The sequence below is a fragment of the Pseudomonas sp. DrBHI1 genome, assembly GCF_002205115.1.
In the GTDB taxonomy this organism is placed as follows: Bacteria; Pseudomonadota; Gammaproteobacteria; order Pseudomonadales; family Pseudomonadaceae; genus Aquipseudomonas; species Aquipseudomonas mosselii.
In genome coordinates this window covers 1-48,286 of the sequence record NZ_NIBE01000049.1, presented here as the reverse complement: position 1 = coordinate 48,286, position 48,286 = coordinate 1, and the positions used below count along the sequence as shown (strand labels likewise).

At 60.9% G+C, this 48,286-nt stretch carries 76 protein-coding genes and 1 tRNA gene; 44 read left to right on the top strand and 33 right to left on the bottom strand.

Annotation, left to right across the window (positions count from 1 at the left end; translation table 11 throughout):
* Both CC207_RS08565 and CC207_RS08560 read right to left on the bottom strand, forming a co-directional pair.
* Window positions 1-164: cold-shock protein (locus CC207_RS08565; RefSeq protein ID WP_050706417.1), on the bottom strand; the 164-nt coding region annotated here is incomplete at its 3' end.
* 162 nt (window positions 165-326) lie between these two features.
* Window positions 327-629, bottom strand: a complete 303-nt coding sequence (locus CC207_RS08560; RefSeq protein WP_028691464.1) for a hypothetical protein — start codon at window positions 627-629, stop codon at window positions 327-329.
* A 333-nt stretch (window positions 630-962) separates the two neighbouring features.
* On the opposite strand from CC207_RS08560, the gene thrS reads away from it, so the two are divergent.
* The 9 genes from thrS to CC207_RS08515 all read left to right on the top strand — a co-directional run bounded on the left by thrS (window position 963) and on the right by CC207_RS08515 (window position 8,438).
* Entirely contained in the window at window positions 963-2,885 is a 1,923-nt protein-coding gene (thrS, locus tag CC207_RS08555; protein ID WP_028691465.1) for a threonine--tRNA ligase, read from the top strand.
* Entirely contained in the window at window positions 2,885-3,436 is a 552-nt protein-coding gene (infC, locus tag CC207_RS08550) for a translation initiation factor IF-3 (protein WP_011533207.1), read from the top strand. The genes thrS and infC overlap by 1 nt, the downstream gene beginning before the upstream one ends.
* A 61-nt stretch (window positions 3,437-3,497) precedes the next feature.
* A complete protein-coding gene (gene rpmI / locus CC207_RS08545; RefSeq protein WP_003250667.1) occupies window positions 3,498-3,692 on the top strand; it encodes a 50S ribosomal protein L35 in 195 nt (64 codons plus the stop codon).
* Window positions 3,693-3,720: 28 nt separating this feature from the next.
* Window positions 3,721-4,077 (top strand): 50S ribosomal protein L20, encoded by a 357-nt coding sequence (gene rplT / locus CC207_RS08540; protein ID WP_003250671.1) that lies wholly within the window; start codon window positions 3,721-3,723, stop codon window positions 4,075-4,077.
* A gap of 111 nt (window positions 4,078-4,188) precedes the next feature.
* Window positions 4,189-5,205, top strand: a complete 1,017-nt coding sequence (pheS, locus tag CC207_RS08535) for a phenylalanine--tRNA ligase subunit alpha (protein WP_028691467.1) — start codon at window positions 4,189-4,191, stop codon at window positions 5,203-5,205.
* A 31-nt stretch (window positions 5,206-5,236) separates the two neighbouring features.
* On the top strand, window positions 5,237-7,618 hold the full coding sequence (gene pheT / locus CC207_RS08530; protein ID WP_028691468.1) for a phenylalanine--tRNA ligase subunit beta: 2,382 nt from the start codon (window positions 5,237-5,239) through the stop codon (window positions 7,616-7,618).
* Window positions 7,619-7,622: 4 nt separating this feature from the next.
* Window positions 7,623-7,925: an integration host factor subunit alpha gene (gene ihfA, locus CC207_RS08525; protein WP_009394049.1), complete on the top strand. Its 303-nt coding sequence runs from the start codon at window positions 7,623-7,625 to the stop codon at window positions 7,923-7,925.
* Entirely contained in the window at window positions 7,906-8,262 is a 357-nt protein-coding gene (locus CC207_RS08520; RefSeq protein ID WP_011533210.1) for a MerR family transcriptional regulator, read from the top strand. Before ihfA ends, CC207_RS08520 begins: the two co-directional genes overlap by 20 nt.
* 99 nt (window positions 8,263-8,361) lie before the next feature.
* A tRNA-Pro gene (locus CC207_RS08515) sits at window positions 8,362-8,438 on the top strand.
* A gap of 82 nt (window positions 8,439-8,520) precedes the next feature.
* On the opposite strand, the gene CC207_RS08510 is transcribed toward CC207_RS08515, so the two are convergent.
* From CC207_RS08510 to CC207_RS26695, 23 genes are all read right to left on the bottom strand, one after another.
* Complete coding sequence (locus tag CC207_RS08510; RefSeq protein ID WP_256582050.1) at window positions 8,521-9,669, bottom strand: tyrosine-type recombinase/integrase; 1,149 nt, start codon at window positions 9,667-9,669, stop codon at window positions 8,521-8,523.
* Window positions 9,570-9,986, bottom strand: coding sequence for a hypothetical protein (locus CC207_RS27455; RefSeq protein WP_256582047.1), 417 nt, complete (start codon window positions 9,984-9,986; stop codon window positions 9,570-9,572). The genes CC207_RS08510 and CC207_RS27455 overlap by 100 nt, the downstream gene beginning before the upstream one ends.
* 10 nt (window positions 9,987-9,996) lie before the next feature.
* Window positions 9,997-10,173, bottom strand: coding sequence for a hypothetical protein (locus CC207_RS27130; protein ID WP_169740505.1), 177 nt, complete (start codon window positions 10,171-10,173; stop codon window positions 9,997-9,999).
* A 15-nt stretch (window positions 10,174-10,188) separates the two neighbouring features.
* Window positions 10,189-10,926, bottom strand: coding sequence for a metallophosphoesterase (locus tag CC207_RS08505; RefSeq protein ID WP_088851928.1), 738 nt, complete (start codon window positions 10,924-10,926; stop codon window positions 10,189-10,191).
* A 24-nt stretch (window positions 10,927-10,950) separates the two neighbouring features.
* Entirely contained in the window at window positions 10,951-11,394 is a 444-nt protein-coding gene (locus CC207_RS26710; protein ID WP_143496102.1) for a hypothetical protein, read from the bottom strand.
* 56 nt (window positions 11,395-11,450) lie between these two features.
* Window positions 11,451-11,642 (bottom strand): hypothetical protein, encoded by a 192-nt coding sequence (locus CC207_RS08495; RefSeq protein ID WP_088851926.1) that lies wholly within the window; start codon window positions 11,640-11,642, stop codon window positions 11,451-11,453.
* A 43-nt stretch (window positions 11,643-11,685) separates the two neighbouring features.
* A complete protein-coding gene (locus CC207_RS08490) occupies window positions 11,686-12,138 on the bottom strand; it encodes an ASCH domain-containing protein (protein ID WP_256582045.1) in 453 nt (150 codons plus the stop codon).
* Entirely contained in the window at window positions 12,135-12,410 is a 276-nt protein-coding gene (locus CC207_RS08485) for a hypothetical protein (RefSeq protein WP_088851925.1), read from the bottom strand. The genes CC207_RS08490 and CC207_RS08485 overlap by 4 nt, the downstream gene beginning before the upstream one ends.
* Entirely contained in the window at window positions 12,407-13,114 is a 708-nt protein-coding gene (locus CC207_RS08480; protein WP_088851924.1) for a hypothetical protein, read from the bottom strand. The genes CC207_RS08485 and CC207_RS08480 overlap by 4 nt, the downstream gene beginning before the upstream one ends.
* Window positions 13,115-13,312: 198 nt before the next feature.
* A complete protein-coding gene (locus CC207_RS08475) occupies window positions 13,313-14,170 on the bottom strand; it encodes a Lar family restriction alleviation protein (RefSeq protein WP_158216138.1) in 858 nt (285 codons plus the stop codon).
* An 8-nt stretch (window positions 14,171-14,178) separates the two neighbouring features.
* Window positions 14,179-15,705: a DNA cytosine methyltransferase gene (locus tag CC207_RS08470; protein ID WP_088851922.1), complete on the bottom strand. Its 1,527-nt coding sequence runs from the start codon at window positions 15,703-15,705 to the stop codon at window positions 14,179-14,181.
* Window positions 15,706-15,772: 67 nt separating this feature from the next.
* Window positions 15,773-16,132, bottom strand: a complete 360-nt coding sequence (locus CC207_RS08465) for a hypothetical protein (protein ID WP_088851921.1) — start codon at window positions 16,130-16,132, stop codon at window positions 15,773-15,775.
* The gene (locus tag CC207_RS08460; protein WP_088851920.1) at window positions 16,107-16,454 is read right to left on the bottom strand and encodes a hypothetical protein; all 348 of its coding nucleotides are present in this window, start codon (window positions 16,452-16,454) and stop codon (window positions 16,107-16,109) included. Before CC207_RS08460 ends, CC207_RS08465 begins: the two co-directional genes overlap by 26 nt.
* 41 nt (window positions 16,455-16,495) lie before the next feature.
* Window positions 16,496-16,690, bottom strand: a complete 195-nt coding sequence (locus CC207_RS08455; protein ID WP_088851919.1) for a hypothetical protein — start codon at window positions 16,688-16,690, stop codon at window positions 16,496-16,498.
* Between the two features lie 2 nt (window positions 16,691-16,692).
* A complete protein-coding gene (locus CC207_RS27450) occupies window positions 16,693-17,382 on the bottom strand; it encodes a hypothetical protein (RefSeq protein ID WP_088851918.1) in 690 nt (229 codons plus the stop codon).
* 12 nt (window positions 17,383-17,394) lie between these two features.
* Complete coding sequence (locus CC207_RS08445; protein WP_088851917.1) at window positions 17,395-18,021, bottom strand: AAA family ATPase; 627 nt, start codon at window positions 18,019-18,021, stop codon at window positions 17,395-17,397.
* A gap of 13 nt (window positions 18,022-18,034) precedes the next feature.
* A complete protein-coding gene (locus CC207_RS26995; RefSeq protein WP_158216137.1) occupies window positions 18,035-18,178 on the bottom strand; it encodes a hypothetical protein in 144 nt (47 codons plus the stop codon).
* A 120-nt stretch (window positions 18,179-18,298) separates the two neighbouring features.
* Window positions 18,299-18,469, bottom strand: coding sequence for a hypothetical protein (locus CC207_RS27125; protein ID WP_178080956.1), 171 nt, complete (start codon window positions 18,467-18,469; stop codon window positions 18,299-18,301).
* Window positions 18,466-18,696: a hypothetical protein gene (locus tag CC207_RS08440; RefSeq protein ID WP_023628624.1), complete on the bottom strand. Its 231-nt coding sequence runs from the start codon at window positions 18,694-18,696 to the stop codon at window positions 18,466-18,468. Before CC207_RS08440 ends, CC207_RS27125 begins: the two co-directional genes overlap by 4 nt.
* On the bottom strand, window positions 18,693-18,938 hold the full coding sequence (locus CC207_RS08435; RefSeq protein WP_088851916.1) for a hypothetical protein: 246 nt from the start codon (window positions 18,936-18,938) through the stop codon (window positions 18,693-18,695). Before CC207_RS08435 ends, CC207_RS08440 begins: the two co-directional genes overlap by 4 nt.
* A gap of 20 nt (window positions 18,939-18,958) precedes the next feature.
* Window positions 18,959-19,369, bottom strand: a complete 411-nt coding sequence (locus CC207_RS08430) for a hypothetical protein (RefSeq protein ID WP_088851915.1) — start codon at window positions 19,367-19,369, stop codon at window positions 18,959-18,961.
* Window positions 19,366-19,644: a hypothetical protein gene (locus tag CC207_RS26700; protein ID WP_143496101.1), complete on the bottom strand. Its 279-nt coding sequence runs from the start codon at window positions 19,642-19,644 to the stop codon at window positions 19,366-19,368. Before CC207_RS26700 ends, CC207_RS08430 begins: the two co-directional genes overlap by 4 nt.
* Window positions 19,645-20,390: 746 nt before the next feature.
* A complete protein-coding gene (locus tag CC207_RS26695; RefSeq protein ID WP_143496099.1) occupies window positions 20,391-20,639 on the bottom strand; it encodes a hypothetical protein in 249 nt (82 codons plus the stop codon).
* A 544-nt stretch (window positions 20,640-21,183) separates the two neighbouring features.
* Between CC207_RS26695 and CC207_RS08425 the strand changes: the two genes are divergently transcribed.
* Window positions 21,184-21,513, top strand: a complete 330-nt coding sequence (locus CC207_RS08425) for a DUF1654 domain-containing protein (protein ID WP_088851914.1) — start codon at window positions 21,184-21,186, stop codon at window positions 21,511-21,513.
* 28 nt (window positions 21,514-21,541) lie between these two features.
* On the opposite strand, the gene CC207_RS08420 is transcribed toward CC207_RS08425, so the two are convergent.
* Entirely contained in the window at window positions 21,542-22,555 is a 1,014-nt protein-coding gene (locus CC207_RS08420) for a hypothetical protein (protein WP_088851913.1), read from the bottom strand.
* Between the two features lie 96 nt (window positions 22,556-22,651).
* Complete coding sequence (locus CC207_RS08415; protein WP_088851958.1) at window positions 22,652-23,473, bottom strand: S24 family peptidase; 822 nt, start codon at window positions 23,471-23,473, stop codon at window positions 22,652-22,654.
* Window positions 23,474-23,586: 113 nt separating this feature from the next.
* Here CC207_RS08415 and CC207_RS08410 point away from each other — a divergent pair, with 113 nt between their 5' ends.
* The 12 genes from CC207_RS08410 to CC207_RS26990 all read left to right on the top strand — a co-directional run bounded on the left by CC207_RS08410 (window position 23,587) and on the right by CC207_RS26990 (window position 29,596).
* Window positions 23,587-23,823 (top strand): hypothetical protein, encoded by a 237-nt coding sequence (locus tag CC207_RS08410; protein WP_088851912.1) that lies wholly within the window; start codon window positions 23,587-23,589, stop codon window positions 23,821-23,823.
* A gap of 30 nt (window positions 23,824-23,853) precedes the next feature.
* On the top strand, window positions 23,854-24,042 hold the full coding sequence (locus CC207_RS08405) for a hypothetical protein (protein ID WP_023628611.1): 189 nt from the start codon (window positions 23,854-23,856) through the stop codon (window positions 24,040-24,042).
* 365 nt (window positions 24,043-24,407) lie between these two features.
* Complete coding sequence (locus CC207_RS08395; RefSeq protein WP_088851957.1) at window positions 24,408-25,136, top strand: Rha family transcriptional regulator; 729 nt, start codon at window positions 24,408-24,410, stop codon at window positions 25,134-25,136.
* On the top strand, window positions 25,136-25,915 hold the full coding sequence (locus CC207_RS08390; RefSeq protein WP_088851910.1) for a Pyocin large subunit-like protein: 780 nt from the start codon (window positions 25,136-25,138) through the stop codon (window positions 25,913-25,915). Before CC207_RS08395 ends, CC207_RS08390 begins: the two co-directional genes overlap by 1 nt.
* A complete protein-coding gene (locus CC207_RS08385; protein WP_088851909.1) occupies window positions 25,912-26,673 on the top strand; it encodes a replication protein P in 762 nt (253 codons plus the stop codon). The genes CC207_RS08390 and CC207_RS08385 overlap by 4 nt, the downstream gene beginning before the upstream one ends.
* A 169-nt stretch (window positions 26,674-26,842) precedes the next feature.
* Window positions 26,843-27,061: a hypothetical protein gene (locus CC207_RS08380; protein ID WP_088851908.1), complete on the top strand. Its 219-nt coding sequence runs from the start codon at window positions 26,843-26,845 to the stop codon at window positions 27,059-27,061.
* Window positions 27,058-27,528, top strand: a complete 471-nt coding sequence (locus tag CC207_RS08375; RefSeq protein ID WP_088851907.1) for a hypothetical protein — start codon at window positions 27,058-27,060, stop codon at window positions 27,526-27,528. Before CC207_RS08380 ends, CC207_RS08375 begins: the two co-directional genes overlap by 4 nt.
* Entirely contained in the window at window positions 27,525-28,130 is a 606-nt protein-coding gene (locus CC207_RS08370; protein WP_088851906.1) for a recombination protein NinG, read from the top strand. Before CC207_RS08375 ends, CC207_RS08370 begins: the two co-directional genes overlap by 4 nt.
* Complete coding sequence (locus CC207_RS27445) at window positions 28,127-28,249, top strand: hypothetical protein (RefSeq protein ID WP_256582042.1); 123 nt, start codon at window positions 28,127-28,129, stop codon at window positions 28,247-28,249. Before CC207_RS08370 ends, CC207_RS27445 begins: the two co-directional genes overlap by 4 nt.
* The gene (locus CC207_RS08365) at window positions 28,246-28,935 is read left to right on the top strand and encodes a hypothetical protein (RefSeq protein ID WP_088851905.1); all 690 of its coding nucleotides are present in this window, start codon (window positions 28,246-28,248) and stop codon (window positions 28,933-28,935) included. Before CC207_RS27445 ends, CC207_RS08365 begins: the two co-directional genes overlap by 4 nt.
* On the top strand, window positions 28,925-29,359 hold the full coding sequence (locus CC207_RS08360; RefSeq protein ID WP_088851904.1) for a hypothetical protein: 435 nt from the start codon (window positions 28,925-28,927) through the stop codon (window positions 29,357-29,359). Before CC207_RS08365 ends, CC207_RS08360 begins: the two co-directional genes overlap by 11 nt.
* 60 nt (window positions 29,360-29,419) lie before the next feature.
* Window positions 29,420-29,596 carry a hypothetical protein gene (locus CC207_RS26990; protein WP_158216136.1) on the top strand — a complete coding sequence of 59 codons (177 nt, stop codon included), beginning with the start codon at window positions 29,420-29,422 and terminating at the stop codon, window positions 29,594-29,596.
* Here CC207_RS26990 and CC207_RS08355 read toward each other — a convergent pair.
* Complete coding sequence (locus CC207_RS08355) at window positions 29,569-29,958, bottom strand: hypothetical protein (protein WP_256582041.1); 390 nt, start codon at window positions 29,956-29,958, stop codon at window positions 29,569-29,571. The genes CC207_RS26990 and CC207_RS08355 overlap by 28 nt on opposite strands.
* 96 nt (window positions 29,959-30,054) lie before the next feature.
* Here CC207_RS08355 and CC207_RS08350 point away from each other — a divergent pair, with 96 nt between their 5' ends.
* Both CC207_RS08350 and CC207_RS08345 read left to right on the top strand, forming a co-directional pair.
* Entirely contained in the window at window positions 30,055-30,426 is a 372-nt protein-coding gene (locus CC207_RS08350) for a hypothetical protein (RefSeq protein ID WP_009397122.1), read from the top strand.
* Window positions 30,426-30,743, top strand: coding sequence for a hypothetical protein (locus CC207_RS08345; protein ID WP_088851903.1), 318 nt, complete (start codon window positions 30,426-30,428; stop codon window positions 30,741-30,743). Before CC207_RS08350 ends, CC207_RS08345 begins: the two co-directional genes overlap by 1 nt.
* Here the strand turns inward: CC207_RS08345 and CC207_RS08340 are convergent.
* Window positions 30,724-31,158 (bottom strand): hypothetical protein, encoded by a 435-nt coding sequence (locus CC207_RS08340; protein WP_088851902.1) that lies wholly within the window; start codon window positions 31,156-31,158, stop codon window positions 30,724-30,726. The two genes, CC207_RS08345 and CC207_RS08340, sit on opposite strands and share 20 nt — an antisense overlap.
* A gap of 30 nt (window positions 31,159-31,188) precedes the next feature.
* Here CC207_RS08340 and CC207_RS08335 point away from each other — a divergent pair, with 30 nt between their 5' ends.
* Window positions 31,189-31,617, top strand: a complete 429-nt coding sequence (locus CC207_RS08335; protein WP_088851901.1) for a proteasome subunit beta — start codon at window positions 31,189-31,191, stop codon at window positions 31,615-31,617.
* A 31-nt stretch (window positions 31,618-31,648) separates the two neighbouring features.
* On the opposite strand, the gene CC207_RS08330 is transcribed toward CC207_RS08335, so the two are convergent.
* Window positions 31,649-31,843, bottom strand: coding sequence for a hypothetical protein (locus CC207_RS08330; protein WP_088851900.1), 195 nt, complete (start codon window positions 31,841-31,843; stop codon window positions 31,649-31,651).
* A 75-nt stretch (window positions 31,844-31,918) separates the two neighbouring features.
* Between CC207_RS08330 and CC207_RS08325 the strand changes: the two genes are divergently transcribed.
* The 16 genes from CC207_RS08325 (at window position 31,919) to CC207_RS27120 (ending at window position 43,405) form a co-directional block, all read left to right on the top strand.
* On the top strand, window positions 31,919-32,518 hold the full coding sequence (locus CC207_RS08325) for a hypothetical protein (RefSeq protein ID WP_088851899.1): 600 nt from the start codon (window positions 31,919-31,921) through the stop codon (window positions 32,516-32,518).
* Window positions 32,519-32,520: 2 nt separating this feature from the next.
* On the top strand, window positions 32,521-34,008 hold the full coding sequence (locus CC207_RS08320; RefSeq protein WP_088851898.1) for a terminase: 1,488 nt from the start codon (window positions 32,521-32,523) through the stop codon (window positions 34,006-34,008).
* A gap of 8 nt (window positions 34,009-34,016) precedes the next feature.
* Window positions 34,017-35,441, top strand: a complete 1,425-nt coding sequence (locus CC207_RS08315) for a DUF4055 domain-containing protein (protein WP_088851897.1) — start codon at window positions 34,017-34,019, stop codon at window positions 35,439-35,441.
* A complete protein-coding gene (locus tag CC207_RS08310) occupies window positions 35,431-36,480 on the top strand; it encodes a minor capsid protein (protein WP_088851955.1) in 1,050 nt (349 codons plus the stop codon). The genes CC207_RS08315 and CC207_RS08310 overlap by 11 nt, the downstream gene beginning before the upstream one ends.
* A 33-nt stretch (window positions 36,481-36,513) precedes the next feature.
* Window positions 36,514-36,831 (top strand): hypothetical protein, encoded by a 318-nt coding sequence (locus tag CC207_RS08305; protein ID WP_088851896.1) that lies wholly within the window; start codon window positions 36,514-36,516, stop codon window positions 36,829-36,831.
* Window positions 36,832-36,913: 82 nt separating this feature from the next.
* Complete coding sequence (locus CC207_RS08300; protein WP_088851895.1) at window positions 36,914-37,624, top strand: hypothetical protein; 711 nt, start codon at window positions 36,914-36,916, stop codon at window positions 37,622-37,624.
* Between the two features lie 12 nt (window positions 37,625-37,636).
* The gene (locus CC207_RS08295; protein WP_088851894.1) at window positions 37,637-38,605 is read left to right on the top strand and encodes a major capsid protein; all 969 of its coding nucleotides are present in this window, start codon (window positions 37,637-37,639) and stop codon (window positions 38,603-38,605) included.
* A 48-nt stretch (window positions 38,606-38,653) separates the two neighbouring features.
* Window positions 38,654-39,235 carry a hypothetical protein gene (locus CC207_RS08290; RefSeq protein WP_088851954.1) on the top strand — a complete coding sequence of 194 codons (582 nt, stop codon included), beginning with the start codon at window positions 38,654-38,656 and terminating at the stop codon, window positions 39,233-39,235.
* A gap of 39 nt (window positions 39,236-39,274) precedes the next feature.
* Window positions 39,275-39,667 (top strand): protein singed, encoded by a 393-nt coding sequence (locus CC207_RS08285; RefSeq protein WP_088851893.1) that lies wholly within the window; start codon window positions 39,275-39,277, stop codon window positions 39,665-39,667.
* Window positions 39,668-39,669: 2 nt separating this feature from the next.
* Complete coding sequence (locus CC207_RS08280; protein WP_088851892.1) at window positions 39,670-40,050, top strand: glutamate 5-kinase; 381 nt, start codon at window positions 39,670-39,672, stop codon at window positions 40,048-40,050.
* Window positions 40,051-40,052: 2 nt separating this feature from the next.
* On the top strand, window positions 40,053-40,484 hold the full coding sequence (locus CC207_RS08275) for a hypothetical protein (RefSeq protein WP_088851891.1): 432 nt from the start codon (window positions 40,053-40,055) through the stop codon (window positions 40,482-40,484).
* Window positions 40,481-40,885 (top strand): phage tail terminator-like protein, encoded by a 405-nt coding sequence (locus CC207_RS08270; RefSeq protein ID WP_088851890.1) that lies wholly within the window; start codon window positions 40,481-40,483, stop codon window positions 40,883-40,885. The genes CC207_RS08275 and CC207_RS08270 overlap by 4 nt, the downstream gene beginning before the upstream one ends.
* A 58-nt stretch (window positions 40,886-40,943) precedes the next feature.
* Window positions 40,944-42,113, top strand: coding sequence for a phage tail tube protein (locus tag CC207_RS08265; RefSeq protein WP_088851889.1), 1,170 nt, complete (start codon window positions 40,944-40,946; stop codon window positions 42,111-42,113).
* A gap of 56 nt (window positions 42,114-42,169) precedes the next feature.
* The gene (locus tag CC207_RS08260; protein WP_256582040.1) at window positions 42,170-42,685 is read left to right on the top strand and encodes a hypothetical protein; all 516 of its coding nucleotides are present in this window, start codon (window positions 42,170-42,172) and stop codon (window positions 42,683-42,685) included.
* A 101-nt stretch (window positions 42,686-42,786) separates the two neighbouring features.
* Window positions 42,787-42,942: a hypothetical protein gene (locus CC207_RS27215; protein ID WP_218192827.1), complete on the top strand. Its 156-nt coding sequence runs from the start codon at window positions 42,787-42,789 to the stop codon at window positions 42,940-42,942.
* A gap of 25 nt (window positions 42,943-42,967) precedes the next feature.
* The gene (locus CC207_RS27120) at window positions 42,968-43,405 is read left to right on the top strand and encodes a hypothetical protein (protein ID WP_178080955.1); all 438 of its coding nucleotides are present in this window, start codon (window positions 42,968-42,970) and stop codon (window positions 43,403-43,405) included.
* Here CC207_RS27120 and CC207_RS08245 read toward each other — a convergent pair.
* Window positions 43,398-43,652: a hypothetical protein gene (locus tag CC207_RS08245; protein WP_088851887.1), complete on the bottom strand. Its 255-nt coding sequence runs from the start codon at window positions 43,650-43,652 to the stop codon at window positions 43,398-43,400. The genes CC207_RS27120 and CC207_RS08245 overlap by 8 nt on opposite strands.
* Before the next feature lie 311 nt (window positions 43,653-43,963).
* On the opposite strand from CC207_RS08245, the gene CC207_RS27440 reads away from it, so the two are divergent.
* Window positions 43,964-44,257, top strand: coding sequence for a hypothetical protein (locus CC207_RS27440; RefSeq protein WP_088851886.1), 294 nt, complete (start codon window positions 43,964-43,966; stop codon window positions 44,255-44,257).
* 52 nt (window positions 44,258-44,309) lie between these two features.
* Here the strand turns inward: CC207_RS27440 and CC207_RS08235 are convergent, their stop codons facing one another.
* Together CC207_RS08235 and CC207_RS08230 are read right to left on the bottom strand one after the other, a co-directional pair.
* Window positions 44,310-44,504 carry a hypothetical protein gene (locus CC207_RS08235; protein WP_088851885.1) on the bottom strand — a complete coding sequence of 65 codons (195 nt, stop codon included), beginning with the start codon at window positions 44,502-44,504 and terminating at the stop codon, window positions 44,310-44,312.
* A 91-nt stretch (window positions 44,505-44,595) separates the two neighbouring features.
* Window positions 44,596-45,315 (bottom strand): DNA translocase FtsK, encoded by a 720-nt coding sequence (locus CC207_RS08230; RefSeq protein ID WP_088851884.1) that lies wholly within the window; start codon window positions 45,313-45,315, stop codon window positions 44,596-44,598.
* A 91-nt stretch (window positions 45,316-45,406) separates the two neighbouring features.
* Between CC207_RS08230 and CC207_RS08225 the strand changes: the two genes are divergently transcribed.
* Both CC207_RS08225 and CC207_RS08220 read left to right on the top strand, forming a co-directional pair.
* A complete protein-coding gene (locus CC207_RS08225; RefSeq protein WP_088851883.1) occupies window positions 45,407-45,703 on the top strand; it encodes a hypothetical protein in 297 nt (98 codons plus the stop codon).
* Window positions 45,704-45,765: 62 nt separating this feature from the next.
* Window positions 45,766-48,237: a phage tail tape measure protein gene (locus CC207_RS08220; protein ID WP_088851882.1), complete on the top strand. Its 2,472-nt coding sequence runs from the start codon at window positions 45,766-45,768 to the stop codon at window positions 48,235-48,237.
* Window positions 48,238-48,286: the final 49 nt, after the last annotated feature.

The window sequence follows — 48,286 nt, the reverse complement described above, 5'->3', positions numbered from 1 at the left end:
GCGACGAAGGAAACAGTTTGGCCTTCTTTCAGGCTTTTGAAACCGTCGGTTTCGATAGCCTTGAAGTGTACGAACAGGTCGTCGCCGCCGCCTTGAGGAGTGATGAAGCCGAAGCCTTTCTCATCGTTGAACCACTTGACGGTGCCGGTTTGGCGATTGGACATGGGGTGAATCTCCAGAAACATGATTTTTTATCGGGGTGCAATGTCGCGAAGCTTCAGTGGCACCGACGACACTATAGTCCATTTCTACGCATCTAGCGCCTTTTACCTTCGCAGGATGTTGATCCAGCGCAAAAGATGCGTGAAATGGCCCGCTAACCCTGGTTATTTCGGCTTGCAGGAGGCCTGAACCACCTGCTGGGCCTTCTGCATCAGCTTGGCGTCAACGCCGTCCTGGCTGTCGAGGTCTTCGATCTCCTTATCGTTGAAATTCTTTTTGATGGCTTGGGCGCCACACTCGCAGTGCTTCTTCGCCATCGCCGCGTCCACGCCCTGGCCGCTCGCCACCTGTTGGCACTGGGTCATGTAGTGCGCTTCCTTACCGGCGGGGAAATTGCCTGCATTGGCAGCCAAAGGCAGTAGCAGGGCGCTTGCGGCGCAGGCAGCCAGAAGGGACTGAAGTCGCATAACCGGACACTCCTTGGGTAAAGGTCTCATCAAGAGTAGGTTGCTTCAGAAGGTCTGATAGGAAATTTTCCGTACAAGTTCACCCCGGCGGCGTAATTTCCAAATATTTCCGCGACCCGGTGCAACCCGCGTGCTAGCATGCTCGGCTTGCGGCTCGCCACCGGCAGCCTGCAACTTTTACCTTCCAGTCACTCTGGTTCGACCCTGGCAGGCCGAAAGGTCTCTGCCACTGTGAGGCAGGCTTTCCCGCGGGAAAGGCAGGGCGGATCTTGTACTGGCTCATCCCAACCCACGTGACCTTTGGTAGGGGTCACCACTAGGAGAGGAGGCGCCATGCCCGTTATTACTCTTCCCGATGGCAGTCAACGCACGTTCGACCAGCCGGTATCCGTAGCCGAAGTCGCCGCATCCATTGGTGCGGGCCTGGCCAAGGCCACCTTGGCCGGCAAGGTCGACGGCAAGCTCGTCGATGCCTGCGACAAGATCGACCACGACGCCACCCTGCAGATCATCACCCCTAAAGATGAAGAGGGACTGGAGATCATCCGTCACTCGTGCGCCCACCTGATCGGTCACGCGGTGAAGCAGCTGTACCCGACCGCCCGCATGGTGATCGGCCCGGTGATCGACGAGGGCTTCTATTACGACATCGCCTACGAGCGTCCCTTCACCCCGGACGACCTCGCCGCCATCGAAAAGCGCATGCAGCAGCTGATCGACACGGACTACGACGTCGTCAAGAAGATGACCCCGCGCGCCGAAGTCATCGACGTGTTCACCCAGCGTGGCGAAGACTACAAGCTGCGCCTGGTCGAGGACATGCCGGATGAACAGGCCATGGGCCTGTACTACCACGAAGAATACGTCGACATGTGCCGTGGCCCGCACGTGCCGAATACTCGTTTCCTCAAGGCATTCAAGCTGACCAAGCTGAGCGGCGCCTACTGGCGCGGCGATGCCAAGAACGAGCAGCTGCAACGCGTGTACGGCACCGCCTGGGCCGACAAGAAGCAGCTGGCCGCCTACATCCAGCGCATCGAAGAAGCCGAAAAACGCGACCACCGCAAGATCGGCAAGCAGCTCGACCTGTTCCACCTGCAGGAAGAAGCCCCGGGCATGGTGTTCTGGCACGCCAACGGCTGGACCGTGTACCAGGTGCTCGAGCAGTACATGCGCCAGGTTCAGCGTGAAAACGGCTACCAGGAGATCAAGACCCCGCAGGTCGTCGACCGCATCCTCTGGGAGCGTTCCGGCCACTGGTCCAACTACGCCGAGAACATGTTCACCACTTCGTCGGAAAACCGCGACTACGCGGTAAAACCGATGAACTGCCCGTGCCACGTGCAGGTGTTCAACCAGGGCCTCAAATCGTACCGCGACCTGCCGCTGCGCCTGGCCGAGTTCGGTGCCTGCCACCGTAACGAGCCGTCCGGCGCCCTGCACGGCATCATGCGCGTGCGTGGCTTTGTGCAAGACGACGCGCACATCTTCTGCACCGAAGACCAGGTGAAGAAAGAAGCCGCCGACTTCATCAAGCTGACCCTGGATGTGTACAAGGACTTCGGTTTCACCGACGTCGCCATGAAACTCTCGACCCGCCCCGCCAAGCGCGTGGGTTCCGAAGAGCTATGGGACCGCGCCGAAGGCGCGCTGGCCGACGCCCTGAACGAGTCGGGCCTGGAGTGGGAATACCAGCCGGGCGAGGGCGCGTTCTACGGTCCGAAGATCGAGTTCACCCTGCGCGACTGCCTCGGCCGTAACTGGCAGTGCGGCACCCTGCAGTACGACCCGAACCTGCCGGAGCGCCTGGACGCCAGCTACATCGCCGAAGACAACAGCCGTGTGCGTCCGGTGATGCTGCACCGCGCCATCCTCGGCTCGTTCGAACGCTTCATCGGCATGCTCATCGAGCACTACGCCGGCGTGTTCCCGGCCTGGCTCGCCCCGACCCAAGCCGTGATCATGAACATCACCGACAAGCAGGCCGATTTCGCCCTTGAGGTGGAAAAAGCCCTGAACGGTAGCGGATTCCGTGCCAAGTCGGACTTGAGAAATGAGAAGATCGGCTTTAAAATCCGCGAGCATACGTTGCTGCGTGTCCCTTACCTTTTGGTTATAGGGGATCGCGAAGTCGAAACGCAAACCGTCGCTGTGCGCACCCGCGAAGGCGCAGACCTGGGCTCGATGCCCGTCGCGCAGTTCGCTGAGCTGCTGTCGCAAGCGGTTTCCCGGCGTGGTCGCCAAGAATCGGAGTAATGACTATTAAGCGTGAAATGAGAAACGATAAACGAACTGCACCGAAAGCCCCGATCAACGAGAATATCTCGGCACGCGAGGTTCGGTTAATTGGTGCTGACGGCGAGCAGATTGGCATCGTCTCGATTGATGAAGCGCTGCGTATCGCTGATGAAGCGAAGCTGGATCTGGTGGAAATCTCTGCAGACGCGCAACCGCCCGTCTGCAAGGTGATGGACTACGGCAAGCACCTCTTCGAGAAGAAGAAGCAGGCCAACGAAGCCAAGAAGAACCAGAAGCAGATCCAGATCAAAGAAATCAAGTTTCGTCCAGGGACGGAAGAAGGGGATTACCAGGTAAAACTACGCAACCTGGTACGTTTCCTTAGCGATGGGGACAAGGCCAAGATCTCTCTGAGATTCCGCGGCCGTGAGATGGCCCACCAGGAGCTGGGCATGGAGCTGTTGAAGCGGGTCGAAACCGACCTCGCCGAATACGGCACCGTTGAGCAGCATCCGAAGATGGAAGGACGCCAGCTTATGATGGTCATCGCCCCCAAAAAGAAGAAGTAATCTCCCGGGCACGGCAGGCCTGATGATTATTGTGTAATTTTATCGAATGCGGAGTTCCAACATGCCAAAAATGAAAACCAAGAGCGGTGCTGCGAAGCGTTTCCTGAAAACCGCTTCCGGCTTCAAGCACAAGCACGCTTTCAAGAGCCACATCCTGACCAAAATGTCGACCAAGCGTAAGCGTCAACTGCGCGGTGCCAGCCTGCTGCACCCGTCTGACGTGGCAAAAGTCGAGCGCATGCTGCGCGTACGTTAATTTCGGTCAAAGATAGAGGAAGTTACTCATGGCTCGTGTAAAGCGTGGCGTCATCGCTCGTAAGCGTCACAAGAAAATTCTGAAACTGGCTAAAGGCTACTACGGTGCACGCTCGCGCGTATTCCGCGTTGCCAAGCAGGCGGTCATCAAGGCAGGCCAATACGCCTACCGCGACCGTCGTCAGAAGAAGCGTCAGTTCCGCGCACTGTGGATCGCTCGTATCAACGCCGGTGCCCGCACCAACGGTCTGTCGTACAGCCGTCTGATTGCTGGCCTGAAAAAGGCTTCGATCGAAATCGACCGTAAGGTTCTGGCCGATCTGGCAGTGAACGAAAAAGCGGCGTTTGCTGCGATTGTCGAGAAGGCTAAAGCCGTACTGGCTTAAGTACCCACGACAATCATCCGGCGGCGCCTGCGCCGTCGGGTGTAAAACGTCATCGGATAGGGGAAGAGCCTTCAAAAGCTCTTCCCCTATTTTCGTATCTGGAGTCTGTACATGGAAAACCTGGACGCGCTGGTCGCCCAAGCCCTCGAGGCCGTGGAACGCGCTGAAGACATCACTACCCTGGAACAGATCCGGGTTCAATTCCTCGGCAAGAAAGGCGAACTGACCCAGGTGATGAAGACCCTGGGCAACCTGCCAGCCGAAGAGCGCCCCAAGGTCGGCGCGCTGATCAACGACGCCAAGGAACGCGTCACCGACGTGCTCAACGCACGCAAGGCCGGCTTTGAAGAGGCTGAGCTCAACGCTCGCCTGGCCGCCGAATGCATCGACGTCACCCTGCCAGGCCGTGGCCAGACCACCGGCGGGCTGCACCCGATCACCCGTACTCTCGAGCGCATCGAGCAGTTCTTCACCCACATCGGCTACGGCATCGCCGAAGGCCCCGAGGTCGAAGACGACTACCACAACTTCGAAGCGCTCAACATCCCCGGCCACCACCCGGCCCGGGCGATGCACGACACCTTCTATTTCAACGCCAACATGCTGCTGCGCACCCACACCTCGCCGGTACAGGTGCGCACCATGGAAAGCACCCAGCCGCCGATCCGCATCGTCTGCCCAGGCCGTGTGTACCGTTGCGACTCCGATATCACCCACTCGCCGATGTTCCACCAGGTCGAAGGCCTGCTGATCGACCGTGGCATCAACTTCGCCGACCTCAAGGGCACCATCGAAGAGTTCCTGCGGGTGTTCTTCGAGAAAGAACTGGCCGTGCGCTTCCGCCCGTCGTTCTTCCCCTTCACCGAGCCTTCCGCCGAAGTCGACATCCAGTGCGTGATGTGTTCCGGCAAGGGCTGCCGCGTGTGCAAGCAGACCGGCTGGCTGGAAGTGATGGGCTGCGGCATGGTCCACCCGAACGTGCTGCGCATGTCCGGCATCGACCCGGAAGAGTTCCAGGGCTTCGCCTTCGGCATGGGCGCCGAGCGCCTGGCCATGCTGCGCTATGGCGTCAACGATTTGCGTCTGTTCTTCGACAACGACCTGCGGTTCTTGGCTCAATTCCGCTAGGCCCAATTGACGCAACCTTCAGGAGAACAGCATGAAATTCAGTGAACAGTGGCTGCGCGGTTGGGTAAACCCGCAAGTCTCCCGTGACGAACTGGTTGCCCGCCTGTCCATGGCCGGCCTCGAAGTCGACAGCGTGACCCCCGCTGCCGGCCAGTTCAGCGGCATCGTGGTGGGCGAGATCCTCACCACCGAACAACACCCGGACGCCGACAAGCTGCGCGTGTGCCAGGTGAGCAACGGCGCAGAGACCTTCCAGGTGGTCTGCGGCGCCCCGAATGCCCGCCCAGGCATCAAGATCCCGTTCGCCATGATCGGCGCCGAACTGCCGGGCGACTTCAAGATCAAGAAGGCCAAGCTGCGCGGCGTCGAGTCGTTCGGCATGCTCTGCTCGGCTTCCGAGCTGCAGATCAGCGAAGAGAACGACGGCCTGCTGGAACTGGCGGCTGACGCCCCGGTTGGCGAAGACATTCGCAAGTACCTGAACCTGGACGACGCCAGCATCGAGATCGGCCTGACCCCGAACCGCGGTGACTGCCTGTCCCTGGCCGGCCTTGCCCGTGACGTCAGCGCCCTGTACGACGTGCCGGTCACCCGCCCGGTGGTGCCAGCGGTACCGGCCGCCCACGACGAAGTGCGCCCGGTCGAAGTCAGCGCCCCGGCCGCTTGCCCGCGCTACCTGGGCCGCGTGATCCGCAACGTCGACCTGAGCAAGCCGACCCCGCTGTGGATGGTCGAGCGCCTGCGCCGCAGCGACGTGCGCAGCATCGACGCCGCCGTCGACATCACCAACTACGTGATGCTCGAGCTCGGCCAGCCGATGCACGCCTTCGACCTCGCCGAAATCAACGGCGGCATTCGCGTACGCATGGCCGAGGAGGGCGAGAAGCTCGTCCTGCTGGACGGCCAGGAAGTCGCCCTGCGCGCCGACACCCTGGTGATCGCCGACCACACCCGCGCCCTGGCCATTGCCGGCGTGATGGGTGGCGAGCACAGCGGCGTCAATACCGAGAAGACCCGCGATCTGTTCCTCGAGAGCGCCTTCTTCGAGCCGATTTCCGTTGCCGGCAAGGCCCGTTCCTACGGCCTGCACACCGACGCCTCGCACCGCTACGAGCGCGGCGTGGACTCGCAACTGGCCCGTGAAGCCATGGAGCGCGCCACCGCCCTGGTGCTGGAGATCGTCGGCGGCGAAGCCGGTCCGATCGTCGAGACCGTGAGCGAGCAGCACCTGCCGAATATCGCGCCGATCACCCTGCGCGCCGAACGCATCACCCAGATGCTCGGCATGGAGATGGACGCTGCCCAGGTCGAGCAGCTGCTCAACGCCCTGGAGCTGAAGACCAGCGCCAATGGGGCAGGGCAGTGGACGGTCACCGTCCCAAGCCACCGCTTCGACGTCAGCCTGGAAGTCGACCTGATCGAAGAGCTGGCCCGCCTGTACGGCTACAACAACCTGCCGGTGCGCTACCCGCAGGCCCGCCTGGCCCCGCAAGCCCGCCCGGAAACCCGCGGCGAGCTGCCGAACCTGCGCCGTCTGCTGGTCGCCCGCGGCTACCAGGAAGCCATCACCTACAGCTTCATCGACCCGAAACTGTTCGAGCTGTTCACCCCGGGCGTCGAGCCGCTGCTGCTGGCCAACCCCATCTCCAGCGACATGGCCGCCATGCGCGCCTCGCTGTGGCCGGGCCTGGTCAAGGCGATGCAGCACAACCTCAACCGCCAGCAAGACCGCGTGCGCCTGTTCGAAAGCGGCCTGCGCTTCGTCGGCCAGCTCGGTGACCTCAAGCAGCAGCCGATGATCGCCGGCGTCGTCACCGGCAGCCGCCTGCCAGAAGGCTGGGCGAACGGTCGCGACGGCATCGACTTCTTCGACGTCAAAGCCGACGTGGAAGCCCTGCTGGGCTACTCGGGCGCCCTGAGCGACTTCAGCTTTGTCGCCGGCAAGCACCCAGCCCTGCACCCAGGCCAAACCGCCCGCATCGAGCGCGACGGCAAGGAAGTCGGCCACCTCGGCGCCATCCACCCGGAGCTGGCCAAGACCCTCGGCCTCGACCGCCCGGTGTTCGTCTTCGAGCTGGTGCTCGGTGATGTAGTCGAAGGCCGCCTGCCGAAGTTCAGCGAGCTGTCCAAGTTCCCGGAAACCCGTCGTGACCTGGCCTTGATCGCAGGTCGTGATGTAGCTTCGAGCTCCGTGCTTGAAGTAATTCGTGACAATGCAGGCGAATGGCTCACAGACCTCAGGCTGTTTGACGTCTACCAGGGTAAAGGCATTGATCCTGATAGAAAAAGCCTGGCCGTCGGCTTGACCTGGCAACATCCATCGCGCACTCTTAACGACGATGAGGTGAATGAAACCCTGCAAACCATCCTCACCTCGCTTGAACAAAGGTTGAACACCACGTTAAGGAAATAACGGCATGGGTGCTCTGACGAAAGCTGAGATGGCCGAAAGGCTGTACGAGGAGCTGGGGCTTAACAAGCGTGAGGCCAAGGAGCTGGTCGAGCTGTTTTTCGAAGAAATTCGGCACGCGCTTGAAGACAACGAGCAGGTCAAGTTGTCCGGTTTCGGCAACTTCGACCTTCGCGACAAACGCCAGCGGCCGGGCCGCAACCCTAAAACAGGGGAAGAGATCCCGATCACCGCGCGCCGCGTCGTCACCTTTCGTCCAGGGCAGAAGCTGAAAGCCCGGGTAGAGGCCTATGCTGGAACCAAGCCATAACGACGAGCTGCCCCCCATCCCGGGCAAACGCTACTTCACCATTGGTGAAGTCAGCGAGCTCTGTGCGGTAAAACCGCACGTGCTGCGCTACTGGGAGCAGGAATTTCCGCAGCTCAACCCGGTGAAGCGCCGTGGCAACCGGCGGTATTATCAGCGCCAGGATGTGCTGATGATCCGCCAGATCCGCGCTTTGCTGTATGACCAGGGCTTTACCATTGGCGGGGCGCGGTTACGGCTTTCCAGTGATGAGGTCAAGGATGAGTCCAGCCAGTACAAGCAGCTGATTCGGCAGATGATTGCGGAGTTGGAGGATGTGTTGGTGGTGCTGAAGAAGTGACCTGGTTGGCGACGAGTGGATTTTTTTGAAAAAAAGCTTCCATTATTCAAAAGGTTAGGTTAAATTCTTCAACGTTCTCAGCGGTATCGAGAATGATGTCGGGGCGTAGCGCAGCCCGGTAGCGCACTTGCATGGGGTGCAAGGGGTCGAGTGTTCGAATCACTCCGTCCCGACCATATACCTCAATGACTTAGCCACCTTCGGGTGGCTTTGTTATTTCTGGGCCTAGTGACTTTTCGAGTGACTTCGCCCAATTTCTTAACCGATCCTCCTCTTCAAAATCGTCAGCACCGGACCGCGCGAGTCGGTGGCCGATACCTTGTTCGCCGCTTCGATCAACTGCCCGAGCTCGGCGCCCGAGTAGTGGCTGGTCACACTTCCGTTCTTGTGCCCCAGCAGCGCCTTCCGATCTTCCTCCGTTACACCTGCTGCTTTCAGGCGCCTGCCGAAGGTATGCTTCAGGTCGTGGATGCGTATCGAAGCGAACCCAGGATGCGCCGGCCTCAAATGCTGCTCCTGCCAGAGCTTGGCCGCGCGCACTCGCGCCTTCTTCCATGCCGAGTCGTTCATCCGATGCATCGCAGTGCCGTTGTAGGGGAACACCCATTCCCTGCTGATCCCGCGCTGCTTCTCGATGATTGACCGCGCCACGCTGTTCAGCACAACCAGGCGCTCGTCCCTGTTCTTCACCCCAGAGTTCTCATGCCGGCCGCCGAACTCGGCTGGGATCAGGAACACGCTGGTGTCGAGCTCGGGGACGAATATCTCCCAGTCCCACCTCAACTTGCAGACCTCTTGCTCGCGACAGCCGGTGTTCACCTTGAACAGGGCCATGCGCTGCAGGTGGTCGGGCAACTCCGCGAAGAGAACCGACTGCTCCTCCCATGACATGGGGTATGGCTTCCGGCTCGCCTTCTTCTCCTCGAGCTTGGTCAGCAGCGGAACGCTGTCAAGCCATGGTCGGCGCTCCTCATCCCGCCACTTCCTACACGCCAGCGACAGGACCCTGATCACGCGCTCGATCGCGATGTTGATGGTCCTGTTGCTGACGGCGTCCTTCACTTTCCCATCCGGCAACACAGCCCCGGCCTTGCGATCACGGATGTACGGCGCCAAAGCGGCATCGTCGATGTGCGTCAGTGGCAGGCTTCCCAGGTAGGGCATGACCTGGTCCAGGTACAGCGCAGTCAGCCTGATCGACGGCTGGTCCTTGTGCTCGATCAGGTACCGCGCCGCGGCCTGGTCGAAGGTCTTGATCTCGCGAACGCCGTACACCTTGCGCTGGCGCATTTTCTCCAGCAGGTGGATCAGGTACTGTTCCGCTTCTTCCCGGTCACAAGTGCCAGTGCTCTCTTGAATTCGCTCCCCTCTGTAGATTTTGTCGATTTTCCAGATGCCGCTTGGCATTTTCTGGAGGCCTGTGATTGCCTTTTTGGCCATGGGTTCTCCTTGTCGGTCTTCCCCTGGCGCTCGCTGCGGGGCCGATTGTTGTCCTGATTGCTCGCCTTTTCAACGGCCATGGCCTCGATGTAGGCGTCGACCCAAGCGTCCAGCTCGAGGCGGTCGAAGCCGATGCCCTGTTTCCCGATTGGGAACTCGCGGACGTATGGCCTCACGGTGTTCTTGAATTCGTCCTTGCACATGCCGAGATATCCGGGCGCTTCGCCGGCCCGGATGATTCTCGGCAGCAGGCCTGGCTGCACTGCAGCGGTGGCGTTTGGCATGTGGGCCTCCTCAGGCCAAGAAGTGGTGCCCTACCTGAAAGCGCCGGGCACCTTCTTCGGTCCTGGCCATCAGCTGGGTCTTGCTGGTTTTGCCGTAGGCGTTGTACTCGACATCGACCCACCAGGCGCCGAACTTGCGGTACGGCTCGCCGAGGATCTTCGTGACGTAGCAGTCGATCAGGTTCACGGATGGTCTCCTGGCTCAGTCCCAGCTGAGCTTCGAGGGTGTTGGCGGGATTGTTTCGAGGCTGGCCAGGTTGAGCAGGGTGAAGTACCCGCCGTCCTGCGGCCGCCAGCCCATGGTGTCGATGTGGATGACGTTGCCGAGCGCCGCCGGCTTGTGCAGCGGGGTGTGGCCGACCACCATCGCCCGCAGGCCGTGCACACCTTCGGTTTCGCCAAGCTCGATTCGGCTGCGCGACCACATACAGGTGTTCTGTGTCAGCCTCAGCTGCTTGGCTGTCTCGGGCGCTTCAAGCGCTGCCCGCAGCTGGTCCCAGGACGGGAAAGAGCAGTCGGCGTGAACAATGCCGACCAGACCACCGGGCGTCTCCACCTCGATGGCGATTGGCAAATCGCGGAACTGGGCGGCGAACTCGCGTTGCTCATCCCAGGCCAAGCCGGCGAACCATGCGCCGCCGTTGTACACCCAGTTGTCCACGTCGCAGGTATCGAACCGGCAGACGTAGTCGTCGTGGTTGCCGCGCACCGGGTGGAACCATGGCTTGGCCAGCCAGTTGAGCACGTCGCGGCACTCGGGCCCGCGGTCGACCAGGTCGCCAACGCTGAACAGGCGGTCAACCGCCGGATCGAAGCCGGCAGCGCCCAGGGCGGCCTGAAGCAGGGTGAAGTGCCCATGGATGTCGCCGACCGCGAAATCGCGGCCAGCCGTATTTGCGGCGAAGCGCTTGATGCGCACCACCTCGATGGTTTCGAGCATGTCAGCTCCTACTGGGGATTGGGGTCAGGCCGTAGCCTTGGCGATGGTCTGCTCGAAGCGCGCGGCCAGGTTTGCGTTCACCTCGGCCTTTGCCAAACTGTCGGCGGTGCCTTTGGCGCGGTGCAGGATTTCATAGGCTCGAAGCTGGGCGGCAGCGTCGATCAGGTCGGCCAGCAGCTCAGTGCGCTGCGCCATGAGGCCGCTGATCACTGGAAGTCGCTGAGCAAGCCCGCCCATCTGAGCTACGGCCCTCAGGGAAACCGTATCCAGGCCTGCGCACGCATTGACGCAAGCCACAATGCGCGCCGCATTACCCTGGGACTGCGTCCCGAATTCCCATTTTCCTGTCGTATCGCATGGATCAATGTTGGAGACAGAGGCAATACCGATCTGCATGTCGCCGGCCGGACTGATTTCGCGCTGGTCGTTCGGGTCAACGGCCCAAGGCTCAGGAGTGTGTTTCGTCATGGCAATAGCTCTCCATGCCCGCGCATGTCGGCGGGCTTGAGTAGTTTGGGGAGGGGTTACTCGCGGTACTGCTTGCGGATGCGGCGGGCGATGTCACGCAGTCGGTAGTCCAGCTCGAACATCTCGTTGTTGTCACGGCGCGAGACGACCCCGGACCTGGTGACGTTGCGGCCGCCCAGGATCCAGGCGGCCAGCAGGATCAGTGCCGACTCGAGCTGGCGCCGTAGCCAGCCTGTATGCGGGATCATCGCGGTGCCCGATAGATCAGGTAGGCCATGTAGGCGAGGGCGATCATTTGCGTTCCTCCTTCGGCGGATGAACCGGGCACGGCCAGCGCAGTGAGCCGTCGCCGGAGGGGCAGGTGCACACCGCACCCTCAGGCACGTCAAAGAACCCCAAGCGCCCCTTCATCGGTATGAACGGCAGCGGCCGCGGATCGCGCAGGACGAACCCTTTCTCTCCCATGTACCAGGGCGATTCGCTGTGATCGAGGCTATCGACAAGCTCTACTGAGCCGATGATCCCGCCTCGCAACAGGTTGTCAGGCGGCACCGGGAATGGCGGCTTGATCCCTCTTTGCGCCATGAAGTCAAACGCCGAGAGAAACTCACGCCGGGTCATGCCGGCGGCGGCGTGCACCAAGAAACGGCCTCGGAATTTCGTGTGCCAGGTTCGATTCTCAATGTCCTTACCACCGCTCATGATCAGCCAGGCCCATGGCTGGCGAATCGAAAGTGCCTTCACAGCGAGTACCTCTCGTCGATCCATTGCGCCTGGGCGCCGGCCGGTGTCGGCCCGTTGCCCTGCTGCTCGTGCGGGGAGAGCTGGCGCTCGTTTTCGGCCTGCAGCTGGCTGTCCGGGATGCAGAAGATCGCTTGCCGGCTGCCATAGCTGCCGTACAGCACCCAGCAGGTCGCGCCGCGCTTCTGGTCGTGCACGACCTTGATGTCATCGGTGAGTTGCTCTGCGCTGGCGCCGGTGGCCAGCAGCAGGAGGCAGAGGGCGAGGCGGGTCATGGCTGGATCCTCTTGAACTCGACGACCCAGACCCATGGATTGGCATCCCAGCTGTACTGGCCGTTGATCTTTTCCCAGAGGTTCGCGAACGCCCACCTGGCTCGATCAAGGCATTGATCCGGGTGCGTTGCGTCGCCAGCATGCCAGCCCGGCGCTTGCCGGGGTTTCATCGGGTGGAATGTCTTGCCGCCGTCCAGGCTGACCTTGCCGGGCCGCTCTTGCATCCCGAAGTCGGTGTACACCATACCTTCGGCTTTGGCCTGGTCATCGCTGAGGTCCTGCAGGCGCTCGACGCGCACGGCGGTGATCTCCAGCAGGATTCGGCTATCGATGCGCCTCATGTGCAGCGAAGGGGTCCAGCGCTTCACCGCACAGTGCGCGCCATCGTCCAGATCTGCGCGGTAGGTCAGCCGACAGCCGATGTCGGCGAACGTCTCGCGCACCCACAGGCGTTCGCCAGGCCGGCCGTATGGGCAGCACCCTGTATCCGAAAGCTCTTGCGCGCAAGTCGAGGCGTCGATCCCGCTGACGCCAAATCCCCAGCGAGGATGGCGCTGCGCGGTGGCAAACCAGCTGCCATCGTCTTGAAGTCTGGGCTGTTGCCATTCCTTCACTGCCCGTCGAGTGACCGTCTTTCGGCCCTCCAGAATGGCGCGGACCATAGGCCCGTTGAACAGGATCGGGCGTTCCTTTGCTTGAGACATAGCTTCGCCTTTGCCGCCATATCGCGGCAGTGAATAGAGGGGAGAGGGGTTACAGCTGGGTTGATGCGAGGAGTTCTTTCTGGCGCTGCTGGCTGCACTTGTCGTGCTTGCCCTTGTTCCGTGGCTTGCCGCAGATGTCGCAGCGGGATGCTAGGTGCAGCGGCCGGCCTTCGAGTCTGGCGCCTACGTGCGCCGGGATCACGGCTTGCGCTCCAGGGCGGCGCAGACCGTGCATGGCCCGAGACCGGTATCATCACAGTTCTCGCAATCCGCCCGCTCATCGCGCTCAGCCGGCGCGCTCGGCTCTGCGCTGGCGGATAGGGCGGCGTCAATTCGCTTCTCTAACGCCCGGTACGACCCGTTCCAGTCTCTAGCGTTCTTGATTTCGCGCAGCAGCTCATTCTGCTCGTCTATACGGGAGCGCAGGGCACGGTTTTCGATGCGCACAAAACCATCCTGTATTAGTGCGTCATCGTTCAGCGTCAAACTCAGCCGAAGTTTCTCGATCTCAAGCTGTAGCCGCTCAACCTCGCCAGGATCGGCGTGGGTGTAGACGTCGAGCTCGCGACCTGGCTTGAATGCTTGCTCCGTGAATTTTATGACCTCGACTTTCGGGCCGATCGCGGACTGATAGCAGCGCAGACGCGCCACCGGCTCTTGCTGATCTGCTGGCGCTGGGTGGGTGTAGAGCGGGCGAATAGGCCATGTTCCATCAGCAAGCGTGTTCTGGTAGTGCCGCTCATTCGTGAATCCGTACCACTTGCCATCGCGGCCCTGGAACTGATACGCCGCCGGCTCGCCTTGGTGCTGCTCGGCTCTCGCATTCCACAGCTCGACCGCCTTGTCGCGGCCTGGCTGCTCCTCACCTTCATCCTGCGCCACGCCCACCGGGCCACGGGCCAGACAGGCCTCATGCGGCCCGGTCAGGCCTTGGCAGATCACCACTGAAGCGTCGCTGTCTAGGCGCTCGATGAGGAAGTCCTGCTGACCGCAGAAGGGGCAGGGCAGCAGTTCGCTGACCATCTCTGTGTTGCTGGATCGGTTTTCTGTGGGCATGGGTAACCTCAAGCGATGCATTCAAGTTGTTGTTGGATGCGCCGGCCAATCCAGCGGACGACGAACACGGCCTTGCTGTTGCCGATCGCCTTGTAGCGCGGGCCGTCCGGGCATTCTTCGTCAGGCTTGCCGCGATAGGGGATGCGGGTATGGTCGCCGGGGAAGCCCTGGAGCCATTCGCACTCCCGTGGCGTCAGGCGCCGAACGGCCGATCCGTAGTTGACTGCTGGCACAGCGGTGCTTCCGTTGTTCTGTGCCTGAAGAGTTGGGGCAAACCCCTCTGTCGCGAAGAATCCGCCTGCGGCTTCAGACTGGCCTGGCTTGAAAGAAACTATCGGCTGGCCACGGCCTGAGCCGTCTTCGCTGCCGTCGAAGCCCTCGGCCTTCAGCGTGTGCGTGATCTTGCCAGTGATGCATACCGCGACCTGGTCGCCGGCGTTGGGGTGGCTGGCGCCGTGGCCCATTGCCCGTAGCGTCGGGGCTAGGTCGCCGGCATCGGCTCCGTGGTCCTTGCAACTGAAGGCGAGCAGGGCATTCTCCTGGCCGCTGTTTCGCCCCAGGGCGAATGCCTGATCATCAGCTACGCATGGGTCTTGCGTGCCGTGCACCACCAGCATCCCACTCTCGGCGTCCTGCTGTGTTGCGCTACCGGCAGCTTTGCCGTTCGCTTGGAGCGTGCCGGATACGACGAATGCCTCGGACTCAAAATCCATCCTTCCGCTGGCGCTGGCGCATGCGTTGCGAGCGGGTGCCACATCAATTGGCCCGGCGGTGTTGTTTCCACCGAAGACAGTTAGGCGGCCGTCGCGGGCATCGTTTTCGTCGACGCCTCCAGTGCTTGCTGTAATTGTTCCGGCAGGGCCTTGCCCCTCGCCTCGGCGCGGCGGAGTATCCCGGCGCACGCCTTCGCGCTCAAAAAGTACTTCGAGGGGATCGAACCCTGCTCGAGCACTTGCGACAACGAACACACGGCGGCGTCGTTGGGCCAGGCCGAAATATTGGGCATCCAGAACCCGCCATGCGACTGTTCGCGTGGGTCCATACACACAACCAGCGTCCTTCCATTTGCCCCCTGGCGGCTGGAGTTCTTCGGATTCGCCCACCAGGGCGCCGAGGAAGCAGCCAAACGCGTTGCCTTTGTCGGAGAGGACGCCGGGGACGTTTTCCCAGAGACAGACGGCCTCGGGCTCGCCGCGCATGGTTCGAACATGGTCAATTGCATCGAGCAGCTCCACGTATTTGATGGTGAGGGCGCCGCGGGGATCGGCCAGGCCTTCGCGCATGCCGGCTACGCTGAAGGCCTGGCAGGGTGTTCCGCCGACCAGCACCTCGGGTGCCGGGATCTTGCCGGACAGCACCATGGCTGCCAGGCGGGTCATGTCGCCGTGGTTCGGCGTGTCAGGGTAATGGTGAGTCAGTACCGCGCAGGGGAAAGGTTCGATCTCGGCGTACCACGCTGCCTTCCAGGCAAGAACGTGCCAAGCCACGGTCGCAGCTTCAATGCCGCTGCAGACGCTTCCGTAGGTGATGGGCATTGGTGATCTCCGCCGGGCCGGCGTTATCGTTGAATAGGGGAAGGCGCTGGCGGGCGGCGCCGGAGGGTCAGGCGTTGCCGAGCAGCAGCAGACCGGAGTCGTCTGGGTCGTCGCCCAGCAAAAGTTCAGGCGCGCGAAGCTCGCGGCCAATGCGGAACTGGTCGAGTCGCCGCGCCACAAAATCCGACACAACGATTTCGTGGCGCGGAGCACTGAGGAAGTGGCGGGCCGCTTCAGGCCCTAATTCATGGATGCGGTGGATCATCAGGGTCATGGCCTCGCCGTTTTCCTCGACCTCGGCCCATTGCATGATCTCGGCCAGGGCCTGGCGGGTTCCTTCTCCTGCCTTCATGCGCAGGTCTTCGAACTTGGCCTTGGCATCCTTGTCCCTGCGCTTCGCGTCACGCTGCTGCTGCGTCAGAGCCATCATCGCCTCCATTGCGCACAAATCGGGTACCCGGTCCGTACTCCAGCAGGTCGCACACCCGGTTGATGATCTTGAGCGCGGCGTCGAACACCTTGGCGTCGTCGGGCTCGCGGGCCAGGCGCTTCATGTTCGGCTGGTGTTCCAGGCAGACCTTGTCGACCAGGCGCCGGGCCAGCCTGCGCAGGTGATCGGCGCTGTCGTGCTCCCGAAGGCTCAGTGCAAAGGCCAGGGCCACCTCGTCAGGTCGGTACTGGCCGCCGCTGCGGGTGTTGTACAGCTTTCGCACCGGCTTTCGCATCGATGCGTCGAATGGGGTTGCCATGCTCGACCTCCTGCAGGCCGCTTGGTGGGATGTTGAACTGCTCACGCCGCCTTGTTCTTTGCAGCGCGCTTCGGATTTTTCTGCTCAATCTCAAGGTCCATGTCGTTCCAGCCGGCTAGGAACCAGGCGCCGTGGAACGTGTGAGATGCGAATGGATTGGCCAGCTTGCCGCCACCGTTGCGGCGACATTCCCGGCCAAGGTAGTAGACGCTGGGATGCTCGCCGCGATCGCTCATGGCTATGCACCCACGAGGTGGTGGAGCGGGGCGAACGGGATGTCGTCGTCGAAGTTGTCCGGGCCATGAGCGCCTTGCTGGCTCTGCGGCACCTGGTTGTATGACTGATTGGCAGGTTGCCCACCGTCGCGCAGCTTGCGAACTGGGTTCTTGGCGATGTATGCGATGTAGCTGCCCAGCGCCGCGGCCTGGTTTTGGCCACCAAGGATCTCGGCCGCCATACGTTCGGTTCCATGTTCAAACGGCGCTGCCAGCACCATGCGCTCGCCAATGTCACCATTGCCTTTGCGATATTCCTCCTGCTGCAGGACCAGGCCGATCTTCTTGCCGGCAAGTTCAACGCAGCACTCCTTCTGCTTGGATACGACCTTCTGCTCGTCGTAGTCGTACAGGTCGAGAGACTGGTTCTGCCAGGACAACTTCTTGACCTTTGCGCATGTCATCAGCGCATTCAGGGTCTTGTAGCCGGCGATTACCTCGCCCCGGCCATTGTGCGTGTACAGCGGCAGAGGCCCGCATTCTTGCCCACTGTCGGAGATGAACATGATATTCACGATCTCGGTGCCGTTCTGGTTCTGCTCGTAGAAGGCCGCTGCGATGGTGCCTAGGTATTTACCGGTTTCGGTAATGCGTTTGCCGCCAGTGTTCGCTTCTTTCGCTGCTTGGGTATCGAGTGCGTAGGAACGTGCCATGGTGCTGCCTCCTTAGGCTGCCTGCTGGGTGATTGCGTAGTAGTTGCAGATGGCCGCGTCGACGGCAGCCAGGTCGTTGTCGATCAGGTCGTCCTCGAACATGCCCATAGGGGCCTTCGTGGTGTCCGATCCGTTGTTGCGGGTGGAGAAGAAGTTTTGCCCGTCCTGCACGACCGAGCGGAGAACGATGGTCACCATGCCTTCCAGGGTGATCTTTTCGTCCAGCATCTTGCCGATGGTCTTCATCTTGATCTGGCCGATCTCCGTCTCTTCGGTGTGACTCAGGATGTAGACCCGAACATCATCTGGGAGCTTGAGCATTGCGTCGAAGACGTCCCAGGTATGCCGGCCGATTTCGGTGAACTTGTCGAATCCGCGCTCTCCACTGCGGCGCATGAATTCGTTGGCCAGCATGTACTGGAAGTCGTCAATCACGATCACTTTGCGCTGGGTTTTCTGGCAGGCCCGAATGATCAATCCGTGATCGTCAGTAACCAAAGCCTTCCATTTCGAAGCCCCTGGGAATGGAAGCGGCTTCTTGATGATTTGGATTAGAGCCACTTGTTCAGGATCAAGATTGCGAAGAGAGGTGCTTTTGCCGCTGCCTGACTTGCCTAGGATTATCGATACGGTTGCCATGTCTGCCTCGTAATTACGGGTGGTTGTCCCACTGCCGCTCAATGCGAGCGGCCTCTTCTTCGTACTCTTTGCGCTCTTCACCCTGGTACCGCTCAGGCGAGAACGATCCGGCCGTCATCCAGTCGAGCTGGGCGGCCAAGCGGGGTGTTGTGTTCATGGTTGCCTCAGGAGGTGATGCGGTCGGCGTAGGCGCTGGCAAGCATCCAGGCGGTGCAGAGCGAAAGGGTAATCAGGCCGCCGCGCCAGAAGGCGAATCGACGTGCGCGCTGGTAGGCGGTCATGGCTGCGGCCTCACTGCGATCTGTCCTGCCTTGAGAGCTGCGACTATCTCAGGGCGCAGCTTCTGCACTGGCCACTCGCGCGGCAGGCCCACACTGATAATCGCCAGGCTCCGCTCGATCTGTTCAAGCTGTTCGTCAATCAGGGACTTCACTGGTGCGGTGCTCATGCCACCCTCCCAAGAGCTTCCAGCAGCTGCTGACTGTTGCGCTCAATGATCCTGTTCAGGCGCTCCTTGTAGTTGCGCTGCTGATCCATGCCGATGGCGTCAGTGAGCCCGGCCAAGTCGATCGCCATTTCGAGCTCACCGCGCAGGGTGTCGCTGAACGACGCACAGATCGCGGTGAACCGCGACTCGATGATGTCGACAACGTCCTGCCTGGTCTTCTTGTTCACTGCGGCCTCCTGGGACCCATGTAGCCCCATCGATTTCCGATCTGATCCACCGCCGCGGCGATCTTGCTGCGCATCTGGTTGCGGTGGTGTTCCTCCTGCTCGCGGATCATCTGTAGCCAGACCTGGTTGTTGGCCTTGGCTTGCCTTGAGTCGATATCCACCCAGGAGGAGTCGCCTGTGAACCGGCGATCCATTTCGCGGGCCTGGGCGCTGTCCGCGTAAAGCTCATGCTCCCTGGCCATGGTCGCCTCCAGGTGGTGGGTTACTCGGTGGGATTGGCTGGCAGCGGGTGCCAGTGGGTGGTGATTGGCCGCTGAACTTCGCCAGGACCGTCTGCGCAGGTTTCGATGTGCTGGCAGGATTCCTCGGCCTCGTACCAGGCGCCGCCCTCGGTATCGCTCGAATCTGCCTGCCAGCTATCCAGCTCGGCAGCGAAGCAGTTCCAGTTCGGCCACTTGCGCCACACCACGACCACCTGGCCATCAGCTGGCTTGGCGTCTTCGCACTTGATCCAACCGTTGCCCCACGACAGGAGCGCCGTTATCGCAACGGCATGGCCGGACACAGCCTTGTGCTCGGTCAGGGCGGTAACGCTCACGATCGTGAGGGAAGAACCGCCTTTGGCAGTCCATGATCCGTCAGGGTTCTGCTTCACATCGATAGGGGCGCTCATGCTGCCTCCGGCCAATGGCGGTTGATACTCTCTTTGGCGTAGGGCGAAAGTCGCTCGAAGCTGTTCACGCCGCCACATCCGGGCATGGTTCCTTCCAGCTCGACGCAGGCCTTGATGTCACAACGCCGGGAGCACACCCAGCCGCCGTAGTGGCAGCGGTGAACTTCTCCTTTCGGGTCTGGGTGATAGGCAAGGCCTGCTTTCCACGACGGCGAGCCGCGCAGCTTGAGGCCGCACCCACGGCTTACAGCCTGGGTTTCGGTGCAGTGGTGCATTTGGTGATCCTCGGCAACCGCATTGGCCAGGAGCCAGGCGCGGGTGACCAAACCCACCGTGAAAGGTGGCCTGGCGCCTGCCAATGCGGTCGATGTGAAGGGAAGGGGATGCTGAACGTGAAAGCCCGAGGATTGCCCGGGCTTTCATCAAGGGTTTTGCTCTCTGAGGCAGTGCCGAGCTGGAAGGCCTCGGCGCGCTGTCCTGTTACATGGCGAAATCCTCCGGTGATCGCACGCTGGTATCGCAGCGGCACTCAAGAAGGGGATGCGGGGTGCATCGGTCAGAACCATCGGCAGTCCCGCCTGCTGCTCAGGCGGGAACAAACCCTAAGGCCGCTTGTTCAGGGCGGATTCGGGCACCGGCACGCTAGGCCGGGGCGCTACCAACAAGGCAGTTGCTGGGATGGTTCTGACCGATGCAGCCTGCGATGGGGAGCAGGGCATCGGGCCAGTCTTTCCTGGCAGTCAAGGGATAGGTGCAGCCCAGCCACTTGACCTACGATCAAGTCGCGTCGGGATTTCACCGCTCGGCGGCGAGGCTGCGGGTGGTGCTGATGGCCGGAGCCAATCCCGGCATCGATAGGTGTTCGTTCCTCCCTATCTCGCTGGATAGAAGCTGTGCTGCTTGGCGGCAGGATTCATCAACACCGCAGAGCGCCCTGTCTGTCTCCCCCTGAAGCTGATGGGGCAGGACGCTCTGCGCTGGTGATGAAGCCCCGCATGGGCGGGCACTTGGCGTTGGTTGATCAGTCTTCGACGCTTTCGATTTCTACCCACTCGCCATTGAATCGACGCAGTGGGTTGAACGGGTCCGTCGTTTCAACGATGTCCAGGAAACCTGCATCAGCGGCCTGTAGGCAGTCATCGTTCACGTTCTCGGCAGTCTTCATCTCGCCGTCTTCGAAAATCAGCAGGTACATCGTCTTGCCCTCCAGGGCGGTTGATTTCCCGTCTGGCCCTGTTTCCAAGGCCAGCCAGTGAAATCGGTGACGCATGCGGGGCTACGCCTTAACCCGCTTCCCGATATTGCCTACGGTTTTGGTGGGTAGCGCTCCTCGGAGGCCCACCGTTGCCCAGCTATCACCTCAAGCTGGCTTGGTACTGCGCTGCGACCCGCTACTGGCGTCGGTCGCTGGCTCAAATCTCGTTGTTCCTCCAGCCGCGGGCCTCTCGGCATTTCTTCCCGCTGGATAACTGGTCTCGGCGCTTTACGCTGCACGCCCGGGGCAGTTGCCACCCCTCTGGACCGTTGAGGCCTGTCCATCGCTGCCTTTGATCTGGGCCGGTGTCGATCCGGCAAGGTTTGTCGCTAAAGAGCGGCGGCCTGTGAGGGCCTGGGCAGTCCCTGGTTGGTGACTGCTTGAGGTGAAATTTAGCCTCAAGCTAAAATATCGTCAATAGCTCAAAGCTAAATTATTTTCGCCGGGCGACAAACAGCCGGCTGAACCGTTTTGCCATCGGCTGCGCCTTTACGCTTCGTTTAGCACTGAGCTATGATTCTGATGCACCTGTACGGATATACAGTAACGGAGGTAGGAAATGGCAGCAGTACTCGAAGACACCTCAATGGCCGCGCGCCCCGAACTGACCGGGATGGAGCGCCTGGGTTTGCGGGTATCGGCGATGATCAACTCGCCGCTGGCGCAGTTGGGGAGGAGGGTGCTGATCCACCGGCTGTACACGGACAGCGATCAGGATTGGGAGGCAATCATGGAGCTGCTGGCCGAGACCGACGGTTTGGATATGACCTTCTGTGATGACGGATCGGTGATCCTGCAATGGGACGCACCGACGAATGATGATCGGGTGATCGAGAGGGAAGTCGACCTAGATCTGGTGCGGCACGAAGAGGAAGAGGCGCCTTTCTGACGGTCATGAAAAAGCCCGCTGAGGCGGGCTATCCTTTGACCAATTCTGGCGGGTCTCTTCGCTCGACACCTAGAATTACAGCGCTCTTGATAACGTCATCTAAGATTTTTGCATTGATATTCAGGTAGACCGTAGTCCGCTCCCACTCGGCGTACTGAAGAACTTCCTTCTTCTCTGCGTCCAGGCTCTCGTCTTCTAGCACTGCCTCGAACTCAGTATTTGTCCGATTTCGGCGAATCTTGACCTTGAATTCGTCGGGATCAGATGAGTCAACTCGTACCACGCGATAGAACCCATCAAGTCTCTTTTCGGCAGCTTTGCGTCTGGCGTTTACGATCAGCTCGTTGGCTACCTCTCCGGTGGTTGTTACGCCGGAAACTGTAGCCTCGTCAGCCGTGGCGAAGCCTTTCAGCATTTCTGTTTTGGCATCGTAGGCCTGCCTAGAGACAGCCTCAAGGGATGGTTGCTTGACCACTAAGCGGGTCAGGAGCTCCGCGCGCTTCGTTTCCTCCTTTGAGTTCAGTTGCATTGTGTTCAGCATCTCTCGCTGCTCCTCGCTTTTCACCTCTGCAAGGCGGATTTCCTTGCGATTCTCAAGGTATGAGGCGTAGGAAGTTTTTCCTACCCAAAGGACTCCAAGTCCGATGATCGTAATGGCGAGGATTTCTGGTGGCATGGTCTCCACTGCCTTCTCTGCAAATTTTTCCAATACGCCCTGAAAATCCACCTCAAAGATGGAGGATCCTTCCTCTACCTTCACTTGAATTTCGAGCTCTTCGCGCTCTTCCTTGGAGAGCTTGCGCGTGTCATCTGTATCGTACTGCGCAATCGCATACGATTTATAGACGAGATTTTGGAGCTCAAGGAACGACTTCATGACCGGAGGCGTGATTGTGGCGTCGAACTTCTCGCCCACCAGTCGGATCGTTAATTTTGGCCACCCCGACAGCTTGATGTCACCCTTGAAACCTCCCCCGTCCAGGTACTGCTGAATTGCAGCGAAGGCGTCAGCCTCGTTTTTGATAGTTATGTCTTCAGCCACGGCACTTCCCTATGTGTTGAGCAGCAAAATGGCGGCTTGCGCCGCCATGAGTGCGCCGCGCCTCTGCGGGCCTTGGCGCCTAGATAGCTTGTAGAGTCAAACTTTACGGGCGTTCCATACCAGAAGGACTTTAGCGTGAATCGTAACGTCCTCGATCCGGGCGGACTGCTTATCGTAATTGCGGTTGTCCGAAATCAGCCAAACGTGGTCCTCGTCTTGACGCTGCAGGCGCTTGATCAGCAGGTCTCCATGCCAGGACAGCACATACACTCCTTCGCCCTGGTAGTCGTTCACGCCGCGATCCACGATCACAGGGTCCTTATCGTTGATCGTCCCCTCCATGCTCTGCCCCCATCCAGTGATCATCGACAGTGCCTGAGCTGAGGTGTAGGTCACACCTTTCTCGCGCAGCACCTCTTCCCGAATGACCACATTCCTAATGACTTCGCTGTACTCGGCCGGCACCTGGCCGTGGCCCATGGCTGCCCGGATGTCGTACTGGGGGATAGAAATATCGCCGTCAGCTGGGATGGTGATTTGGTTGGCGGGAGAGAGCGCAGGCTGACCTTCCTCGGCCGCTGCCAGCAATCGCTGTCGCGTCTCCTCTGGAATCCCCTTGCCGCTTTTCGCCAGCATCTGCTTGACCAGGTCTGCGGCCGATTTCCCGCCGGCATCTGAATCCGGGGCTGTCGCACGCGGCTCATCATCCGAAGGGATCGAGTCGAACCATCCGCGGGGCAGGCCTTCAATGCCCTCGATCCGCCGGGCCACATCGTCGCCCAGGTTCTTCGCGGTCTTGTCCGAAAGGATTTGGCTCAGGTGCGCAGGCGCCATCCCCCAGCGCTCGGCGCAGGCTCCCTTTCTTTGTCGGCCAATCAGCTTGACCAGGTTGTGCTTGCGAATCTCGTAGATATCCATGACGCGAAGAATGCCAGTGTTTAGCTGACTGCTAAATGTGCGCAAAGCTAAATTATCCTTGCCCTGAAATTAGCCATGAGCTAAATTTCGTTCTATGTGTAAGGAGAACCCTCATGAATGATCACCTCCGTGATTGGTTGGGCAGGGCCACGAATGAACGCCGGCAGCAGGTCGCAGCCGACGCGAAGACCACTGTTGGCCACCTGTGGCAGCTCGCAGGTGGTCACCGGAAGGCCTCTACCGAACTCGCCGAACGACTGCAGGACGCCTCGGACGGCGAGATCACGATCGCCGGTCTGCGCCCGGACCTCATCCCATTCGCCCGAAAAGCGCTGAAAGGCGCCGCGTAACCACCTTCAACAGCAAGGAGCAATCCCCGCATGTATGCCAACCCCAAGCACCTGCATGACCGCGAGATCAAGGTCCGGGTCGACGAGGACACCTTCAACCTGATCCAGGCGCTGGCGACTTTTCACCGCACGCAGCGCGCTGTGCTGTGCCGTGAGCTGCTGGAGGCGCAGCTGGCTGCCCTGTCTTCGGAGACTACCGCTGAACAAGAAGTGGCCTGAAGGCCCGGAGGAGGGCCCATGCCTACTGAACAGGTCGGCCTGGACCAGGGATTGATGGAGCAGCTCGAGCGAGAGGCGGAACGACGGGGTATGACCCCTGGTGCGCTGGCGGCCGAGCTGATCCGTCGAGAACTGGCCATCCGAACAAAACCCCGAAATCCACGGGGTTCAGTGACGCCGTTCCATCGACGGCCCTGACCAGGGCCTGATAAGCCCGAATTGCGGGCACAAAAAAGCCGGGATTGCGGCCCGGCTTCTTCAACTGCATATGACTGGAGTCGATTATGCACACCCACCAACACGATGTACAGGCCCTGCCCAGGCCCGCGCCACAAAATGCTAGCGGTGATTTCGTGGCGCGCACGATGTCTTCGAGAGAGCTTGCGAGTCTGACCGGCAAGAGGCACGACAACGTTAGGCGCGACATCCTCGCGATGCTCAGTGACCTTGGGGCTGATGTCCTCAAATTTGAGGACATTTACTTGGATGGTCGCAATCGCCGGCAAACCCAGTACCTCCTAGATCGCGAGCATACCGACTGTTTGCTCGCAGGCTACAGCGCACCGCTGCGCATGAAGGTGATCCGCCGCTGGCGCGAACTGGAAGAGCGTGATGTGTCTAGGGCTGCTGCGGGAGCCACCGGCACAAAAGTCATCGGCGAGATCGCCATCATGGAGTGCTTCACTCGGCTTCTGAAGCCAGCCCCATCCAGCCAGTTGGCGATGCTTACCAAGATCGCCGAGAACAACGGGCTCGACCCGCAGTTCCTGCCGAGCTACGCCATCGACTCACCACCGGATGCCACTGGTGGAAGCTCAATGCCAACCATGGCTGTGACAGCTCTGCTCAAGCGACACGGTGTGAACACGTCGGCCCCTGCTTTCAATCGTGCCCTGGCCGGGCTTGGCTTCCTCCAGGCTCGAACCCGGCAGAACAGCAAGCGCGAACCTGTGTGCTTCTGGTCCGTGACTGATAAGGGCCTGCGCTACGGCAAGAACATCACCAGCCCTCAGTGCCCGCGAGAAACGCAGCCGCACTGGTACATCGATCGTTTCGAAGAACTCGTCGACCTAGTCGGCGTGGGAGCCAAGTAATGGCCGGAGACTGGATCAAAATGCGCGTAGATCTTCAGACACATCCGAAAGTTTTCCGCATGGTGTCCGCATTGCGTGCGGACAGGTTGCGGGTTATCGGCGGACTGCATGTCGCCTGGAGCATCTTTGACACCCATTCTGCTGACGGTGTGCTTCATGGCTACACCACTGAGGCGATGGATGCGGTGATCGGCTGGCCGGGCTTCACCCAGGCCATGGTTGATGTCGAATGGGCAGATATTGATGAGGAGGGAAGCCTTGTCATGCCTCGCTTTGACGAGCACAACGGGGCCAGCGCGAAGCGTCGAGCAAACGATAGCGAGCGCAAGCGGGTTTCTCGAAAGGCTGATTCTGTCCGCAATTTGTCCGCAGACGATGCGGACAGAACGCGGACCAGAGAAGAGAAGAGAAGAGAAGATAAAGAACAAGATCAAAAGACTTCGTCATCGGGCGATGACGGCGACCTGTTTGTTCGGTTCTGGAAGCTCTATCCGCGGAAGGTGGGCAAGGCCAATGCCGAGAAGGCTTGGTCGAAGCTGAAAGTCGACGCCGACCTGTTTGAGCGTATGGCTAGCGCGCTGGCTGCCTGGGCGGCTTCGCCGGACTGGACCAAGGACGGCGGCCAGTTCATTCCGCACCCGGCCACTTGGCTGAACGGCAAGCGCTGGGATGACGAGCTGCCGGCGCCAGGAAATGTCCATCCGTTCCCACCCCGGCGACAGGCCAATGGTCCCAACTTCAACGACACCACATGGGCTGATGACCTGGGGGCGCTATGAGCACGCCGAGCGCTCCCAATAGCGTCACGCAGATCATGGCCACGGCTCGCAACCTGCCCGCCGAAGTGCAGGTCCCGGCCAAGCAGCTCGACCCAGGCACCACCGAAGTGGTCAACGCCCTGTTCAAGGAGCTGCAGGCCATCTTCCCGGCGTGGAAGCAGGCCTGGCCGGATGACGAGGCGCTGAAGGCTGCCAAGCGCAGCTGGATCAAGTCCTTCGTCGCCGCGGGCATCAACACGCTCGAGCAGATCCGCTTCGGCATCCAGAAGTGCCGGGTGCTGGGTACCGACTTCGCCCCGAGCAGCGGCAAGTTCATCAAGCTGTGCCAGCCGACGCCGGAAGAGATGGGTATTCCGCCGCTTGCACGAGCCCTGGCCGAGGCGCTGGAGAACTTCCACCCTAGCAGGGCAGGTTCCCGCACCTGGTCGCACGCAGCTGTGCGCCACGCGGCCCTGCAGTGCGAGGCGCAGAACCTGGGTTCGATGGAGGTCGAGCGGGCCGAGAAGGTCTTCGCCCGGGCCTACGACATCACCATCCGAATGCTGGTGTCTGGCGAGCCGCTGGGTGACATCGCCACCGGCATCGGCCACGACAGCCAGAAGAGCGCCGCCCAGCTGGCCGATGAGTACGCCGCCCAGAAGCAGGTCCGCCTGCTGGAGATCCAGCAGATCCCAACCAGCGCCGCTCAGTGTCGCGCCAGCCTGCTGGCCAAATTGAACATCAAGCGCGCCGGGCAGCCGGCCGGGGAGGGGATGTGAAGAGTGAAATCTTGAGCGGGAAAACTGATCGGCCTCTCACCCGCGATGACATTTTTCCGCAAGGTTTCCGCGGGCTTGAGGCCGTTGCGCGAGATTTTATAAATCCGAAAAGTGTTGATCAAGAGGGATGGATGACTGAGTTAACCATTCGCTTGCAAGGAGGCCGCGCATGACCATTGACAAGCAAAAGCTCCAGCCCCTGCTGTGGTCGGTAGTCGCCTCTTGGCGGGCCGGCAGTGACGCATTAGAGCGCCACACGGATGCCCTGGACGAGTTTCTCGGCGAGACGACGGTGGAGGAGGTGGCGCTAGGCCTGTTGGACGAGATCAGCCAATTGACCGCCCGCGTGCGCGCCGCGGAGAAGCAGCTGCAGGAGGCGGCCGCATGACGGAGAAGATCAGCGTCAACAGCCAGGCCAAGCTCTCCGAGGCCGTGACCATGCTCACCCGCATGTTCCGCGACAAGAAGTTCGTCGTAGTCACCATGCGCCCGGGCAAGGACCGCACCCTGGACCAGAACGCCCTGTGGTTCGCCATGTACGACCGCATCGCCAAGAGAACCGAGATGGGCGACATGGAGGATGTGCGCCGGTACTGCAAGCTGCACTTCGGGGTGCCGATCATGCGCGCCGGCTGCGATGAGTTCCGCACCGGCTGGGCGGAGTCGTTCATCCACCTGCCGTATGAGGTGAAGCTTCGCCTGATGGGGCCGTGTGCCATGTTCGGGCCAGATGGCTTCCCGGTCACCCGGCTGTTCGACCGAGCCCAGGGCTGCCAGTACACCGACCGCATAGTGGCCGAGTTCGCGCCGCAGGGCGTGGTGTTCAGCGATCTTCTAAGCGAGGAGGCGGCATGACGCTGGCCAAGGAGATCAAGCCGAAGAAGTGCAGGGCACCGGGCTGCGGCAAGCACTTCAAGCCGACCATGACCACGCAGAAGGTGTGCAGCATCGCCTGCGCCAAGGCCATGGCCAAGGACCCAAAACTTCAGAAAATCGCGGCCAAGGCCATCACCAAGCAGAAGCGCCAGGACCTGCAGGAGCGCCGGGAAAAGCTGAAGACCCGCCGCGAGCACATGGCCGAAGCGCAGACCGCGTTCAACGCCTACATCCGCGAGCGCGACGCCGGCCTGCCCTGCATCAGCTGCGACTCGCTGCCGAGCGATCACGACCTCATCACCGGCAGCCGCTGGGACGCCGGCCATTACCGGTCAGTAGGGGCCTGCCCAGAACTCCGGTTCGAGCCACTGAACGTCCACCGCCAGTGCGTGAAGTGCAACCGGAACCTGTCGGGTAACGCAGTCGAGTACCGCATCCGGTTGGTGAGGCGCATCGGCGCCGACCAGGTGAATTGGCTCGAAGGGCCTCATAAGCCCCAGCGCCTGACTATCGAAGACCTGCAGGCCATCAAGGCGCTGTACAGGCAAAAACTCAAAGACCTTAGGAGGGCAGCAGCATGACCTGGACCACCGAACAAATCGTCGGCCTGCTCCTGCTGGCCATGTTCATCAGTTCCACCTGGTGCATCACGCGCGGCCAGCTCATCGCAAATCGCCGGAAGAAGGAGAACGGCCAATGAAGTACCAAAGCGTTTTGGCAGCAGTGGTTCGCGCCCTGGCGGCGGATACCGTAAGCGGTGTAGGTGGTGGCGACTTCGAACCCAAGGTCCAGGCGTCCAAGCTCAAGGGCGAGATCACCGGGAAGGATGCGGCGATGCTGGTGGACTGCTGGGTGCACGCCCGCCTGCACAGCAAGCTGATCCCGCGGCACTGGAGCGCGCTGACGGCCAGGTTCTCTACCCATAAGGCCAAGAAGGTGGAGGCGATCGGCAAGCTGGTGCCGCTGATCGCCACCCAGGCGCCAAACTTGTTCCGGTACAAGGCGGTTACGGCCTGGGCCATTCCGCCCGTGAAGGGCGTGCAAGCGCAGTCGGGCCGAGAGGTGGCAAGCAGATCTGCCCGTGATCGCGCTGACTTTGATGCGCTTACCGATGCCGTGCGGAAGCAACTGGCCGGCGAGTCAGTGGCGGATGGCGAAGACCGGGCACGCCGCGAGCAGTACGTGAAGCGCTCCACCGACATGATCGTGCTGCCGGCCGAGTTCTACGACATCAACACCTGGGACGGCCAGGGCCTGAATCGGACCACCTACTGGCGCTGGAAGAAGGCTATCGAGAATGTGCTGGACGAGATGGTGGCCGAGGCTCTGGTGTCCGCCGGCAAGATTCTGGAAGACGAAGGCGTTTTGATGGCAGATGCCGCTTGACACCCGTGCAACGATGCAACATTATTTGCTCATCCTGTCATTCCTGCGTGTGTTGAGGATTGACGACCAAAGCCTGGCCATCGTGTCGGGCTTTTTGTTGCGCGCTGCACTCGTTATGGGCACATTGCCATCCTCACAACGGAGGTTGGCGATGGTAAGAAGCAAGCGCAAGGCGTTCTCTTTGCTGCAGATGGTAGAGCTGCACGGTGACTTAGGTGGGTTGTCGCTGCCAGACATTCGCTCAGAAGTTGAGCGGACTGATTTTGCCTGGGCTGGCACCGACGCTTACCACCTGCAACTGTTGGTTCAGGGCGGTTTTCTTGCCAAGTCAGAACCAACGGATCAGATGCCGGCAAAGGTTCAGCTAACGTGGTCAGGGCATGACCTCCTCGATTCACTTCGGGAAGAATTTGGCGAGACTTGATCCGCGCGCTCCCTTTATACCCCGCCTAGAGCGGGGTTTTTCTTGCCCGCAGGAAATCGCATGAAGCCATCAACCGCATGGAGCCTACTGGCATTCGCGCTGGTCCTGGCCAGCTACGCCCTGCACCGCGACATCAGCGCCAACGTCTTCCTTGGCTGCTTCTTCATCATTCAGGGCCTCAAAAGGCCCGACCACAAGGGGGCGTTAGGTCAGAAGTCTGCCTTTGTGAAGGTATGATCGCCTGACTGGTCGTTGCTGATTGTCAGTACGCCGTTTGAGACAGAGTAAGTAGTTGTAGCGTCGCCCTCCGAGTAACGGTTACGCCATCTACCCCATGTGTTGGTATCTTCCATGAAAGCAGACCAGACCACTCTGTTCTCGCTCACCTGGCATCGGTATCTGAACGAGTCGCCATCAGGGCGCTTGTAGGAGATCTCGGGGTCACCACCAGAGGACTTTGTCTTCATCGTTTTGGTTGGGCGCCCCATCTCGACGGAAATCGTCGCCTTGCAGATCTCGGCGCTGCTGAACTCGCCTGCTTGCGCCGTGCCTGCAAGCCCCATCGCCGCGAGCAGGCCGACCATTAATTGTTGTTTCATGCCCTTGTCCTTTGTTTGTTGGCGAGGGGATTGTAGTGGTGCGAACGAACCACTGACTATCGCCCACGTTTCTTTGGGCATTCACAGGTAGAACGAATGGACCCGACCGACCTCGGCCCAGGCACAGCCACCTGGCTGGGCGGAACGGGCACGGTATTGCTGGGCGGCTTCCTTTGGCTGCGCAAGTTCCTGTCGAAGGATGCCACCGACCGCGCCATGGACAACGCTGACATCGGCACTGTCCGCCGGCTGAATGAGCTGCTCGACTCCGAGCGCGAGGCCCGCAAGCTGGCCGAGGCTCGTGCCGACCAGTTCGCCAAGGAGCGCAACGAGCTCGCAGCAGCAGTAGGGCGGATGGAGGGGAAAATCGAAGCCCTCACCAGCCAGGTGGGCCAGCTCACCGAGAAGGTGACCACCCAGAGCGCCGAGATCTCCCGGCTTCGCTCCCAGCTTGGAGGTACAGCCTGATGGACAAATGCGCACTGGAATTCATAGCTCGCCGCTGGTGGCGCCGGGCTGAGATCTGGGTCATCGCCCTGGTGTTGATCGCCGGCGGCGCGGTGCTGGGCTGGCAGGCGGCCTATTGGGCCATGACGAGCACCCAGGCCAACCAGATGAAGCAGATCCGCGAAGCTTACGATGCCGCCATGGCTGAGCGTGACCAGCGCTTGGATGAGCTGACACGGAAGGCGGAGAACGCCGCGGCCAAAGCGTCAAAGGCCGCAACGACCGCCAACCAAGCAGCTGATAAGGCGGACGAGGCCCTCAATCGGGTTGCGCCGTAGTCGCGGTGTAAGTGCCTTTAATCACAGATAGATCAAGGTTCGTCACATCGTTGTCAGGTGTTACGCCAAACGAATGTTCGCCGAATTGGCCCAGTGATATGCGGGCGGTCACTTGCGGGGTGTTACCTGCGTCACGGACTTTGATCATCTCTCGAACCAATCCATCCATGACGGGGCCGTGCGCATCCATCTGAATGTGGGTGACCATGGATATACGTTCTGCCAGCTCGATCGCGTCGGTGTACTGATGAGACTGCTTGTTCCTGACCCTGAAGTTCCTACCGAGGTCGAGGTGCAAGGTTACTTCAGCGCCCTTGTTGCTGACCTCAGCATTGGTTGATTCCAGCCCATACCAAGTATCGCCTTCAATCTCGATGTGGATTGCAGTTGTCTTCTTCAACAGCGAACGCCGCATGAAACCACCTCCTGAAAAGGGCAAGCATACATGACCACCATCGCCTACAAGGACGGCGTGATCGCCTACGACTCCCGCCAGACCCGCGATGGCTGTATCGTTTCCGATGACTGCAAAAAACTCACCGTCGTGGATGGCGTCAGCTTCTTCCTGTCCGGCGCCGTGTGCGACGAGAAGGCCCTGATTGCGGCCTACTTCGGCACACCATCGCCGGTACCTGTCGAATGCTCCGGTTATGCGGTGGATGGCGGTCGGCTGCTCATGGTCGGTCACGACGACAAGACTGGCATCTGGCGGCAGGATCTCGACCCGGCCAATCCCGACGCCATCGGCAAGGGATCGGCGTATGCCCTGGCTGCAATGGACATGGGGGCGAGCGCAGAAGAGGCGGTGCGCGCCGCCATGAAGCGGGACATCTACACAGGCGGCAAGGTCGTTACGTTTCGCGTGGAAGGGTAGGTGTGCCGCAGGTGAGTGCGGCACTAGTCGATTACGTTGCTGCGCTCTGAATCTTGGTCGCCAGGCTGGAAAGCTCATCAAGTGCTTTCCCCAAATCATCAACCTTGCCTGCTTCAATTTGGAGTGCGATCAGTCCAATAGCCGCTGCAACTGCACTCGATCTGGACAAGCCGGGATTGCCTTTCACAGTCTGGACAGCGACTTTTGCATCTTCAGTTAAAGCCATGTTGCGTTCCTTGCTTGAGTTTGAATCTCTACCATTACCGGCAAACAGCCATCATTTCAAGGCGTATGAATTCCAATGACATCAAAGCAACCCGACTGGGAGGCGATCGAACGAGCCTTCCGGGCCGGGGCGCTTTCCATCCGTACCATCGCTGACCGCAACGGTGTAAGCGACACAGCGATCCGAAAGAAGGCCAAGGCCTTGGGCTGGGAGCGGGACCTTTCCGAGCAGGTCCGCAAAGAGGTTCGCAACAAGCTGGTTCGCGGCGAAGTTCGCGAAGACCAATACGCGAACCCCGAGCGGGACGCAGAGATCATCGAAGAGGCGGCAGAAGAGGGCGCCACGGTTGTTCGCAGCCACCGCCGCGACATTCGCAAGGCCACGAACCTTGCGAACCTGCTGATGGATGATCTGCTGACGACCATCCAGCGACGCGAAGAGATCGAGGAAGCTATCGAGGAGGAGACAGCTGAAGACAGCAACGGCATGCGCCGTGCTGCGATGCTGTCGGCTGTGGCTCTGCCCAGCAACGCCAAGACCCTTTTCCAGCTGTCCTCGGCCATGAAGAACCTGCAGGTGCTCGAGCGCACCGCATTCGGCCTGGACGACAAGGAGCAGTCGAAAGACGCCGACGAACTCTCGCAGCTGATGGATGAACTCTCGAAGGATGCCTGACCATGAAGCCCGAGCACATGAAACTGCTCCGGGATCGGTTTTGGCGGCTGAACAACCTGTATTTCATCACGGACAAGCAGGGCAAGAAGGTCCGCTTCCGCATGACGCAGGAGCAGGTCGATTACTTCCAGGGGATGCACACCCGCAACATCATCCTCAAGGCCAGGCAGCTGGGTTTCACCACGCTAGTGTGTATCGTTCAGCTGGATGCCGCGCTGTTCGAGGCCGCCAAGTGCGCCCTGATCGCCCACACCCTGAATGACGCCAAGCGGCTGTTCCGGGAGAAGGTGAAGTACGCCTACGATCATCTGCCCAGGGAGATCAAGGCGGCTAACCCGGCGCGCAACGACGCCGCGGGCGAGCTGGTGTTCAGCAAGGGCGGGTCGCTGTACGTGTCCACCTCCTTCCGGGGCGGCACGTTGCGCTACCTGCACGTTTCCGAGTTCGGGAAGATCTGCGCCAAGTTCCCTCACAAGGCGCGTGAGATCGTCACCGGTGCGTTCGAGGCCGTGGCCGCTGAATGCTTCGTCACTATCGAGTCGACGGCAGAAGGCCGGGCCGGGTACTTCTTCGACTACAGCCAGTCTGCCGAGAAGCAGCAGCTGGCCGGCGTGCCCTTGGGCCTGCTGGACTGGAAGTTCTTCTTCTTCAGCTGGTGGCGGAACCCGCTCTACTGGCTGGACCCGGCCGATGTGGTCATCCCGGACCGGCTGGCGAAGTACTTCGACGACCTGGCGGCAAAGCACGGGATCGTCACCAACCCAGGCCAGCGCGCCTGGTACGCCGCCAAGGAAAAGACCCTTGGCGACGACATGAAGCGGGAGTACCCGTCGATCCCTGCCGAGGCATTCCAGCAGACGATCGAGGGCGCCTACTACGCCAAGCAGTTCACCAAGCTTTATGCCGCCCAGCGCATCGGGAAGCTGCCCGACAACAGCCACCTGCCGGTGCACACGTTCTGGGACATTGGCGTGGGCGACTCCACGGCCATCTGGTTCGTCCGGATCGTCGGCGAGGAGTACCACGTTGTCGACTTCTACCAGAACAGCGGTGAAGGCCTGCGGCACTACATGAAGGTGCTCAAGGACCGCGGATATGCCTACGGCGAGCACTGGGGCCCTCACGACATCGACAACCGGGAATTTGGTAGCGACGGCAAGACCCGGCGAGAAATCGCTCGTGAGGGCTACGAGATCGACGGCCAGCGCTATTCGCTCACCTTCCAGGTGGTACCGAAGCTAAGCATCGACGAGGGCATCGAGCAAGCGCGGGAGATTCTGCCCCGATGCGCCTTCGATGAAGCCAAGTGCGAGGAAGGCATCACCGCCCTGGAGAGCTACCGCAAGGAATGGGACGACAAACGCGGCTGCTGGAAAGACAAGCCGCTCCATGACTGGTCATCCCACCCATCCGATGCCTTCCGCTACTTCGCTGTGGCCAAGACCAAGCGCTCCGTGGTCAAGCACGTACCCATCACGTTCACTTTCTGAGGCCACCCATGCCGAACTTCATTCCCCGGGCAGAGTACTCGGAGGCCATGCCCGGCTGGCAGCTGGTCAAGCGCTGCGTGGCCGGCGCTCGTGAGGTGCGCAAGCACGACGAATACCTGCCGATGCCGGATCCTGAGAACAAGTCCCCGGAGAACCAGGCGCGGTACAAGCAGTACAAGAAGCGGGCGATGTTCCTGAACGTCACCGGGCGCACGCGCACCGGCCTTCTTGGCGCGGTGTTCCGCAAGACCGCCGAGCTGAAACTACCCGCCGGCGTGGAGTACCTGAAGGAGAACGCCAGCGGCGACGGCACAAGCCTGGAGCAGCTTTCCAAGCGATCCGTGGGCGAGTGCTTGGACACGGGCCGTGGCGGCTTCCTGGTGGACTTCCCGGCGGTAGATGGCGTGTCCTCCATGGCCGACATGCAGGGCCGGCGTGCACTGATCCACCACTACGGCGCGACCTCGATCATCGACTGGGAGGAGCAGGTCATCGATGGCGTGCTGCGCCTGGTCTACGTCTGCCTGCTCGAGTGCGTGTCTCAGTTCAGCCCGGAAAATCTCGACCGCACCAAGGACACCCAGTACCGGGTTCTGCTGCTGATCGACGGCAAGTACGTCCAACGCCTCTACGGGAAGGACGGCAAGACCTATACCGAAACGCAGCCACTCGACAAGAACGGCCAGCCCTTCGACCACATCCTGTTCAGCTTCTACGGGGCCGAGGACAACGACGCCAGCATCGACAAGTCGCCGCTGGAAGACCTGGCTGACGTGAACATCCTGCACTATGGCAACAGCGCCACGGTGGAGGAGAGCGGGTTTATCAGCAGCCAGCCGACGCTGTTCATCACCACCGATATCAGCGCCGACGAGTTCGCCAAGGTGAACCCGAACGGCATGCACATCGGTTCGACCCGCGGATACAACCTCGGCAAGTCCGGCGATGCAAAGCTTGTCCAGGCAACCGAGAGCCAGTTGGCCCGAACGCTGCTCAAGGATAAGGAAGAGCAGATGCTGATGATCGGCGCTCGAATCGTGCAGAAGGCGGGCGGAGCCGAGACGGCCGAGGCCGTGCGCATCCGCTACAGCTCGGACAACAGTGTGTTGGGAACCATCGCCGGCAACGTGTCAGAGGCCCTGAGGCGGGCCATCCTCGATGCCGAGCGCTTCATGATGGGTGAGCCGGACGAGGACGGGACGGTCTTCTGGCTCAATCAGTCGTTCTTCGACGAGCCGATGACCGCCCAGGACATCCTGGCCCAGGTCCAGCTCTGGCAGCAGGGAATCATCGCGAAGTCCGACCTGCGCACCAACCTGCGCCAGGGCGGCGTGCTCGAGGCCGACCGCACCGACGAACTGATCGACGATGAGCTGGCCCAGCAGCCGCCGGTGACCGGCAACGATACCGGAGATGGCGGCGATGAGCAGTGACGGCTACCTGTCCGACGCAGCGACTCGCCACCAGGTGCACGTGCAGCGCTACGCCGGGGGCAGCCTCAAGCGCCTGGCCAAGTTCATCACCAAGGCCATCAGCACCGCCAAATCTCGCGTATCAGAAGGACTGAGCCGGTACGGTACCCAGCGGTACGAGAAGCAGATCCAAGAGCTGCAGGGTGAGCTGGCGGGCGTATACGGCGAGATGAAGCAACAGGCCGTGCTCGACCTGACCGAATTCGGCGGCTACGAGGCCGAGTTCAACATGACCCTGCTGGGCAAGGTCGTGAAGACGGTCGTCCAGCTGAACAGGCCGAGCATTGAGCAGGTGGCTGCTGCAGCGCTGGCCGATCCGCTTGACCTGGAGGTCGGGAAGGGCCGGCAGCGCATCAGCATCGCCGGCGCGTTCGACCAATACGGCACCAAGAAAAGCGCCGAGATCATCAGCGAGATTCGCGTGGGCTCGGCACTGGGTGAGACATCCGGGCAAATCAGTCGCCGGCTAACCTCGCTGGGCGTCCAGCAGCGCGACCAGGCCGGGGCGCTGGTGCGGACCATGACCAACCACATCGCCAGTTCGGCGAGGTCGAAGGTCATGGCCGATAACGACGACATCCTCAAGGGTAAGCGCCGGGTCGCCACCCTGGACGGCAGGACCACGCCGCTCTGCCGTGCTCTGGACGGCACTGTGGTGCCCATGACCGCCCCGTCGCCGCCATTCCACTGGAACTGCCGGACCACCGAGATACCGGTGCTGAAGGATGAGTTTGCCAGAGACATCCCCGGCTCGACTCGCCCGGCGGTAGGCCCGGACGGCGCCGAGCAGGTCAGCAGCAAGACCACTTATGGCGAATGGCTCGCCAGGCAGCCAGTTGCGTTTCAGAAGGATGTGCTCGGGCTGACGCGATATGAACTGTTCAGCAAGGGCAAGCTGCCCGTTGACAGGTTCGTCGATGATGACGGCAAGACCCTGACCCTTCAGCAATTGCGCGAACGTGAGCCGATGGCTTTCGAGAGGGCAGGGCTGGTAATGTAGCGGTGAGAGAAAAATTTCGGTAAGGATTACCAAATGCTGAGCAACCTTCAGGCGCAAGAGCTGGTAACTATTTTCAATAATTTTTGGTTGGCGATACTGAACCCTGGAGATAAGTACACGGTCGCAGTCGCTCGGCAAAATGTTGATACCGTAATGAAAAATGCGCGCTTAGCACAGCGCCTTACCAGCCCAGACCTTGTCCTTATCTTCGATCTGTTTGTAGCTCACGATTTTCTCAGAAAGTCTGCGCAAACCGGCCCAGGAATGCTTTCGACTACCATTAATACCACTTACGAACATAGGCCTTACACGCAGGCAGATCTAACGGTGCTGCATGCGCGGCTGATCTGAAGCACCCATTTTCTATAACCCGCCTCGGCGGGTTTTTTTATGCCCGCAGGCAGGGCCTGCTCAACGTCTCTGGGAGACAGCAATGACCTTGAAATTCCAACTGGACAGTCTCGAAGGTGTCGAAGAATCGGTAGCAGCCCTGTACGTCGAGAAGGACGGCAAGTTCGTCCTGGGCATCGAGGGCCTGCCGCAGCAGGAAGACGTATCCGGCCTGAAGTCGAAGGTGCAGGAACTGCTCGACGAGAAGAAGGCGGCCGATAAGGCGCGCAAGGACGCCGAAGAGCAGGCGCGCCTGGAGCGAGAAGAAGCCCTGCGCAAGTCGGGAAACGTAGAAGAGCTCGAAAAGTCCTGGTCCGAGAAATACAACCGCCGCGAAGCTGAGCTGACCGGCACCCTTGAAAGCGAACGCGCCACCCTGCTAGGGCAGATCCGGGATCTGACCGTGGGCCGCACCGCTACCGAGATCGCGACTGCTCTGGCCGTGCCAGGCAGCGCCAAGGCATTGCTTCCCCACATCGAACGCCGTCTGAGCGTCGAGCAGCGCGACGGTAAACCAACCGTTGTCGTGCTGGACGCAGCCGGCAAGCTCTCGGCGGCAACGCTGGACGAGCTGAAAGCAGAATTCACCAACGATCCGGCCTTTGGCCCGCTGATCGCTGGCAGCAAAGCATCTGGCGGCGGGGCCGGAGGTGCTGGAAAGGGCGGCGGGGCCGCAAAAGGCAATTTCGGCGGTACCAAAGCGGAACGCACGGCGGCAATCGCCAGCCGGTTCCCAGACCTCCCTCAATCGTAAGGAAAAACACCTATGTCCCTGTCGCAAATGCAGGTTTTCAACGAGTACATCATGCCGGCGACCATCGAGACGCTGGATCAGATGCTCGTTGCGTTCAACGCCGCCAGCCGCGGCGCCATCGTGCTGTCCCCGGACGGCTTCACCGGCGACTTCCTCCAAGAGTCGTTCTTCCAGACCTTGGCCGCCGCCCAGCGTCGCGTGGATCGTTACGCGGCCAACGGCGCCGCCCCGATCACCGACCTGACCGAGCTGAAAAACACCTCGGTGAAGGTGGCCGGCGGCTTCGGCCCAGTTCGCTACGAGCCGTCGCAGATGGCCTGGCTGGAGCGCCCGACCGCCCAGGGCGTCGAGGTGGCATCCCGAGCGTTCGCTGAGATCCTGCTGAAGGACCAGCTGAACACCGCAATCGCCGCGCTGGTTGCTGCGATCACTGCCCAGGCCGCAGCCGTCAACGATGTCTCGGCAACCGCAGGCATCACTCAGGTCGGTCTGAACAACGCCCACGCCAAGTTCGGTGACGCCAGCCAGAACCTGGTAACCCAGGTGATGCAGGGCACCACCTACCACAAGCTGATCGGCCAGGCCCTGACCAACTCCGAGCAGCTGTTCCAGGCCGGCAACGTCCGCGTTGTCGACATCCTCGGCAAGGTCTCGGTAGTTACCGATGCCCCGGCGCTGATGCAAACCGGCACCCCGAACAAGGAAATCATCCTGTCCCTGGTGCAGGGCGCCGCACTGGTGCACGACGGCCGCAACATGGTCAGCAACGTGTCGACCACCAACGGCAAGGAGCGCATCGAGACCACTCTGCAGGTGGACTACGACTTCGGCCTGGGCCTCAAGGGCTACACCTGGGATCAAACCAACGGCGGAAAATCCCCGACCGATGCCGAGATCGCCACCGGCACCAACTGGGACAAGACCGCCACCAGCATTAAGCACACCGCTGGTGTTGCTCTGATTGGTGATGCCTCCAAGTAACTCTGATGGTGGGCTGGGCCGATGGCCTGGCCTGCTGAGGACAAGCGCATGAGTAGAAACAACATCTGGTACCTGCCTGGGCCGTTCCACCAGTACCAGGAGAACGTCAAGGACCTCGCCCGGGAACATGGGCTGGTCATTGTCGACGCCAATGTGGCGGAGGGTCGCAAAGGTGCTGCCAAGGACGTTCCCGAGGTAACCATTCGCCCAGAGCTTCAGGCCCTGGCGGTAGTCGTCGAATCCGGAGGTTTGGGCCAGGACGTTGTCGATTGCTTGACTGATGAACTCGGCTCCATCGGGGGGATCATCGAATCGTTCGCCGTTCAGAGCCTGGAGCGCCCGGCGGGCGAACTGGGTGAAACCGCATCGCGCTTGTTCCAAGTGCTGGAAGCGGTGAATGCCGGCGTAGCCAGTCTGCAGCGTGAGCGCGACGGTGAAGCGCAGAAGGTCATCGCACTGGAGCAAGAGAAGGCCGAACTGCTCAAGCATGTCGAAGCCCTCAAGGCTGCAGCTGTCGATCCTGAGGTCGAGGCGCTGAAGGCTGCGCTGGACAAGGCCGGCGTAACCTACCGTTCCAACGCCTCGAAAGAGTCGCTGCAGAAGCAGGTCGCCGAGCTCAACCAGCAGTAACACCGGGGCTGCGGCCCCACTCATTCAAGCGGAGGCCTGATGGCTACCTACATCACCGTGTCCGAAGTGGATGCCACCCTCGGGCCTGACTGGGCAGCTCCAGAGCTGAAGGACGAGGCGGTCTTCGAAGCGAACGCCTACCTTACCTCGCTCAACCTGGTCGGCATCGACATGGACAGCATACCTGCCGACGTGAAGGAGGCCGGTGCCCGCCTGGCCAAGTGCGCATCGCAGGGCAAGCTGTACCAGCAGCAGACCGAGGGCTCGCTCGAGGCGAAGACCGTCAAGGCCGGATCGGTTTCGACCAGCAAGACCTTCGGCTCGATCGACAAGACCAGCACTGTCGCCCAGCCAGCCTGTGTGCAGCTGGCACTGGCCCTGCTGACGCGCTGGCGCAGTAATCCGTTCGCCTTTGCTGTGAAAAGGGGATAGCCATGGGGCTCCGCGATGAAATCCAGGCAGGCCTGGCCGAGGCCTTCGACGAAGACCTGGCAGACGCTGTATCGACGTTCACCGGTGCCTACATGGGCCCCGGCGCCTGGGACCCGGTAACCGAGACCACCACGGCCCAGCCTGTCACCTATGCCGGACGCGGAGTGTTCGACAGCTACGACAGCCGGCGTATCGACGGCCTGAACATCCTGGTGGGCGACGTGCTGCTGATCTGCCTGGCCAACGAAGTAACGGACAAGCCGGCGGTAGGCCACGAGATCACAGCCAACGACCTGGTCACGGGCGAGCCGGTTACCTATCGCATCGTCAGTCCTGGAGTCGACCCTGCTAAGGCGCACTATGAGATCCAGCTGAGGAAGTGACTATGGCCAAAGGAAGAGGGTGGAGCACGCCGCCGAGCGCATTCGCAGAAGTGGTAGAGGGCGCACTGACGCAGCGCGCCAGAGCAATAGCCATGGCCATGCTGGGAGAGATTGTCTCCAAGTCTCCGGTAGGCAACCCGAGCCTATGGAAGAGCCCGCCGCCACCGGGATACACCGGAGGTAGGTTCAGGGGAAGCCATATCGTCAGCATCGGGGCGCCGGTTTACACGCAGACCACCAAGATCGACAAGAACGGTACCGAGACTGTCGCCGAGGGCGATCGTCAGCTCTCTGGTCTTGAGCCGTTCACGGTCATCTACATCCAGACGAACCTTCCATACGCTGAAAGAATTGAAGACGGCCACTCGACCCAGGCGCCTGGTGGGGTCTATGCGGTGTCATTTCATGGCGTTTCCCAGGCCTACAGCTCATGACCTTCGAACAGATCCGCGCCATCGTGATTGGGCGCATGCAGCAGTGGGCCGGTATCCCGGCTGGCGCAGTGGACTACCCGAACAACAGCGCGCCATTCGACCCAGCCGGCAAACCGATCTGGGCCAGGCTGGCCGATGTGCCGGGTCTATCCAGTGCGCCGGAGATCGGCATCGGCCCCTGCGTGCGCCGCACCGGCATCATCATAGTCCAGCTGTTCGTGCCAAGCTACAAGGGCACCCTGGCCATCGCCAAGGCCGCCGACACGTTGGTCGAGCACTTCCAGTTCTACAGCGACCCGACCGGGCCATTCGAGTGCTACGCGGCCTCTGCCTGCACTATCGGCGACGATGGTCACGGCTGGTACCAGGTCAACCTGTCCATTCCATACCGGGCCTACTGAGGCCACCACCCACCGCCCATGGCGGTTTTTTTACGCCTGTTGATAGGAGAAACACGCCATGTCGAGTGGTGCCAAGGTTGCAACCGCCTGGATCCGTGAAGTCACGCCAGGCACCACCCCGCCGGGCCCCTGGAACGTGCTGACGCGTACCAGCTTCGGTGTCGGGCCCACCTACAATACCGCCGAGAACAACGAGATCGGCGAAGACCGTATGTCGCAGGGCACCGCCCAGACCACCGTGGACGTGGCCGGCGATGTCGGTACGAAGATGCGCTTCGGCGCGCTAGACGAGTTCATGGCTTCCTGCTTCGGCAAGGACTGGGACAACAACGTCCTGACCATGGGCAACGACCGAATCAGCTTCAGCCTGGGCTACTACGCCGCGGACGTCGGCATCGCCGGCAAGGCCACCGGCGCCCAGGTCGCCACCATGAACATCCAGGTGCCGAACGACGGCGAGATCGAGGTGACCACCACCTTCGCCGCGACCGGCTGGCAGGACAAGGACGACGACACCAACTTCATCCTGACACCGGTGGCCGAGGCCTTCCAGCGGCGCTACGGCTTCAAGGACGTCTCCGGCCTTAAGCTGAACGGGGTGCAGGTGGGCGACAACAACGTCTGCGTCGACACCTTCAACCTGCAGTTCGACAACTCCGTCCAGACCCAGCGCTGCATTGGCAACGGCAATCCATTCGCCGGCAACATCATCCCGACCACCTTCACGCCGTCGGGCAGCATCACCCTGAGCTGGGCCAAGGCGGCCTACGAGCTGTGGAAGAAGCAGCAGACCGGCGACGCGATCAGCTTCGAGTTCACCCTGGGCAATGCCGACGGCGCCTATGACTTCCTGATCCCGGAGATGGAGATCAGCGGGTCTTGGCCGGACGGCGGCGCCACCGACATCATCCAGGTGGAACTGACCTACACCGCCCGCCGCGTGTCGCCGACCATTACCCGACGCCCGGCACCGCCGGCGCCCACCGGCGTGACCGTGGCTCCATCGACCGCCAGCGTGGCAGTGGCAGCGACCACCAACCTGGCCGCCACCGTGGCGCCGGTCGGCGCGACCCAGGCCGTCACCTGGTCCAGCTCCGATGTGAGCAAGGCGACTGTCAGCGCCTCCGGTGTCGTGACTGGTGTGGCCGTCGGCAGCGCGACCATCACCGCCACCAGCGCCGTGGATGGCACCAAGAAAGGCACCGCGGCGATCACCGTCACGGCGTAACCATTTCCCGGCGCGCCCTGCGGTGCGTGTCGGGCCTTTTACCGCAGAGGAAGACCATGGGATTCACCATTGCTCGCAAGCCAGAGCTGGACCTCCACGGCCAGCGCTGGGTGGAGTTCGCCCCAGGCGCCAAGATCCTGGTCGGTTCAGCCGCCGACCCCGTGTACCGATCGCACCGCGCGCTGATCAACCGCCACCTGGCGGCAGTCGACTCCCAGGCCGGCGTCGGCACCAAGCAGTTCAGCGTTGCGCAGATCCCTCAGGCTGAGATCGAGGTCGACGACGAGCTCTACATGGACCTGGTGGCGCACCACCTGATCAAAGACTGGCAAGGTGTCGACGTGGCCGAGCGCCCGGGCGAGCCGGCGCAGTACACCCCGGAGCTCGGCAAGGCCCTGATCGAGCAGATGCCCAGCGTCTACTTCCTGGCCCTGCGCACCGGCGTCGACATCGCCAACCGCGTCGATGAGCGCATCAAGGAGTCGGTGGGAAAGCTCTCGCCGTCTACCGATGGGGCCGCGACTGGGCGGGCGAAGAGAACGAGAAAAAGCGCTGGAAACGTGAGCGCCTGAGCGGCGTAGGCGCGGTACCGCCGGCCCCGGAAATTGATCCGGTCACTGACCAACTGCTCGACGCCTACAACGCGATCAGCAGGTCACGGCAGTACGTCGGCATGATGGCCGCGCCGGCGCCGATCACCGCAGGAATGGTCAGCGAGTACTTGGCCCGGCACCCGAGCGCTATCGATCGCGACGAGCTCGAGGCCGTGGTGTTCGCCCTGGACGAAGAATTCCGCACCAACTGGGCGGAGAAGAACAGCAACGACTGACGCGGCCAGGCCGCAGGAGAGGGATATGCAGCAGCGCTACGTGCTGACGATCTGGGACCTGTACAAGATGAGCGGAAGTGATGTGTGCGGCGCCGAGGCGGTGATCGCCATCATGGATGGCGACCAGGAGATGGACCGCATCACGATCAACGGCAAATGCCAGGGCCAGAATGGTTACGGTCGAAACTACACCGGCAAGCCAGGTCTGACCGCTCGATTGATCTCAGGTCCTACGGCGCTCAGTTTTGCGTGGGATAAGTCCGACGCCGATCCCTATAAGTCAGTAATTGCTTGGCGTCGACGTCTGAGCAATCCGCCTGACCGCTCGCCCGTCGAGGTGGACGTGCAAGATGGGCGCGCTGAGTACCTGCTCAGCGGCCCGTATAGCCTGGGTGAGGGCGGCAAGATTGAGGTGATCAACGGCAAGCTGCTCTTCACTGGGGGTAGCTTCAAGGTTACCTGATGTTGCCGAACACTCGATCGAAGTTTCCATCTCCGAAATAGTTCAGGTTGTCGGCAAGAATCAGCGCGTACCCAGAACCAATGGCCTTGAGCTCATCGTAAATGGTCGAAAAGTCAGATTCGGAAAGGAAGGTAATAGCTCCGCACCCAACCGCTACTCCACGATAGGCATGCTTCTCGGCAACTGGGATGTATTCTTCCTTCGTGGTCACAATTACGTAAGGGAAGACCGTCTGTCCAGGGTTCACTTTGACCTCCTAAATCATCAATGCCCCAGTCCATGGGCTTTCCGGCAACGGCCTGGGGCGGTTCGTTGGGAGGCACAACGCTACTACGGCGCCGTACCTGGCTGGTACTGGCTTTCCGTCCAGGGTGGATGGGTGGACAGGAGCAGCTCCTAGCATTACCCAAACTCTATACAAGCATTAATCCTCGTACAGGTATCAGGCCCGGCGGTCAGTTTTACGACGTATTTTGACGTCAATTTCTTGTGCGATCAGCTGACGGCGCTATGGTGGGATGACATTCACCATTGAGACGAAAGTCGTAGGAGGCCGGCATGCGGATGCGAGGAGATGTGTTCTGGGATTGGGCCGATCCGAGCCTGCACCATCGTGACCATGACGAAACTCTGGATGACGGAACGTCGATCGACGTCCAGGTGAGGTTGTCGCGCACGGGCAGCACGCAGATGTTCATCGGCGTGTATGGGCCATCTGGCCGAACCTTGTATGAAGAGTCTTTCGATTCACGGCCAGGCGAAACCATGACTACTGCGCTGGCTTGGGGCGTGGACAAGGCCAGGCAGACTGCATTCACAACCGAAAGAAAGCGCAAGGTCGCACACTGCTAACCCCAAATTGCGATAAGAGCCCAGCCCCGCGCTGGGCTTTTTGCATCTGGGCTCACCCGTGGACCCGGCGCTTCCACGCGGCGTGCTCCCATAGCGCGCTGGTGTGGAAAGCCCGCATCAGGTGCATGCTCCGTAGTTCTTCGACCCGGGCAATGGCCTCGGCCCGATCCCGGGCGCGGATAGCATCCACAGCCTCCGCCCAGTGCTCCAGCGCCTCGGCAAATCTCCGCTTCTCATCATCGGGCATCTTCGCACCCTTCATGTGAGTGGTTGGGGAGGGTAATGGTAGACCAAATGGGCGTGGGGACGGGTGGCGCTTGTCGGTGAGCGCGCAGGCGTCAGCCGATCAGCTTTCCAATGAAATGACTGAGCCCTCCATGGGCGCGGACAAACTCAGAATAGCTATGTCCCTCGGCCCCCGTAAGCTCTGAGATAGCGCGGATCATTTCTATCTTGCTTTCGACTGGGATATCACTTTCAGCGACAGATCGGACTCGAATCAGGAAATTTATGTAATCGTTAATGGCCAAGTCGAGCTGACCAATGTCCGTGTGAGTGAATGCGTCGGAAATTTTCCCTTCCTTTGTGGAAGGAACCCATCTTCCGCGTCGAGCAAGAAGCTCCTCGTATGTCTTGTCGCCTAGATAACATTTTGTACCAACAAGGACGAGGTCTGAGTGCGGCGTGGTTATGAATGGAAAGGGCACAAAATAGTGCTCACGATCGAACGGGCTATCGGCATCCGGGCGCTTAACCGGCGTAGCGATAGGCTGTTGAGGCGTAACAGATGCTTGGCCAAGAGAAATGACATGTCGATGCCCGTCAGAGCCAATAGAACTGACGATCCTGTCGATTTCCATGGCTTCAATGAAGCGATTTGCACGCGCGAAGCCTATTTTCAGCTCCCTTTGGACAAGCGATACAGAGGCTGTTTTGTTTTTTAGTACAAGGTGGACCGCCTTGGGGTACAAGTCGTCATCAATGTCCGAAATTTCCACGGGCTGATCGGTGGCATTGCCCGCTCGCTTCGGTGAAAAAAAACACTTGATCCAATTCACGAAGGTAACCCACTAAGTCATTTCCGGGGTTCAAGGCTAACCCATGCGAACCGGGAAATGGTAGATTGCCCTCATCAAACAAGGAGGGTTCATGGAACTGTTCATCATCTGGCTGGCGTTGGCTGGCGTGACTGCCTATTTCGCAAAGCAGAAGGGCAGAAACCCTGTGGGCTGGTTCATCCTGGGGTTTGTCTTCCCTGCCGTCGGACTTATCGCTGTATGGCTGGCAAACCCGCTGGTGGTGGATGAGCAGAAGAGTATCGAGATCGCCAGGAAGTTTGGCGTCTCCTCCCTCTATCGAAAGTGCCCATTCTGCGCCGAGGTTGTCCAAAGGGAAGCAATCAAGTGCAAACACTGCCAGTCTGACCTAGAACCGGTCGAAGAATGACCTGAGCTAAAAACGAAGATAAACCCGCCATGCGCGGGTTTTTTTATGCCTGGAGATATTGCATGGCTCAAGAATCGCGCCTTGCCGTAACCATTGACTCACGCGGCGCGCAGCGTGACGCAGCGTCTATGAGAAAAGAGCTCGAATCTCTTGAGTCATCTGGTAATCGTGTAGCGCCGGCAATGGAAAAGGCCAGCGCATCTATCGAAGGGGCTGGGCGACGCTCTGATGCGAGCTCAAGAAAGGTCGGCGGACTGGCTGCCGAAACCGATAAGCTGCTCGGCGCCGTGGGAGGACTGGCCGCACCGTTTGCAGCGGCCTTCAGTGTTTCGAAGATCGCGCAATATTCGGAGCAGTACACCAACCTCACAAACCGTCTGAGGCTTGTTACCGAAGGAACTGAGCAATTAGCGTTTGCTCAGGATTCCGTTTACAGGGTTGCTCAGAACTCTAGGCAGTCTCTGCAAAGTACCGCCGAGGTCTATCAGCGTGTGGCCCAGAATGCTAGACAGCTTGGGCTGAGTTTTGCTGACGTGGAGAGCGTCACTGAGACGGTATCGAAGACCGTGGCACTGAGTGGCGCCAGCGCCCAGGCCGCTGAGGCCTCCATGGTCCAGTTTGGTCAGGCTCTCGCCTCTGGCACTCTTCGCGGCGATGAACTCAACAGCATAATGGAACAAACGCCGGCGCTCGCCCAGGCGATTGCGCGCGGGCTCGGCGTCTCTATTGGGCAACTGCGCACCATGGGGGCTGAGGGGAAACTGACGTCTGAGGCAGTCGTAAAGGCGTTGCAGAGCCAGAAAGACAAGGTGGACGAGCTCAGTGGCAGCCTTCAGGTCACGGTCAGCCAATCATTAACCGCGTTCAACAACTCGCTGGTGACGACAGTCGGGAAGCTTGATGAAGCTACCGGTGCCAGCGCCCGGCTGGCTCGTGGGATCGTATCCATGGCAGAGGCTATGGATAGGTTCAACTCAGGCGAGTTCCTGGATTTCTTCCGTGACGACAAGCAGACAGTGGCTGGGCTGAACAATGAGCTCAGTGTCACTCTCGCTGGAATTCGAGACCTGCAGAATGCGAGGTCAAAGCTTTCATCTACCGACTCGGGTGATACGGTTTTCTTCAAGTTCAAGTTCTACAGCCGCGAGGAACTGGACAAGGAAATTGCCGGGCTGGAGAGCCGAGCCGCCTCTGTCAGGGCAGTAGTAGCGCAGATGCAGAAGACTGCAGCGCAGCCATCTCTCCAGACACCGAAAGGGGATGATCCAGGTAAGAAGGTGAATGCTGAGTACGAGAAACTTCTCGCCAACCTGAAAAAACAGGCTGCGCTCGAGGGCGAAAACACTGAAGCCGCAAAGGTGCGGTATGCAATTGAGGTTGGCGAGCTTGGGAAGCTGCTTCCTGAGCAAGAAAAGCTACTTCTGAAGTACGCCCAAGAAAAGGATGCAAAGGCGGCAGCGGAGAAGGCGTCCAAGAAAGCAGCTGCGGAGGCAGCCAAGGCTCAAGCTGCGACCGGCAATGGGCTATCAGAATCGCTCAACACCTTCTCCCGCCTCTACGCTCAGTACGACCCTGCATCCCAGGCCGCCCGCGCCTTGACCAAGGAACAGCAGCAGCTGGATCTGGCCTTCAAGAAGGGCAAGATCAGCCAGGAGGAGTACGGCAAGGCGCTGGCGCAGGCGTCGACGAACTATGCCGCGGCGATCAAGGGCGCCCAGGGCCTGACCCAGGCCGAGCAGTACCGCGCCCAGATGGAGCGCAAGCTGGCCACCGAGCGGATGGAGTACGCCGCCCGGGCCGATGCAGTGGGCATGGGCCAGAAGGACGCGGCGCGGATGCAGGAACGCCTGCAGCTTGAGCAGGAGACCAACAACCGCATCCTGCAACTGCAGACCGAACTGGCCAACGCCCAGGGCGAGAAGCAGCGGCAGGACTTGCAGGCGCAGATCGACCTGGAGCGCGAGTATCTGGGCAAGCGCATCGCGGCTCAGCAAGAAGGCTGGGCCCAGCTGGACCAGGCCCAATCCAGCTGGAGCGCCGGTGCGCGCGGTGCGTTCCAGGACTACGTGGACAGCGCCAGGGACGTTGCCGGCCAGTCGCGTTCGTTCTTCACCAGCGCCTTCAGCTCCATGGAGGACGCGGTGGCGAACTTCGCCATCTCGAGCAAGCTCTCGTTCTCGGACTTCACCAAGTCGATCCTGGCTGATATGGCGCGCATCGCCACTCGCCAGGCCGCCACTGGCATTTTCGCCAGCATTGCGGGCAGCGCGATCGGCAGCTGGTTCGGCGGTGGCGCGAACGGGCTGGCCTCTGGCAGTGCGGGTGAAGTCTCGTCCAGGCTTGGCGCGTCCGCTGCGGGATATTCGCCCAAGTTCGGTTTCGCGACTGGCGGCTACACCGGCGACGGCGGCAAGTTCGAGCCGAAGGGCGTTGTCCATGGCGGCGAGTATGTCGTTCGCAAGGAGGTGGTGAGCCAGCCCGGCATGCGCGACCTGAATCGCCCCTGGTTTCGTAGACACCTCCAAGCCTCATAATGAGGCCCAAATAGGAGGTGCCATGAGTCGTCAGCGTTACCCCGAAGAA

What these genes read in the sequence shown, in the direction of transcription:
- CC207_RS08560 (WP_028691464.1), bottom strand. Translation starts at nt 629, where the DNA reads ATGCGACTTCAGTCCCTTCTGGCTGCCTGCGCCGCAAGCGCCCTGCTA.
- thrS (WP_028691465.1), top strand. Translation starts at nt 963, where the DNA reads ATGCCCGTTATTACTCTTCCCGATGGCAGTCAACGCACGTTCGACCAG.
- infC (WP_011533207.1), top strand. Translation starts at nt 2,885, where the DNA reads ATGACTATTAAGCGTGAAATGAGAAACGATAAACGAACTGCACCGAAA.
- rpmI (WP_003250667.1), top strand. Translation starts at nt 3,498, where the DNA reads ATGCCAAAAATGAAAACCAAGAGCGGTGCTGCGAAGCGTTTCCTGAAA.
- rplT (WP_003250671.1), top strand. Translation starts at nt 3,721, where the DNA reads ATGGCTCGTGTAAAGCGTGGCGTCATCGCTCGTAAGCGTCACAAGAAA.
- pheS (WP_028691467.1), top strand. Translation starts at nt 4,189, where the DNA reads ATGGAAAACCTGGACGCGCTGGTCGCCCAAGCCCTCGAGGCCGTGGAA.
- pheT (WP_028691468.1), top strand. Translation starts at nt 5,237, where the DNA reads ATGAAATTCAGTGAACAGTGGCTGCGCGGTTGGGTAAACCCGCAAGTC.
- ihfA (WP_009394049.1), top strand. Translation starts at nt 7,623, where the DNA reads ATGGGTGCTCTGACGAAAGCTGAGATGGCCGAAAGGCTGTACGAGGAG.
- CC207_RS08520 (WP_011533210.1), top strand. Translation starts at nt 7,906, where the DNA reads ATGCTGGAACCAAGCCATAACGACGAGCTGCCCCCCATCCCGGGCAAA.
- CC207_RS08510 (WP_256582050.1), bottom strand. Translation starts at nt 9,669, where the DNA reads ATGCCAAGCGGCATCTGGAAAATCGACAAAATCTACAGAGGGGAGCGA.
- CC207_RS27455 (WP_256582047.1), bottom strand. Translation starts at nt 9,986, where the DNA reads ATGCCAAACGCCACCGCTGCAGTGCAGCCAGGCCTGCTGCCGAGAATC.
- CC207_RS08505 (WP_088851928.1), bottom strand. Translation starts at nt 10,926, where the DNA reads ATGCTCGAAACCATCGAGGTGGTGCGCATCAAGCGCTTCGCCGCAAAT.
- CC207_RS26710 (WP_143496102.1), bottom strand. Translation starts at nt 11,394, where the DNA reads ATGACGAAACACACTCCTGAGCCTTGGGCCGTTGACCCGAACGACCAG.
- CC207_RS08495 (WP_088851926.1), bottom strand. Translation starts at nt 11,642, where the DNA reads ATGATCCCGCATACAGGCTGGCTACGGCGCCAGCTCGAGTCGGCACTG.
- CC207_RS08485 (WP_088851925.1), bottom strand. Translation starts at nt 12,410, where the DNA reads ATGACCCGCCTCGCCCTCTGCCTCCTGCTGCTGGCCACCGGCGCCAGC.
- CC207_RS08480 (WP_088851924.1), bottom strand. Translation starts at nt 13,114, where the DNA reads ATGTCTCAAGCAAAGGAACGCCCGATCCTGTTCAACGGGCCTATGGTC.
- CC207_RS08475 (WP_158216138.1), bottom strand. Translation starts at nt 14,170, where the DNA reads ATGCCCACAGAAAACCGATCCAGCAACACAGAGATGGTCAGCGAACTG.
- CC207_RS08470 (WP_088851922.1), bottom strand. Translation starts at nt 15,705, where the DNA reads ATGCCCATCACCTACGGAAGCGTCTGCAGCGGCATTGAAGCTGCGACC.
- CC207_RS08465 (WP_088851921.1), bottom strand. Translation starts at nt 16,132, where the DNA reads ATGGCTCTGACGCAGCAGCAGCGTGACGCGAAGCGCAGGGACAAGGAT.
- CC207_RS08460 (WP_088851920.1), bottom strand. Translation starts at nt 16,454, where the DNA reads ATGGCAACCCCATTCGACGCATCGATGCGAAAGCCGGTGCGAAAGCTG.
- CC207_RS08455 (WP_088851919.1), bottom strand. Translation starts at nt 16,690, where the DNA reads ATGAGCGATCGCGGCGAGCATCCCAGCGTCTACTACCTTGGCCGGGAA.
- CC207_RS27450 (WP_088851918.1), bottom strand. Translation starts at nt 17,382, where the DNA reads ATGGCACGTTCCTACGCACTCGATACCCAAGCAGCGAAAGAAGCGAAC.
- CC207_RS08445 (WP_088851917.1), bottom strand. Translation starts at nt 18,021, where the DNA reads ATGGCAACCGTATCGATAATCCTAGGCAAGTCAGGCAGCGGCAAAAGC.
- CC207_RS26995 (WP_158216137.1), bottom strand. Translation starts at nt 18,178, where the DNA reads ATGAACACAACACCCCGCTTGGCCGCCCAGCTCGACTGGATGACGGCC.
- CC207_RS27125 (WP_178080956.1), bottom strand. Translation starts at nt 18,469, where the DNA reads ATGAGCACCGCACCAGTGAAGTCCCTGATTGACGAACAGCTTGAACAG.
- CC207_RS08435 (WP_088851916.1), bottom strand. Translation starts at nt 18,938, where the DNA reads ATGGCCAGGGAGCATGAGCTTTACGCGGACAGCGCCCAGGCCCGCGAA.
- CC207_RS08430 (WP_088851915.1), bottom strand. Translation starts at nt 19,369, where the DNA reads ATGAGCGCCCCTATCGATGTGAAGCAGAACCCTGACGGATCATGGACT.
- CC207_RS26700 (WP_143496101.1), bottom strand. Translation starts at nt 19,644, where the DNA reads ATGCACCACTGCACCGAAACCCAGGCTGTAAGCCGTGGGTGCGGCCTC.
- CC207_RS26695 (WP_143496099.1), bottom strand. Translation starts at nt 20,639, where the DNA reads ATGCGTCACCGATTTCACTGGCTGGCCTTGGAAACAGGGCCAGACGGG.
- CC207_RS08425 (WP_088851914.1), top strand. Translation starts at nt 21,184, where the DNA reads ATGGCAGCAGTACTCGAAGACACCTCAATGGCCGCGCGCCCCGAACTG.
- CC207_RS08415 (WP_088851958.1), bottom strand. Translation starts at nt 23,473, where the DNA reads ATGGATATCTACGAGATTCGCAAGCACAACCTGGTCAAGCTGATTGGC.
- CC207_RS08410 (WP_088851912.1), top strand. Translation starts at nt 23,587, where the DNA reads ATGAATGATCACCTCCGTGATTGGTTGGGCAGGGCCACGAATGAACGC.
- CC207_RS08405 (WP_023628611.1), top strand. Translation starts at nt 23,854, where the DNA reads ATGTATGCCAACCCCAAGCACCTGCATGACCGCGAGATCAAGGTCCGG.
- CC207_RS08395 (WP_088851957.1), top strand. Translation starts at nt 24,408, where the DNA reads ATGTCTTCGAGAGAGCTTGCGAGTCTGACCGGCAAGAGGCACGACAAC.
- CC207_RS08390 (WP_088851910.1), top strand. Translation starts at nt 25,136, where the DNA reads ATGGCCGGAGACTGGATCAAAATGCGCGTAGATCTTCAGACACATCCG.
- CC207_RS08385 (WP_088851909.1), top strand. Translation starts at nt 25,912, where the DNA reads ATGAGCACGCCGAGCGCTCCCAATAGCGTCACGCAGATCATGGCCACG.
- CC207_RS08380 (WP_088851908.1), top strand. Translation starts at nt 26,843, where the DNA reads ATGACCATTGACAAGCAAAAGCTCCAGCCCCTGCTGTGGTCGGTAGTC.
- CC207_RS08375 (WP_088851907.1), top strand. Translation starts at nt 27,058, where the DNA reads ATGACGGAGAAGATCAGCGTCAACAGCCAGGCCAAGCTCTCCGAGGCC.
- CC207_RS08370 (WP_088851906.1), top strand. Translation starts at nt 27,525, where the DNA reads ATGACGCTGGCCAAGGAGATCAAGCCGAAGAAGTGCAGGGCACCGGGC.
- CC207_RS27445 (WP_256582042.1), top strand. Translation starts at nt 28,127, where the DNA reads ATGACCTGGACCACCGAACAAATCGTCGGCCTGCTCCTGCTGGCCATG.
- CC207_RS08365 (WP_088851905.1), top strand. Translation starts at nt 28,246, where the DNA reads ATGAAGTACCAAAGCGTTTTGGCAGCAGTGGTTCGCGCCCTGGCGGCG.
- CC207_RS08360 (WP_088851904.1), top strand. Translation starts at nt 28,925, where the DNA reads ATGCCGCTTGACACCCGTGCAACGATGCAACATTATTTGCTCATCCTG.
- CC207_RS26990 (WP_158216136.1), top strand. Translation starts at nt 29,420, where the DNA reads ATGAAGCCATCAACCGCATGGAGCCTACTGGCATTCGCGCTGGTCCTG.
- CC207_RS08355 (WP_256582041.1), bottom strand. Translation starts at nt 29,958, where the DNA reads ATGAAACAACAATTAATGGTCGGCCTGCTCGCGGCGATGGGGCTTGCA.
- CC207_RS08350 (WP_009397122.1), top strand. Translation starts at nt 30,055, where the DNA reads ATGGACCCGACCGACCTCGGCCCAGGCACAGCCACCTGGCTGGGCGGA.
- CC207_RS08345 (WP_088851903.1), top strand. Translation starts at nt 30,426, where the DNA reads ATGGACAAATGCGCACTGGAATTCATAGCTCGCCGCTGGTGGCGCCGG.
- CC207_RS08340 (WP_088851902.1), bottom strand. Translation starts at nt 31,158, where the DNA reads ATGCGGCGTTCGCTGTTGAAGAAGACAACTGCAATCCACATCGAGATT.
- CC207_RS08335 (WP_088851901.1), top strand. Translation starts at nt 31,189, where the DNA reads ATGACCACCATCGCCTACAAGGACGGCGTGATCGCCTACGACTCCCGC.
- CC207_RS08330 (WP_088851900.1), bottom strand. Translation starts at nt 31,843, where the DNA reads ATGGCTTTAACTGAAGATGCAAAAGTCGCTGTCCAGACTGTGAAAGGC.
- CC207_RS08325 (WP_088851899.1), top strand. Translation starts at nt 31,919, where the DNA reads ATGACATCAAAGCAACCCGACTGGGAGGCGATCGAACGAGCCTTCCGG.
- CC207_RS08320 (WP_088851898.1), top strand. Translation starts at nt 32,521, where the DNA reads ATGAAGCCCGAGCACATGAAACTGCTCCGGGATCGGTTTTGGCGGCTG.
- CC207_RS08315 (WP_088851897.1), top strand. Translation starts at nt 34,017, where the DNA reads ATGCCGAACTTCATTCCCCGGGCAGAGTACTCGGAGGCCATGCCCGGC.
- CC207_RS08310 (WP_088851955.1), top strand. Translation starts at nt 35,431, where the DNA reads ATGAGCAGTGACGGCTACCTGTCCGACGCAGCGACTCGCCACCAGGTG.
- CC207_RS08305 (WP_088851896.1), top strand. Translation starts at nt 36,514, where the DNA reads ATGCTGAGCAACCTTCAGGCGCAAGAGCTGGTAACTATTTTCAATAAT.
- CC207_RS08300 (WP_088851895.1), top strand. Translation starts at nt 36,914, where the DNA reads ATGACCTTGAAATTCCAACTGGACAGTCTCGAAGGTGTCGAAGAATCG.
- CC207_RS08295 (WP_088851894.1), top strand. Translation starts at nt 37,637, where the DNA reads ATGTCCCTGTCGCAAATGCAGGTTTTCAACGAGTACATCATGCCGGCG.
- CC207_RS08290 (WP_088851954.1), top strand. Translation starts at nt 38,654, where the DNA reads ATGAGTAGAAACAACATCTGGTACCTGCCTGGGCCGTTCCACCAGTAC.
- CC207_RS08285 (WP_088851893.1), top strand. Translation starts at nt 39,275, where the DNA reads ATGGCTACCTACATCACCGTGTCCGAAGTGGATGCCACCCTCGGGCCT.
- CC207_RS08280 (WP_088851892.1), top strand. Translation starts at nt 39,670, where the DNA reads ATGGGGCTCCGCGATGAAATCCAGGCAGGCCTGGCCGAGGCCTTCGAC.
- CC207_RS08275 (WP_088851891.1), top strand. Translation starts at nt 40,053, where the DNA reads ATGGCCAAAGGAAGAGGGTGGAGCACGCCGCCGAGCGCATTCGCAGAA.
- CC207_RS08270 (WP_088851890.1), top strand. Translation starts at nt 40,481, where the DNA reads ATGACCTTCGAACAGATCCGCGCCATCGTGATTGGGCGCATGCAGCAG.
- CC207_RS08265 (WP_088851889.1), top strand. Translation starts at nt 40,944, where the DNA reads ATGTCGAGTGGTGCCAAGGTTGCAACCGCCTGGATCCGTGAAGTCACG.
- CC207_RS08260 (WP_256582040.1), top strand. Translation starts at nt 42,170, where the DNA reads ATGGGATTCACCATTGCTCGCAAGCCAGAGCTGGACCTCCACGGCCAG.
- CC207_RS27215 (WP_218192827.1), top strand. Translation starts at nt 42,787, where the DNA reads ATGATGGCCGCGCCGGCGCCGATCACCGCAGGAATGGTCAGCGAGTAC.
- CC207_RS27120 (WP_178080955.1), top strand. Translation starts at nt 42,968, where the DNA reads ATGCAGCAGCGCTACGTGCTGACGATCTGGGACCTGTACAAGATGAGC.
- CC207_RS27440 (WP_088851886.1), top strand. Translation starts at nt 43,964, where the DNA reads ATGCGGATGCGAGGAGATGTGTTCTGGGATTGGGCCGATCCGAGCCTG.
- CC207_RS08235 (WP_088851885.1), bottom strand. Translation starts at nt 44,504, where the DNA reads ATGCCCGATGATGAGAAGCGGAGATTTGCCGAGGCGCTGGAGCACTGG.
- CC207_RS08225 (WP_088851883.1), top strand. Translation starts at nt 45,407, where the DNA reads ATGGAACTGTTCATCATCTGGCTGGCGTTGGCTGGCGTGACTGCCTAT.
- CC207_RS08220 (WP_088851882.1), top strand. Translation starts at nt 45,766, where the DNA reads ATGGCTCAAGAATCGCGCCTTGCCGTAACCATTGACTCACGCGGCGCG.